Below are 57,671 nucleotides of genomic sequence, written 5' to 3' on the forward strand. Positions count from 1 at the left end.
CGGCCCGGCCGGCGGCGTTCGGGAGGCGGGGGGCGACGTCGGCGGTGAGATGCTCAGGCCCGTCCGGGGCGGCAGGATGTCCAGCGGACTGGTGACGATCGTCTGTGCGGCGTCGCCGGGGCGCACGAGGCGGCGCAGCAGCTCCTCGGCGGTGGGCCGGCCGGCCGGCTCCCGGCGCATCGCGGCGCGCACGACCGCGGCCAGCGCCGGATCGAGGTCACCGAGCGTGGGGTCGGCGTGCTGGACCCGGCGTAGCTGGGCCGACGTCGGGCCGTCGCCGAACGGCTTGCGCCCACTGCCGGCGAAGATCACCAGGCCGCCCCAGGAAAAGATGTCCGCCGCGCTCGTCACGGTCTCGCCGCGGGCCTGCTCCGGCGACATGAACGCCGGCGTCCCCGCGACCCGGCCCGAGGGCCCGCTGGGCGCCTCGTCGCTGACCCGGGCCAGCCCGAAGTCGATCACCCGCGCGCCCAGCGGGGACAGCAGCACGTTCGTCGGGGTGAGGTCGCGGTGGACCAGGCCCGCACCGTGGATGGCGGTCAGGGCCGCGGCCACGCTGACCGCGACGCGTTCCAGATCGGCCGAGCCCAGCGGGCCGTGGGTGGCGACGGCGCGGGCCAGCGTCGGGCCGTCGACGAACTCGGTGACGAGGTAGGGCTGCCCGTCGGGCGGGTCGACGACGTCGAGGACCTCCGCGGTGCAGAAGCGGGCGACGCGGCGGGCCACCGCGGCCTCCCGCCGGAACCGGTCGCGGTAGCGGGGGATGCGGGCGACGTCCGCGCGGATGACCTTCACCGCGACCAGGCCGGTGTCGCGGCCCCGGCCGAGGAAGACGGTCCCCATGCCGCCCTCGCCGAGTCGACCGAGAATCCGGTATTCACCGAGTTCGCGCGGATCGCCGGGGCGCAGCGGGTCCGGGCGGGTGGCGAGCCCGGTCGTTGTTTCCCGCGGCTCGGTCACCTCGTCGACGTTCTCGCGCGCATCCACCTTTCCTCCCTACGGCCGAGCGAAAATCGGGCACAGGGCGCCTGCTGAATTGTCGGTGACGGCGCGCCCGCCCGGTCGTCCCTATCGGCTACTCGACAGCGTCGACGGCGCCGTTCCCTCGCCCGGGCTGGCCGCCGACGACGGCCCGATGTCACCGACGCAACTCCCCCGCGGGGGCCCCTACCTGGCCCGAAACGGCCAGCCACGCCGCCGGTGCGGGCCGACGGCGAGGACTGACACGGCGACCCGGGTGACCCCCGGCGGCCCCGGGGTGGCGCCCGCGGTACCGGGGCGGCGCGGACGGACCACCGTGTGCACCACCGGCCGTTCTCATCTCGCCGGCGGTAGACCGGTTGTCATTGTCCGCGCCGATCCCGACGGCCAACGCGGCGCATTTCCGCGCCTATTACCTCAGGTCCCGGCCGATCGGTGGAAATCTTGACGGGAATCACGGCCACACCATCAGCCGTAGCCGAACCGCCGGGCCCGGGCCGGCAATGGCCCGCGCGTCCCACGAACGGGCGGCCGGCGACCCGACATCGGGTACCCCCACCCGCTCAGCGGCGGCCGGTGGCGTGGCCGGCGATCAGCATCAGGGTCGTGGCGACGGACGCGGCGGCGGCCTGGTCGACACTGCGGCGGTGCTGGGCGAAGACGCCGTCGAGGTGGAACACGGCGTGCCCGTGGGCCTGGGCGAGGTGCTGCTCGACGAGGATCAGCGCGTCGCGGTAGCTCGGCACCCCGGGCAGGGCCAGCACCAGCGGGAGCAGCGTGTCGAGCAGGGCGCGGGTCTGCGCGCCGAGCTGCGGGTGGCGGCTGCCCGCGAGCCCCGGGGCGAACAGGACGTCCATTCCGGCGCGGCGTTCGATGACGAACCTGGTGTAGGCGCCGGCGGTGGCGGCCAGTCGTTGCACCGGATCGGCGCCGGCGGAGTCCGCGGCCGCGCGCACCTGCCCGGTGAGCTGGCCCGCCGCCGCCGCGGCGGCCGCCGCGAGCAGGCTGTCGCGGTCGGGGAAGTGCCGGTACGGTGCCGCCGAGCTCACCCCGACGCGGCGGGCGACCGCGGCGACCGAGAACGCCGCCAGGCCGCCCTCGGCGATCAGGTCGAGGGCGCCGTCCACCAGTGCTGCCGCCAGATCGCCGTGGTGGTACGAGGTCCGGCCCGGCTCCGCCATTGCCCCCTCCGGTCCCGACGCCTGGACGTCTGTGCACCATACAATCGAAGTGAGTGCGCTCTTACATTGTGGGACCGGGGTGCCGGTCCCCGGGGGCGTTCGCAGGTTTTCGTCCGCGTCACACCATGATCACTATGGCCCTCGCCGTTCTTGCGCGGCGCACCCGCCCGGCGGCGGCGAGGGCGCGAGGGAGTTCCATGGCCACCACCGCAGCGCTGGTCGTCCCCGCCGCGGGCGCCAAGTTCGAGCGCTCGACGGTCGAGCGCCGCGAGCTGCGCGAGCGTGATGTCCTCATCGACATCAAGTTCGCCGGCATCTGTCACAGCGACATCCACCAGGCCAAGGAGGAGTGGGGCCGGGGCACCTACCCGCTCGTCCCCGGCCACGAGATCGCCGGTGTGGTCGCCGCGGTCGGCCCGGCGGTGACGAAGTACGCCGTCGGCGACCGGGTCGGCGTGGGCTGCTTCGTCGACTCGTGCGGCGAGTGCGAGGCGTGCGAGGCCGACGAGGAGCAGTACTGCCTCAAGGGCGCGGTGCCGACGTACAACGGCAAGGGCTACGACGGCGAGATCACCTACGGCGGCTACAGCCAGAGCGTCGTCGTTACCGAGCACTTCGTCGTGCGCATCCCCGAGGCGCTGCCCTTCGACGCGGCGGCCCCGCTGCTGTGCGCCGGGATCACCGTCTACTCGCCGCTGCGGCACTGGCAGGCCGGTCCCGGCACGAAGGTCGCCGTCGTCGGCATGGGCGGGCTCGGCCACATGGCCGTCAAGATCGCTCACGCGCTCGGCGCCGAGGTGACCGTGCTCAGCCAGACGCTGAGCAAGGAGTCCGACGGCCTGCGCCTCGGCGCCGACCACTACTACGCCACCGGCGACAAGGCGACGTTCAGGACGCTGCGCCGCTCGTTCGACCTGATCATCAATACCGTGTCGGCGAACCTGCCGCTGGACGCCTACCTCGGCCTGCTGCGCATCAACGGCACGATGGTCAACCTGGGCGCGCCGCCCGAGGCGAGCTCGTTCAGCGTGTTCTCGCTGCTGGGCGGGCGGCGCAGCCTCGCCGGTTCCAGCGTCGGGGGCATCCGCGAGACCCAGGAGATGCTCGACTTCTGCGCCGAGCACGGGATCGCCTCGGAGATCGAGCTCATCGGCGCCGACGAGGTCGACGAGGCCTACGAGCGGGTGCTGCGCAGCGACGTGCGCTACCGGTTCGTCATCGACATCGCCACTCTGACCCAGGAATAGCGCCGGACCGGGGAACAGCCTCGGACCGGCCGGCCGCGCCGGCGCCGGACACCGTTCCGGACCGGCGCGGCCGGCCGCGCTGACCTGCGCCTCGACCCGACGCGGCAGGAAAAGAGCCAGGAAAACTTCATCGTCGACATTATCCTTGACATCATTGTTTTGCTGGCCCCGAGGAATATCGACGTCACCTTTCCCGCGCGCTATTTGTTTACATGAGATTCACAGCGCGCGCCGTTTCGACCTCGCCCTGGCCGCTACGATTCCTTTCGGGTTCGCCGCACGGCACCCGCCCCGGCCTACCAGCCGGAACGAAAGTCGTAGGCCAGCCACGCGATTGCCGACCGCCGAGCAGCGGTCCGCAACGTCGATCCGGAAATGAGGGCTCCCATGCCATACGTCATCACCGCGGCGTGCATTGATGTCAAGGACGGCTCCTGCCTGGAGGGCTGCCCGGCCGACTGCATCTACGAGGGCGACCGCAAGATGTACATCAACCCCGACGAGTGCACCGAGTGCGGCGCCTGCGCAGTCTCCTGCCCCGTCGGCGCCGCCCTCAGCGACGACCGGGTGAAGGCGAAGGACAAGGAGTTCATCGACAGCGAGGCGGCGTTCTTCACCGACATCCTCCCGGGCCGCGACGAGCCGCTCGGCGAGCCCGGCGGCGCCGCCCGCGTCGGCAAGATCAAGGCCGACACCCCCTTCATCGCCTCCTACGTGAAGTAGCGACCCGCGGGCGGCCCGGCCCTCCCCCCGGCCGGGCCGCCCGTCTGGCCGGCTCCACCACCGTCTGGCCGGGCCGTATCCGCCGAGCTGTCCGGGGGCCGACCCGATCACCGGCCCTGACCGTCGGATCGGCCTGCCGCCATCAGCCGACGGCGTCAGATCGGCGCGGAACATCCACCGAGAGCTCCGCATTTTCAGAACCGCCATCACTGCCGTCCGCAGGACAGGGCAGATGGTTCCCGGGCGGCCGATCTCCGAGGTGGACCTTGTTCCGCCCAAGGCTCTCCTGGATTCTCTCCGGCTTTCGAGTGCCGGGTTCTTCGGGCGTTGAGGCCGCGGGCATCCCCGCCCGGCCGCCGTCGCCAGACTCATGACCTCGGGTACCCGTCAGCCCGGCCCGCGCCGCGTGACCACCACTGCCGGCCCACCAGCCGGATTGCCGGCCACTTCAGGGCCAGGCGCGCGCTGCTGGCCTGACGATCACGCCGCCCGCAGGCCCCGACGGACGCAGCGCCCGACAGTCGACACCGGCCGGCGGGCCCGTCCACCCGAACGGCCGTCAGTCGAACGGGCAGTCAGTCCGGGTGGGGACTGCCCCGCCGGGGTGGTTCGAACCAGTTCCACGGCGCGGTGACGGTGGGCCCGGCCGCCTGCCCGGCGACGCCCCGGCCACCGGGCAGGCGCACCGCCGCCTCGACCTCGCGACCGGCCATCGCGCCGACGGCGGCGGCACGCGGCGCCCGACTCCGGGTGGTGAGCCGGGTCGGCACCGTGTTCTCGGTGTTCTCGGTGTTCTCGGCGGAGGCGGCCTGGGTCGCCGGCCGGCGGCCGGCGGCGTCCCGGGTGAGGTGCACCAGCGCCGGCAGCAGCAGGACGCGCAGCACCAGCGCGTCGAGCGCGACGCCGACGGCCAGTCCGAGGCCGAGCAGCTTCATCGTGCGCACCTGCTGGCAGGCCAGCCCGGCGAACACGGCGATCACGATCAGGCTGGCCGCGACGACCACCGGGCCGACGTCCGCGTGGCCGGACCGGATCGCCGTCGCCGGGTCCTCGCCGTCCGGCGGCCGCCCCTGGGGGTCCCACAGCCGGCGCAGCAGGGTCAGGTGCATGCCGATGGCCAGGGCGAAGGACAGGATCAGGATGAGGCCCAGGACGAACGGTTCGATCGGCCCGGCGCGCACCCCGAGCAGCCCGGCGAGGTGACCGTCGCAGAAGACGAAGGTGATCGCGCCGAGCGCCGCCGCCGTCGTCAGTGCGCTGGCCGCGACGATCGCCACGGTGGGGCCGACGCAGCGCACGTTGGCGAGCACACACACCCCGAGGACGACGAGTTCGAGGGCCGCGAACGCCGGCAGGACCCGGGTGAAGCGCGTCGCCATGTCGTCGAACAGGGCGGTCTGGCCGCCGATGTGCACCCGCACGGCCGTGCCGGCGACGGCGGCGGGCACCGTGCGGGTGCGCAGCCGGCGCACGAGGTCGCTGGCCTGCGCCGACCGGGGCTGCGCCTGGGTCAGCACCTCGATGAGCGCCGTGCGGGTGGCGGGGTTCTGCAGCACCGGGAAGGCCCGGACCACCCCCGGGGTGGTGCCGAGGCGGTCGACCAGGGTCGCCAGGACGGTCGGGTTGGCGGCAGGCAGGCTCGCGGCGGGCGGGTGGGCAGCGGCGGGCAGGCCCGCGGCAGGCAGGTTCGAGATGGCGACGAGCACGGGACCGTTCAGGCCCGCGACGTAGTCGGCGCTGATGATGTCGTAGGCCCGCCGGGTGGTCTCCGACGTCGGGTCGACGCCCCCGTCACCGCCCCCGAGGCGCAGCCCCGTGATCGGCAGCGCCAGCGCGGCCAGCAGCAGGACCGCCGCGGCGGCGAGCACCCCCGGGAAACGGCCGACGAGGCCCGCCCACGCCGAGCGCAGACCCGGCCGGACCGGCAGGCCACGGCCGGTGGCGCGCAGGTGGGTGCGTTCCGTCCACACCAACAGGGCCCGGCCCGCGACGGCGAGTGAGGCGGGCAGCAGGGTGGCGATGGCGAGGCTGGCGACCGCAGCCGCGACGAACGCGGCGGGGGCGAGGCCGGCGAGGACGCTCCCGCGCAGCGCGCTGGTGCCGAGCATGACGACGGCGAGGCCGAGGCCGCCGCGGGTGAGTGGGCGCCCGGACTGGACCAGGCTCGCGGCGACCGCGTCGAGGGGCTGGCGCCCGGCGCGCATCTCGGCCTGGCAGCGGTGGACGACCACGACCGCCGCGCCGAGGCTCACCCCGACGGCGATCATCACGGCGAACGGCGGTGCCAGCGGGCTGACGTCGACCCGGTGGGAGAGCAGGGTCACGCCCGCCTGCACCCCCGCCGCGGTCGCGGCGGCGACCAGGGCACAGACGGCGACCCCGCCCGGCGCGCGCACCACCAGGCAGAGGATGATCGCGGCCGCCGCGACGGCCAGGGCGATCGGGGTGACGGAAATGTCCCCCTGGACGATCATCGTCGTGCCGGGGCCCGCCATCTCCACCTGCATGTCCGGCCCGTCGTAGGCGCGGGCGGTCGTGATCAGGCGCCGCACCGCGCCGAGGTCCGGGGTGGTCGCGGCGCCCTTCATCACGACGCTGACGATCGCCGCACGCCCGTCGCGCGCCACCGGTTCGACGCCGAGCAGCAGGGCACCGGCCGGGCCGTACGGATCGATCGCGGTGGCCACGCCGGGCAGCCGGGCGACCCGCGTGGTCATCGCCGCGATCCGCTGGCGGACGGCCGGGGCGTTGATGTCGCCCTCGCGGGCCCGCACGACGATCATCTCGGCGTCGGGCAGGCCGCCGGGCACGACGTTCGTCAGGGCGTCGGTCGCGAGCTGGGAGTCGGTGCCGGCAACGCCGAACACCTGGCGGTAGCGGGTGCCCTCGTGGGCCGCCAGGACGTTGCCGGCGACCAGAACGACCAGCCATGTGCCCACCACGATCCACCGGTATCGCAGGCACCACCCGGTCATCAGCCTCACAGCTCACTCCTCGACGCCCGGGCCGCAGCCCGCGACGCCTCGCCCTGTTTGTCCGTATTGCCGCTACCGCGGGGACAATATGAGCGCATCACGACGATCACCGTCAACGAGTGCCCGGTGCTGTGCGGCCGAGATGGCACGGGGGTGCCGGACGGTGACCGGAACTTCGAGGGTCGGCGTTCCACGTCGACGAAACGACGTCGACGAAACGACACCGGCGCACCGACCTCGGCGAAACGACCCCGGCGGATCGACCCCCGCGAAACGACACCGGCAGACAGGCGTCGACGTGACCGCGTCGACGACCAGCAAGGAATGTGCGGCCTATTCCGTTCCCCGGCGGGCGGAAGCGAGCTCTATTGGTTCTTTAGGGGGATGCAAGGCGGCTGGTCGACACTGGCAGAAACGCCGGGGGCGGACGGCCCGCCGGTGACCGACCGACCCGTGGCGCGGCACGGGTGGCGCCCGGGGATCGCATCGGCGATGCCGATCGCCGCCCACCTGTCGCGCGGGAGAGGAAGCCATGACCCAGCCGACCAGGATCGGCCAGACCGCGGTCGTCATCCCCGGCCAGGATGTGCGCGATCCCGGTCGCCGGCTGTCCCAGCTGTTCGACGCGGGCTCGTTCGTCGCCACCGCCGGGTCCACCGGTGGCCGCGTGCTGGCCGGGCGGGGCCGCATCGACGGCGTGGCCGCGGTGGCCTTCTGCACGGACGGGACCCGCATGGGCGGGGCGCTCGGCGCGATCGGCGCCGGCCAGATCGTCGCCGCCATCGAGGAGGCCGTCCGCGACGGCGTGCCGGTCGTCGGGCTGTGGCACTCCGGCGGGGCGAGCCTGGCCGAGGGCGTCGAGGCGCTCGACGGCATCGGCCAGATCTTCGCCGCCATGATCCACGCCTCCGGGCGGGTGCCGCAGATCTCCGTGGTGCTGGGGCCCGCGGCCGGCGGCGCCGCCTACGGGCCGGCGCTGACCGACGTCGTCATCATGGCGCCCGACGGGCGGGTCTTCGTCACCGGCCCGGACGTGGTGCGCAGCGTCACCGGGGAGCAGATCGACATGGCCGGTCTCGGCGGTGCCGACGCCCACGGCCGGCGCTCCGGCGTCGTCCACGTCGTCGCCCGCTCCGAAAGCGACGCCTACGAGCGGGCCCGGCGGATCACCACGCTGCTCGCCGCGCCGGGGCACGTCGACCTGGACACCATCACCGCCGAGGAGGCGGCCGCCGACGCCATCACCGCCGACAAGGCGGCCGCCGGCGCCGTCACCGCCGCGCAGACGGCCGCCGACGCCGGGCCGGAGCTGGTCGCGCCGGACCCGCGCGACCCGCGGTCGCTGCTGCCGCAGCGGGCGCGGCGGGCCTACGACGTGCACCCGCTGGTGTACCGGCTGCTCGACGGCGACGACGGCCCGGGGGGCTTCGAGGAGCTCCAGCCGCGCTGGGCACCGAACGTCGTCGTCGGCCTCGGCCGGCTCTACGGCCACAGCGTCGGCGTGATCGCGAACAACCCGCTGCGCAAGGGCGGCTGCCTGGACTCCCTGAGCGCCGAGAAGGCCGCCCGTTTCGTGCGGATGTGCGACTCCTTCGGCGTCCCGCTCGTCGTTCTCGTCGACGTCCCCGGCTACCTGCCCGGCGTCGGCCAGGAATGGGACGGGGTGGTCCGCCGCGGCGCGAAGCTGCTCTACGCCTTCGCCGAGGCGACCGTGCCCCGGGTCACGCTCATCACCCGCAAGTCGTTCGGCGGCGCCTACATCGCGATGAACTCCCGCTCGCTCGGGGCCACGGCCGTGCTCGCCTGGCCCGAGGCCGAGGTCGCCGTGATGGGCGCCGAGGCCGCCGTCGGCATCCTGCACCGGCGCGCGCTGGCCGCCGCCTCCGACGACGAGCGGCCCGGCGTGCTCGCCGGCCTCGTCGAGGAGCACACCCGCACCGCCGGCGGCGTCGAGCGGGGGGTGGCGCTGGGTGTCATCGACGACGTCATCGACCCGGTCGACACCCGCCCCCGCATCGCCCGGGCGCTCGCGGCCGCGCCGGCGCGGCGCGGCGCGCACGGCAACATCCCGCTCTGAGGACGCCCGCACCGGGAAAGGCGCCCCACCGCGTCCGTGCCCGCGTAATGATCGGGCATGGCCAGACGCGGTCGCGAGCGTGGAAGGAGCGGGCGGCGGCCTGCGGGCGACGAGGCGCTGCTCGCCGCCTTCGACGATCCCGGCGACGGGATGTTCACCCCGCTGGAACGGGCCGTGGTCACGGTGGCGCTGGATGCCCGCCGGCTCGGCCACGCGAGCGCCATCCCCGCCGCACTGCTCGCCGACGCCACCGCCGGGATGCCGCCCAGCCGGCTGCCCGGCGAGGACCCACGGTGGCTCCTCCCCGTGCTGCACGAGCTGTGCCACGGGGCCCGCACGCGCATCCCGGGCGGTTCGAGGGCGCTGGTCGAGGAGCGGGCGGGCGCCGGGCTCCCGGTGATCGGCTACCACCCGGCGGCCATCCTGGTCGAGCACGCCGGCCGAAGACGCCGCTGTGTCGTCCCGGCGCAGCCCTTCTGGGACGCCGCGGCCCGCCATGCCCGTTCCCTCGACGACCTGCTCGGGCTCGCCGGCGCCGCCCGGGACCGGGGGCGGATCCGGATCGCCGTCGCGCTCTACCAGCGGGTCGCCGACGCCGGCGCACCGGGCGGCACGGCCGCTCTGCGGGAGCTGGGTGGTTTGCGGGAGCGGATCGGGGACCACCACGGCGCCGCCCGGGCCTACCAGCGCGCCGTCGACGTCGGCGACCGCTCGGCGCTGGCGGGGCTCGCCCGCGCGTTGGCGGCCGCCGGGGACGATGCCGGGGCCGCCCGCGCCTACCAGCAGGCCATCGACGCCGGCGACACCGACCAGGTGGGGTGGCTGGCACTGCTACGGGAGCGGACCGGCGACCACCACGGTGCCGAACAGCTCGCCCGCCAGGCCGGCGACGCCGGCCACCGGGGCGTGTGGGCGGCGCTGGCACGGCTGCGGGAACAGGCCGGCGACAGGCAGGACGCGGAGCGGTTCGCCGGCGAGGCCCGCAGCCTCCGGCTGTGGCGTGACCTGGCCCGGGGCCGAATCCGGGCCGGCGACCACCAGGGCGCCGAACGCATCGCCCGTCAGGCTCTCGCGGCGGGCGCGGTCTTCGTACTGCGGGATGTGGCCCGCCGGCTCGAACGGGCCGACGACGTGCAGGCATCCCTGAGGCTCTACCGCCTTGCCGTCGACGCTGGTCACCGCACGATGCTGGCGGAGCTGGGCCAGGCACGCCACCGCGCCGGCGACGCGGCGGAAGCCGCCCTGGCCCACCGGCAGGCCACGACCGCCGCCACCACCACCGACACCACCGACACCACCGAGGCCGCCACCACCGACGCCGCCGACGCGGCGCTGTGGCGCGAGTCCCGCGCACGCGAACAGGAGGGTGATCATGACGGCGCAGCCCGTCTCGCTCGCCGGCTCGCCGACGCCGGGGACCACGGCATGCTCCGCGAGCTGGCCCGGGCCCGCGAGCGGGCCGGGGACCGCAGGCAGGCCGAGCGGCTCGCGCGCCACGCCGCCGACGCCGGCGACACCACCGCGCTGCGGGAGCTGGCCCTGACCCGGGAACGGGCGGGGGACCACGCCGGCGCGGTCCGGGTCTACCGGCGGGCCGCCGACGCCGGCGACACCGGTGCGTGGGGCGGGGTCGCTCGGATGTACGAACGGGCCGGCGACCCGCAGGCGGCGGCCCGGGTGTACCGGCGGCTGGCGGACGCCGGCGACGCCGCCCTGCTGCGCGACGTCGCCTGGGCACGGGAGCGGGCCGGGGACCCGGACGGTGCCGCCTGGGCCTACCGGCAGCTCGCGTCCACCGGCGACACCGACCTGCTGCGCCGGCTGGGCCGTGCGCGGGAGCAGGTCCGCGACCTCGACCGGGCCGCGTGGGCCTACGAGCAGGTCGCCGACGCGGGCGACCCCACCGCGCTGCACGACCTGGCCCGCGTGCGCAGGCAGGCCGGCGACCCACCCGGGATGCGGCGGGCCTACCTGCGGGCCGTCGACGCCGGGGACACCGGCGCCCTGCGCCTGCTCACCGACGCGCTGGGCGCCGACGCGGGCCCGCTGCTGCGCTACGGCCTGGAGCCCGACGGCCAGGTGTCGCCGCCCTGGTGGTGAGCGCCCCCGGGGTGAGCGGCTCGGGTGGCCTCAGGGCGTCGGCTGGGCGCCGCGCGCGGCGGCGAGGCCCGCCGTCACCGCCTCCACCACGGCGCCCTGCTGGTCGGACAGGTAGAAGTGGCCCCCGGGGAACACCTTCACCTCGAACGGCCCGGTGGTGTGCCGGCGCCAGAGCTCGGCCTCGGCCTGCGTCACCCTCGGATCGGAATCCCCCACCATCGCGACGACGGCCGTGCTGATCACCGCGTCGTCCGGCGCGGAATACGTCTCGATCGCCTGATAGTCGGCCCGGGTCGGCGGCAGCACCATCTCGACGAGTTCCGGATCGGCGAGAACCCGCGGATCGGTCCCGCCGAGCTCACGCATCTCCCGGAGAAAACCCGCGTCGTCGCGGCGGTGGACGTCCTCGAACCGTGTGGTCGACGGGGCGCGGCGCCCGGAGGCGAACAGCACGAACGGTGCCGGCCCGCCCGCCGCCGCCAGCCGGCGGATGACCTCGAAGCCGACGATCGCCCCCATGCTGTGCCCGAAGAAGGCCAGGGGCCGGTCGGTGAGCGGGGTGAGGACCTCGGCGATCCGGTCGGCGAGCGGCGCGATGGCCGTGTGCGCCGGCTCCGTCCGCCGGTCCTGCCGTCCCGGATACTGCACCGCCTGGACCTCGGCGACCGACGACAACGCCTTCGAGATCGCCAGATAGGTGCTTGCCGCCCCGCCCGCGTGCGGGAAACACACCAGCCGCGGGGCGTCGGGCGGACCCGGATGAAACCGCCGCAGCCACCGGTCGACCTCAGCCGACACGGTCATCACCGCATGCCATTCCCCGGTGCCGCATGACAGATCTGCGACGCGATTGTTTCACCCCGACCAAGGGAGCTGCCATGTTTTCACCGTATACTGCGTGCGCCCGCCGGCGGGGCGGGCTGAGTGTTTGAGCACACCGTCCGTGGGATTGTCGACATCGGCGATTCGGCGCCACTGTGAACGCCGCGACGGCGCCGGCGACGAGATCGTCGCGCGGGGTCTTTCCCTCGCCTGCGACATTCTTCCCGCACGTCCTCGATCGAACGCTCCTGGCGGTGGCGGGCGACGGCGGCACCGAGGCTCGCCGATCGGCTGAGATCAGCGCCGTCGCCCCCAGGTCCCGGCCAGGCGACTGACCGGCGCGGTCAGGAACCGCCGACGGCCGGTTGGACCGGAGGCTGCTCGGCCGCCTCCCGCGGCGACGCTGCGGAAGGCGGCACAGCGGGAGGCGACGCAGCCAGGGGCGACGCGGCGGACGCGGAGGCCCATCCGCGGTTGGCCGCCCAGGCGGCGACCGCGGCAGCGGCGGAGGCGAGGCCGCCGACGTAGAAGCCGGCGCGGGCGCTGTGGTGCTCGGCGAGCCAGCCGACTCCCAGGCTGCCCAGCGGCGTCGTCCCCTGCAGGATGAGGCTGTAGAGGGCCATCACCCGGCCCCGGTAGCTCGGGTCGCTGCCGAGCTGGATGCGGTGGTTGGCCGCCTGGGCGAAGTAGAGGCTCGCGAAGCCGGTCAACGCCAGCAGGCCGATCGCCGCCGGGTAGGTCGGCGAGGCGCCCGTCGCCGCCTCCAGCAGGCCGAACGCGAACGCCGAGACGATCACCATCATGGCCGACGGACGGCTGCGGCGGCCGGTTGTGAGCAGCGCGGCGAGCAGCGAACCGGCGGCCAGCCCGGTGGTGAGCAGGCCGAAGGCGGCGGCGTCGGCGTGGAAGACGGTGCGCGCCAGCAGCGGCACGGTGAGCTGGAAGTTCATCCCGACCAACCCGACGGTGGCCACCAGGCCCAGCACGACGACCAGGTCGGCGCGGCCGAGCACGTAGCGCAGCCCGTCGACGATGCGGGGGGCGACCGCGGGGCGAGCGTGGCGGTGGATCTCCGCCGGGCGCATCAGGCGCAGGCCGGCGACGGTCGCCAGGTAGCTTCCGGCGTTGATCGCCATCGCCGGGCCGGAGCCGAAACCGGCGATGAGCGGGCCCGCGGCGGCCGGGCCGACGACCCGGGCGATGTTGAAGTAGCCGGCGCTGAGAGCGGAGGCGTTGGGCAACAGCTCGGGGCCGACCAGTTCGCTGACGAACGCCATCCGGGTCGGCGTCTCGATGGCGTTGACCAGGCCGATCGCCAGCGCGAACGCGCAGATGTGCCACAGCCGCGCCGAGCCGGTGAACACGAGCAGCGACAGCGCCAGGGCGAGCAGGCCGGCGACCAGGTTCGCGCCGGTGAGCAGCAGGCGTTTGTCGTGCCGGTCGGCGAGCCGGCCGCCGTAGAGGGTGAGCAGCAGCATCGGGGTGAACTGCAGCGCCGTCACGAGGCCGAGCGCCGTCCCCGGATGGTCGCTCAACGACAGCACCAGCCAGTCCTGAGCGGTGAACATCATCCAGGTGCCGGTGACGGACAGCACCTGCCCGGCGGCGAAGAGCCGGAAGTTGTACACCCGCAGCGACCGGAAGACGCCGTCGATGATCCACTCCTCGCTCGCCGTCGCAGCTCCAGCACCACCGCGCCCCACCATCGTCGCGAACTGTGGCGCGCGGCGCGCCCGATTCCCCGGTGCGGGCGGCCTTGGCGCCGGGGCGCGCCGGTACGCGCATTGCGGTGCCTTGTGCGCGCGGTTCGCGGGGCCAGACCGTGCAGCACGCACCGCAATCAGGCCCTGCCCTTGCTTTGAGCGGCTTCGCAGCGGGGGCTGGTGGGACTATCGCCAGCCAGTCTCCACACTGTGCGTGATCGGGGGGATACGAAAATACTTCAACTCGAACCCAACGCTAATGATCTTGGTGTTCCGCGGAACCGCGCCGCGCCGCCGGACGAGCGAGCCCGCCGTCCGCGACGACCCTGACGTCCATCATCACGCTGTGTCCCCGCGTCCACGTTTCGACAGGTCCGGATCACGCGGCGCAGACGAGCCGTCGGCACACAGTCGGATACGCGGCCTACAGGGCGCGGCCGGGGTTGAGGATGCCGGTGGGGTCGAAGACCCGGCGCACCTGGCGTTGCAGGTCGTGGCTGCGGCTGCCGAGTTCGCTGGCCAGCCAGCGCCGTTTGAGCACCCCGACGCCGTGTTCGCCGGTGACCGTGCCGCCGAGCTCCAGCGCGAGGGCGAAGATCTGCTCGGCGGCCGCCCACGCCCGGGGCGGGATCTCCGGCTCGGCCGGGTCGACGACGATGATCGGGTGCAGGTTGCCGTCGGCGGCGTGCGCCAGGGTGAAGATCTCCACCCCGGTGGCGGCGCCGATCTCGGTGACGCGGGCGGCGGCCTGCGCCAGCCGCCCGCGCGGCACGGCGATGTCCTCGATGAGCACCCGCCCGAGCCGTTCCAGGGCGGGCAGGGCGGCGCGGCGGGCGGCGAGCAGCGTCTCGGCGGTCGCCGCGTCGGCGGAGCGGCGCACCAGCCTGGCCCGGGTAGCGAGGACCGCCTCGGCGGCGTCGGCCTCCTCGGCGGCGCCGGACCCGTCGGTCTGGACGAGCAGGAACACCTCCCCGTGGGTCGCCAGGTCGCTGCCGGTGGCGGCGTCGACGGCCCGCACGGTGCGGGCGTCGAGCAGCTCGGCGACGGCGGGGACGATCCCGGCGGCACCCAGCGCGGTGACCGCGTCGACGGCGGCGGCGACGGTGTCGAAGAACGCGGCGAGGGTGACGGTGGCCCGCGGCAGCGGGCGCAGCCGCACGGTCGCGCCGACGACGACGCCGAGGGTGCCCTCGGAGCCGACGAACAGGCCGGTCAGGTCGTAGCCGGCGACGCCCTTGACGGTGCGCCGCCCGGTGCTGATCAGCTCGCCGTCGGCGAGGACGACGTCGAGGCCCAGCACCGACTCGCGGGTCACGCCGTACTTGGCGCAGCGCAGCCCGCCGGCGTTGGTGGCGATGTTCCCGCCGATCGTGGAGATCGCCGCGCTCGCCGGGTCCGGCGCGTAGCACAGGCCGGCCTCGCGGGCGGCGGCGTCGAGATCGGCGGTGACCACGCCCGGTTCGACGACGGCGACGGCGTCGTCGACGGACAGCTCGCGGATGCGGTTCATCCCGGCCAGGTCCAGCACGACGCCACCCGGCACGGCCGCGGCGCCCCCGGCGAGGCCCGTGCCGGCGCCGCGCACCGTCACCGGCACCCCGCGGGCGACGGCGACCCGCAGCACCGCCTGCACGTCGGCGACCTCGCGGGCGAACGCCACCCCGAGCGGGCGGCCGTCGGGGATCCAGCCCGAGCGGTCGAGGCGGTGCGCGTCGACGACCGCCGGGTCCGTGCTCCACCGGCCGACGGGCAGCGCGACGGCGAAGGCGTCCGCGCGGATCACGTCCGCGTCCACCGGCCCGGCGGCGCGGGCCCGCGGCGCGATCCCGGCCGCGGACGGGCGGGGCGGGGTGGCGGTCACCGCGGACCGGTGGCGACCGGCCGGGCGGGGTCGGACGACCACGCCGACCAGGAACCCGGGAACAGTGCCGCGTCGAACCCGGCGACGGCGAGGGCGGCGATCTCATGCGAGGCCGTGACCCCCGACCCGCAGTACACCCCGATCGGCGCCTGGGCGTCGCCGCCGCCGCCGGCCGAGGCGCCGAGGGCGAGGAAGCGGGCGCGCAGCTCCGCGGCGGGCAGGAACCGGCCGGCGGCGTCGAGGTTGTCCCCCGTCGACGCGCTGACCGCCCCCGGGATGTGGCCGGCCCGCGGGTCGACCGGCTCCACCTCGCCGCGGTAGCGCTCGGGCGCGCGGGCGTCGAGCAGGATCCCCTCGCGGGCCACCGCGGCAGCGGTGTCGGCGTCGAGGACGGGCAGGTGCCCGGCTTCGAGCACGATGTCCCCGGGCAACGGGATGATCTCGCCGGTCTCGATCGGCAGGCCGGCGTCGCGCCAGGCGCCGAGCGCCCCGTCGAGGATGCGCACGTCGGCGACGCCGGCCCAGCGCAGCAGCCACCACGCCCGGGCGGCGGACAGCCCGCCGTTGTCGTCGTAGACGACGACCGGGCGCCCGGCGGTCAGCCCCCAGGAGCGGGCGGCCCGCTGCAGGTCGGCGAGCGCGGGCAGCGGGTGGCGTCCGGCGGTGCCGCCGGGGGCGGCGGCGAGCTCGGTGTCGAGGTCGACGTAGACGGCACCCGGCAGGTGACCCTCGCGGTAGTGGTCGTGGCCGTGCGGGTCGCCGAGCGCCCAGCGGACGTCGAGCAGCAGCGGCGCCAGCGCCGAGCCCAGCTCGTCGTGCAGCGCCTTGGCATCGACGAGCACCTCGCCGCCGGGCTGCCGACCGCCGGGCTGGCGGGCCGCCGCGGAGCCGCGCGTTCCCCGGCCCGAGGCGAGCAACTCGGCGAGGTCGGCGTCGCCGAGGCCGCCCGGCGGGGTACCGAGACGGGCGGCGACGGCGATGCGCCGCTGCACGCCCGCGTTCACCGGGGCGGTCAGGCCGTGCAGCCGGGCCAGCAGGACGATCTCCCCGTTGAGGAAGTCCGACTCGACCGAGCCGCCGCGGGCCAGGCTCTGCCAGGTGGAGCTGCCCTGGCGCGGGAAGCCGGGGATGTCGTGGATGGCGAGCTGGGTGTGGTCGAACCCGCCGTCCTGGCGCAGGTCGGCGATGTCGATGCCGGCGGCGTCGAACGCCCGGCGGGCCTCGGCGACGAGCTCGGCGGAGGCGGCGTCGCGCCGGGGGCTCGGCGGGTAGAGCGCGTCGAGGTTGTAGGCGAGGTTGCCCAGCAGCTTGCCGGCCTTCCAGCGGCCGATGTCGTCGACGATCCGCACGGCGCTCGCCCCGCGGCGCAGGTCGGCGGCGATCGCCTCGACGACCGGGTCGCCGACACCGCCGCCGGGCGCGCGGCCCAGCAGGAACCCGGCGACCAGCGGCGCCGCCGGGGAGATCACCTCGCCCGGGCGCAGGTGCGACGACGGGCTGAGCACCATCGCGTCGATGACGACGGCGAAGCGGCGCAGCGCGGTGCGGGCGTTCTCGATGCCGTTCTGCAGCAGCACGACGGGCAGCGACTCGGCGGCCGTGCTGCGCCCGCCGTCGACCGGCTGCCAGGCCCAGGCGGCGAGCAGGGCCTCGGAGTCCTGCGACTTGGTGGCGAGCACGAGGACGTCGCCGGAGCGCAGCTCCACCTCGTCCGGCCCGCCGGCGACCGCCAGGTCCACCCGCCGTTCGTCGGCCGGGCCGCCCTCGGTGGCCGGGGGGCGGATGTAGCGCAGCCCGCCGGCACGCAGCGCGGCGAGGTTGGCGCCCCGCGCGACGACGACGACGTCGATGCCGGCGAGGTTCAGCTCCGCGGCGATGGTCGCGCCGACCGCGCCGGCTCCGATGACAACGTACCGGCGGCTCATCGCCCCGTTCCCCTCTGTCGTGTCTGGTGGGACGCCGCGGCCGGGGCGGCGGCGGCGAGCTCGGCGGCGAACCGCTGGCCGGGGACCGCGCCGAGCAGTTCGCGGGTGTGCTCCTCGGCCGGGGCTGTGAGGATCTTCTCGGCCGGGCCGCTCTCGACGATCCGCCCGGCCCGCAGCACCGCGACGTGGTGGGCGAGCTGGGCGACGACCGCGAGGTCGTGGGAGATGAACAGGTAGCCGACGCCGAGGTCGGCCTGCAACCGCAGCAGCAGGGTGAGGATCTGCTCCTGCACGGACACGTCGAGCGCCGACACCGGCTCGTCGAGGAACACCAGCTCGGGTTCGAGGGCGAGCGCCCGGGCGATCGCGACCCGCTGGCGCTGGCCGCCGGAGAGTTCCGCCGGCTTGCGGTCGGCGAACGCGGCCGGCAGGGCCACCTGGTCGAGCAGCTCGCGGACGCGGGCGGCGCGGCTGGCCCGGTCGCCGACCCGGAACGACACCAGCGGCTCGGCGATGGTCTGCGCGACGGTGAACCGCGGGTCCAGCGACGAGTAGGGGTTCTGGTGGACGAGCTGGAAGCGCCGCCGCAGCGGGCGCAGCTGCGACCAGCCGGCGTCGGTGATGTCGACGCCGTCGAGGTGGACCCGGCCCTGGGTCGGCTTCTCCAGGCCCATCGCGATGCGCAGCGCGGTGGTCTTGCCGGAGCCGGACTCGCCGACGAGCCCGAGGGTCTGCCCGGCGCGCACCGACAGGGTGACGTCGTCGAGGGCCCGGAACGTCCGCTCGCCGCCGGCGGTGCGCGGCAGCCGGAAGTCCTTGCCGATCCCGTCCAGGCGCAGCACCTCGGGTGCCGGGGTGACGCCGGTGAAGTGGGGTACGACGCCGCCGGCGTGCGACAGCGCCGGGGCGGCGGCGATGAGGTGGCGGGTGTAGGGCTCCCGGGGCCGCAGCAGGATCGCCTCGGGCTCGCCCTGCTCGACGATCCGGCCGCGTTGCATGACCACGACCCGGTCGGCCCGGTCGGCGGCCACCCCGAGATCATGCGTGATGATCAGCAGCGACGCGCCGGTCTCGGTGACGAGGCCGCCGAGGTGGTCGAGGATGCGCCGCTGCACGGTGACGTCGAGCGCGCTGGTCGGCTCGTCGGCGACGATGAGCCGGGGATGCCCGGCGATCGCGATCGCGATGAGCACCCGCTGGCGCAGCCCGCCGGACAGCGCGCCCGGGTACTGCCGGGCGCGCACCGCCGGCTGGTCCACCCCGGCGCGCTCCAGCGCCTCGATCACCTCCGCGTGGACGAGGCGCTTGTCGACGCCGCGGCGGCGCACCACCTCGGCGATCTGCCCGCCGATGCGCATCGTCGGGTTGAGCCCGACCATCGGGTCCTGCGGGACGAGCCCGACGACGTTGCCGCGAAACGTGCGCAGCACCCGGTCGGGGGCGCCGGTGACGTCGGTGCCGGCGATGCGGATGCGGCCGGCGGTGATCACCCCGCTCGACGGCAGCAGCCCGAGGATCGCGTTCGCCGTGGTCGTCTTGCCGGAGCCGGACTCGCCGACGACGGCCACCGTCTCGCCGGGGGCGATCGTGAGGTCGACGTCCTCGACCGCCAGGGTCGTGCGTCCGCGCTGCCGGTAGCCGACGGACAGCCCGGCCAGCTCCACGATGGGGCCGGTGCCGGCGGGCGGGACGGGGCCGCCGGGCGGGACGGGGCCGTCGAGCGGCGTTGCCTCGGCGCTCATCGCTGCATCTCCTCGAGGGTGCGGGCGATGTGGTTGAGGCTGAACACGACCAGGCCGACGAACAGGCCGGGCAGCAACGACAGCCAGGGGCTGGTGATGAGGAAGTTGCGGCCGTTGGAAATCAGTGTGCCCCATTCCGCGGCGGGCGGCGGCGTGCCGAACCCGAGGAAGCTCAGAGAGGAGACGACCAGCACGGCCGTGCCGAAGTCGAGCACCGCGAGCACCGACACCGGGCCCCAGGAGTTCGGCAGGATGTGGCGCACCAGCACCCGGCCCCAGGAGGCGCCGCCGGTGCGCGCCGCCTCCACGTAGGGCTGTTCCTTCACCCGTAGCACCTCGGCCCGGGTGGTGCGGGCGAACGTCGGGGTGATGGTGGTTCCGACGGCGATCGCGATCGGCAGCAGGCCGAACCCGAGGGCGGTGACGATGACCAGCGCCATCAGCAGCATCGGGATCGCCAGCAGGATGTCGACGATCCGCATGAGCAGGCTGTCGACCCAGCCGCCGAAGAAGCCGGCGACGACGCCGATGGCCAGGCCCGCGACGATGGCGATGAGCACCGCGCCGCCGGTCGCCTTGATGGTCAGGGTGGAGCCGTGCAGGACCCGGCTGAACAGGTCCCGGCCGAGTTCGTCGGTGCCGAACAGGTGGTGCAGGCTCGGCCCCTTCAGCTTGTCGACCGGGGACGTCGCGGACGGCTTGTAGGAGGTGAACAGCCCCGGCGCCAGGCCCGACAGGATCACGAAGACGACGAACAGCGCGGCGAGGACGAACCCCGGCCGGCGCAGCAGCGGTCCGGCCGCCGCGAGCAGGTCGTGGCGTCGTCGCCGCCCCTGCCCGTCCGCCCCGGCATCGCCCGACGTCAGGGTCGCGGTGCCGACCGGCTCCGCGGTGCCGACCGGATCGGCGACGTCCGCCGGCACCGCGATGCCGGCCGGCGCGGTGGCGGGGCCGGGCTGGGCGATCCCGGCCGGGGTGAGGACCGGTGGTGCGGTCGTTGCCGACCCGGCGGCGCGGGCGACGGCGCCGCGCTGCTCCGGCGGCGCGACGAGGTCGGTGTTCGGAGAGAGGATCTTGTCGGGCATCGGTGCGGTCCCCCTCAGGCCGCCCGAGCCGCGCGGGCGACGCGCGGGTCGAGCAGCGAGTAGAGCAGGTCGACGAGCAGGCTGACCACGACGAACAGCGCCGCGGCGATCAGGACGATGGCCTGGACGACGGGCACGTCCTGGCCGAGCACCGCCTGCTGCGCGAGCTGGCCGATGCCGTTGCGGGAGAACACCACCTCGACGACGACCGAGTTGACCACGGTGTACCCGACGACCACGCCGAGCAGGGTCAACGCCGGCAGCGAGGCGTTGCGCAGCGCGTGGCGGACCTGGATCGTCCAGCGGGACAGGCCCTTGGCGCGGGCGGTGACGATGTAGGGCTCGCGCCAGGTGTCGCTGAGGCTGCGGGTGAGCAGTTGGGCGAGCATCGCGGCGCCCGGCAGGGCCAGGGTGATCGACGGCAGAACCAGGGAACGCCAGCCGTGGGTGCCGGTCGCGGGCAGCCAGGTCAGCGAGAACGAGAAGATCTGGATGAGCAGCAGCCCGACGAAGAACTGCGGCAGCGAGACGCCGACGGCGGGCAGCCGGGCCAGCAGCATCCGCGCGGGGCGCCACTGGACGTAGGTGGCGAGGAAGGCGACGGAGGTGCCGAGCACCAGCATGATCACCACCGCGACGGCGCTGAGCAGGAGCGTCGAGGGCAGCCGGTCGGTGATGAGCCTGCCCACCGAGACGTTCTGCGTCAGCGACATCCCGAAGTCCAGGTGCAGCGCCCCCCACAGGTGGTGGAAGTACTGCACGAGGATCGGGTCGTCGAGGCCGTAGTGCGCCTTGAGGGCGTGCACCTGCGCCGCGGTGAGCTGGCTGACGTCGGAGCCGCTCGCCTCGAGCTGCAGGGTGATCGGGTCGCTGGGCAGGACGTTCAGGATGATGAAGGTGACGGTGTAGGCCGCCCAGAGCACGACAAGTGCCTGGGCGACCCTACCGGCGAGATAACGGGGCATGTGGGTACCGGTCCTACGGAGGCGGGTTCCGGTCCCACGGTGGTGGTTCCGGTGCTGGGTGCGAGGTCCTTACTTGGACAGCCAGATGTCGTTGGCGCGCAGGAAGCTCTCCGAGGTCCACGCGAAGCCGTGCACCTTGCCGGAGACGCCGGCGGTCTGCAGCCGGTCGAAGAGCGGGTAGGCCACCCCGTTGTCGATCAGGGCGTCCTGCAGGTCCTTGTAGGCGGCGGCGCGCTGGGTGGGGTCGGCCGTGGACAGCCCCTTGGCGAACAGTGCGCTGATCTTCGCCGCGGTCGCCGGGTCCTGGGAGTACTTCGCCGTGTACTGCTTGGACACGGCCTGGTCGAGCGAGGAGCCGAGCACACTCGGGTCCGCCCGGGTCAGGTAGCCGCCGGCAAGGTCCCAGTCGCCGGAGTTGCCGGTCGGGGTGAGCTGCGCGGCCGTGACGACCTTGATCTGGTAGTCGATGCCGACCTTCTTGAGCTGGTCCTGGACGAGCTGGTCACCGGGGCCCGCCGCGTTGGTCAGGTAGGTCAGCGTCAGCTTCTTGCCGTCCTTGTGCCGGTAGCCGTCGGGCCCGAGGGCCCAGCCGGCCTGGTCGAGCAACTTCGCCGCCCCGGCGGGGTCGTGGACGAGCTTGGCGGACTCGTCCGTCGCGTACGGGGTGGTCGAGGTCACCGGGCTCTTCGCCACCGGGTAGTCGTCCCAGTACACGGTCTTGGCGTAGCTGGTCACGTCCAGCGCCTTGTACAGCGCCTTGCGGACCTGCAGGTCGGCCAGCGGCCGGCCGCCGGTGACGTTCGGGATCAGCAGCCCGATGATGCCGGGCAGGGCGCGGGTCTGGATGCTGGCGCCGGAGGCCTTGATGACCTGCTGGTCGGCGGAGGTGATCGGCTGGCGCGGCCAGGCGATGTCGATCGTGCCGTTGGTCAGGCTGCCGACCCGGACGTTGTCCTCGGCGATGTAGCTGACGTCGATGCCGTCGAGGTACGCCGCGCCCTTGTTCGCGATCAGCGAGCTGGGCCAGGCGTAGCCGGCACGCCTGGTGAGCTTCGCCGACTTGCCGGCCGAGTAGCTGTCGAGGGTGAACTCACCCGAGCCGACGACCTTGCCGGCGCAGCGCGCCTCCGGGGTCTCCTTGTAGGTCGCCGGCGACAGGATGGCCGTCGTCGTCGTCGAGGAGGCCTGCAGGAACGCGGCGTTGGGCGTGGCGAAGTCGACCTTGACGGTGTACGGGTCGACGACGGTGGTCGACTTGTAGCCGGCGAGGTAGGTCAGGCCGAGCGTCGACTTGGCGCCGAGGTCGTGCAGCCCGTCGTAGGCCGTCTTGACCGCGGTCGCGTCGAACTTGGTGCCGTCGCTGAACGTCACGTCCTTGCGCAGGTTGAACGTGTACGAGGTGGCGTCGGGGCTCACCGTCCAGCTCGTCGCGAGCCAGGGGACGATCTTGCCGGTCTTCGGGTCCTGGTCGGTCAGCGAGTCGGCGATGTTCCGGTCGATGCTGCGGGACTCGATCCAGTACACCTGGTTCGGGTCGATGCAGGCCTGGAAGTCCGACCAGAAGGCGATCTTCAGACGCCCGCCGGGAACGGGCTTGCCGTCCTGGGCGCCGCCGGCCGCGGAGGTGCCGGAACCGGAACCGGAGGAGCCGCCGCTCCCGCAGGCCGCGAGGGAGACGGCCGCGAGGACCGAGACGGCCGTAGCGGCCAGCCGTCTCGTCGTTCGATGACGGTGCGACGTGGACATGGTGATGGTGCTCCCCCTTGTGACGTTCCGCGACGTGCGGACGGGATGGACGGGATGGACGGGTTCCAGGCCCGGGGCCGGGAGGGTGGGGACGCGGCGGCTAGCCGGCGGCGGGCGCCGCGGCGGCGAGGACGCGCCGGCCCGCGATGAGCAGCGCGGTGTCCTCCTGCGGCGGGTGGACCCGGACGCAGTGGACGTCGCGCAGGTGGCGTTCGAGCGGGTTGCGCCGGGTCAGGCCGGGGTTGCCGATCGCGGCGACCGCGGTCTGCACGGCGGTGATCGCCGCCCGGGCGATGAGCGGCTTGGCGAGAACGGAGCGTTCCGCCGCCTCCGGCGCGCCCTGCTCGAAGCGGCGGGCCACCCCGAAGGCGATCTCCTCGGCGGCGACGAGCTGCGCCTCGATCTCGCCGGCGACCGTCTGGATCCGCTCGGTCGTGGCGATCGGGCGGCCCAGCGCCGTGGGGACCCGCTCGTTGGCGAAGCGCAGGAAGAACTCCTGCGCGGCCCGGGCCACCCCGATGTACAGGGCGGTCGCCCCGATCCCGACGGCGGCGAACCCGGCGTCCGGGGTCTGGGCGGAGGCGGGCAGCCCGCGGAAGTTCGCCGCCGGCACCTCGACGTCGCGGTAGATCACGTCGTGGGTGCTGCTCGCCCGCAGCCCGAAGTGGTCCCAGGTGCGGACGATCTCGATGCCGGGCGTGTCGGCGGGGATGATCACGTGCCCGAGCAGCGGGTCGTCCTCCTCGGTGGCGACCCACACCAGGTGGTAGCTCAGCCCCTCGGAGCTGGTCGCGAAGCCCTTGTGCCCGTTGACCACCCAGCCGTCGGCGGTCCGGCGGATCTTCGTCGCCGGCAGGCCGCCGCGGGCCGGGGCGCCGAGCTCCGGCTCGGCCCGGATCGCGTTGAGCAGCACCGGGCGCTCCAGCGAGTCGGCGACGACCGTGCGGTAGAGCTCGTCGGGCCAGAACGGGTCCCGGGCCTGCAGCACGTGCTGGAAGACGGTCATCGCGGAGACCAGCGCCACCGACGGGTCGCCCTTGCCGAGGGCCTCGAACACCCGGATGCTGTCGGTCGGGCTCAGTGCCCGCCCGCCGTAGCGCGGGTCGATGCCCAGGCGCAGCAGGCCTGCGTCGTGCACGGCCTGCACGCCCTTCCAGGGGAACGCCCCCGACCGGTCGTACTCCTCGGCGGTGGCGGCGAGCTGGGCGCCGACCCGGGCCAGCGCCTCGTCGGAGATGTCGACGTCGGGCAGCGGCGCCGCGGCCACGGCCTGTCCGGCCGGCGCGGCCTCGCCGCCCAGCACGGAGCCGGCTTCGGCGATCGACGGCGGGATCACGTCGGACGGGGCGGTCATGACGCCACCCGCGCCCCGGCCGCGCCGACGAGCTCTGGCTGGGGCAGCCCGGCGTCGAGTGGTACGACCTCGCCGCGACGGCCCGTCGCCTCCCGGTGGGCCAGCTCCTGGCGCACCAGCGGCAGGACGTAGCGTCCGTAGTCGACGACGTCGTTGAAGTTGTCGTACCCGCGGATCGAGACGAGTTCGGCGCCGAGGTCGACGTAGTCGAGGATCGCGGCGGCGACCGTCTCGGGCGTCCCGACCAGCGCGGTCGACGCACCGGCGGCGTTGGTCGCCTTGGCGGTGGCGGTCCACAGCGCGCGGTCGTGCACCTCGCCGCGGGCGGCGGCGGCCAGCAGCCGCTGGGAGCCGACGTTGGCCGGGGTGGCGTTGCCGCCCACCCGGAAGCCCTTGTGGACGATCCCGCCGTTGCCCTGCAGGACGCCGAGGATCTGGTGCGCCTTCTCCCAGGCGAGCTGTTCGGTCGGGGCGATGATCGGCCGGAAGGTGACCCAGATCCGCGGGGTGTCGCTGCGCCCGGCGAGGCGGGCCTGCTCGTACACCGCGTCGATCTGCTGCTTCGTCTCGGCCAGCGGTTCGCCCCAGAGCCCGAAGATGTCGCCCTTGGCGCCGCCGACCTGGTAGGCCTCGGCCGACGAGCCGCCCACCGACACCGGGATGGTGCCGTTGACCGGCCGGACCAGCGAGACGAAGTCCTCGAACGAGTAGTAGGTCCCGGCGTGGTCGAACGGGGTCGTCGAGGTCCACACCTTGCGCAGGATGTCGATGTACTCCGACTGCCGGGCGTACCGCTCGGTCTTGCTCAGCCGGTCACCCTCGCGGGCCTGCTCGCGGTCGTCGCCACCGGCGATGAAGTGCACGACGGCCCGCCCGCCGCTGAGCTGGTCCAGCGTGGCGAGCTGCTTGGCGGCGACCGTCGGGTACATCGTGTTGGGCCGCAGCGCCACGATGGGCCTGACCCGCTCGGTGTGCTGGGTGATCGCGGAGGCCAGGGTGAACGGGTCGTGGAACGACGAGCTGTAGGCCACGAGCGTGTAGTCGAAGCCGCCCTCGTCCAGCGCCCGCGCGTACCGCTTGAAGAACGGCAGGTCGATGTCGGTCTGCCCGAGCCGGTTGAGCTCGTTGGACTGGTTGATGTTGATCGCGCTGATGAACTCGACGGGCATCAGGGTCCTCCGGGAAGGCGGTCAGGCGCGGGGGCGGTGGGGGCAGGTCACGACCAGCGCGCGATGGCGGGCAGTTCGCTACCGAGCCGCAGGCGTTCGAGGAACAGCACGATGGCGGCGGCGGCGGTGCGGTGGGTGGCGTCGTTGAGGGCGTCGTGCCTGCCCCCGTCGATGGTGACCAGCTCGGCCCGGGGCGCCGCCGCGTACCGGGCGCGCGCCTGGCCGAGCGGGCTGACGAGGTCGGCCGTGCCGTGCAGACCCAGCACCGGCAGGTCCACCCGGCCCAGGTCGCCGTCGGCGAGCCAGGCCGGCGGGACGGGCGTGTCCAGGCCCCCGCGGCGCAGGTGCGGGTCGGCGCTGAGCCGGGCCTGGTGGGTCGGGCAGGCCGTGCGCGCCGCGAGCTCGGCCGCCCAGCGGCCCTCGCCCTCGCCGTCCTCATCCCCCGCCCCGGTCGCCCCTGTCCTGGTCGCCCCCGCCCCGGTTGCCCCTGTCCCGGTCCCCGTCGCCCCTGCCGCGATCGAGGTGGCGTCCGCCGGGGCGGCGGTGCCCGCCGAGGCGTCGGCATCGGCCGGCGGCAGGCCGACGAGCAGCAGCGCGTCGGCCTGCACGGTCCCCGTCGCGACGAGGGCGGCGACGAACGCGGCGCCGGCGTCGGAGCCCGCCAGGACGCGGGGCGCCGGCAGGTCGGGGTCGCTCAGCAGGGTGCGGATGTCCGCCGTCACCGCGTCCGCATCTGCGGTCGGATCCCCGACGACGCGCACGCGGTAGCCGTCGAACGCGATCCGGGTGCCGAACCGCTCGTAGACGCCGGGGTGCTCACCGCGCCCGACGACCAGAATGATCGTTCCGCGCGGGGCGACGGCGGGCGGGTTGTCCCACGCGGCAATGGTCGGGGCCGGCGCGGGGGCGGTGGAGAGCTGGGCGGAGGTCATCGAGGCGTCCTTCGTCCGGGAGTCGGGGACTCGGTCCGGTCAGGGGGTCCGGGCCGGGGTGCGGTGCGGGCACGGAGGGTAGGGGGCACGGAGGGTAGGGGGCACGGAGGGTGGGGGCCCGGCGGGTGGGGGCCCGGCGGTGCGGGCGCGCTGGGGGATGCGGGCACGGCGGAACCGGCGGGCGGTCGGCGCACGGGGCAGGCGCGCACGGCCGGCCGGCCGAGCACGAGGGCGCGGCGGCGGCGCAGACGTAGAGGGATGGACGGCGGGGCGGAGGCGGCCGAGCGGGAGGCGCCTGGCCTGGACGGTCTGCACAGCGCGGGTGGTGCACCGCGTGCACCGGAGGGCCGGACGAACTCAGCGGTCGTCGACGCCGTCGCGCCGTGCGAGGATCGGGACCTGACTGGTGGCCGGGGCGGCGCCACCCGTCGCGGCGGGCCGGCAGGCGGCGGTCGCGGCGGCGGACTGTCCGACCGGCCGGGGCGTCACCGTGCCGGCACCGTCAGGCGTGGCCGGGCCGGCGTCCGGGTCCGGCTGGCGCCGGCGGTGCGGGTCGCGTCAGCGGCAGCGACAACAGGACGAGGCGAGGATGCCGAAGTCGACCACCCGCCGGCGGGTCAACACCCGCTGGGGTAGCGGCACGGCGACGGCACAGCCGGCACGAGGGGCGTTGACCTGCCCGAACCGGGATGCACGCGACCTGCCGACCATGTCCATGAGGATGGTTGGTTTTCCTCGGGTTGTCCAACGCGGATCCGCGATCGCACCGATCAGGATTCGCGATCGGTTCGTGTTATGGTGCGCCCTGTGTCCTCAGTGCTCGACATAAACGCTTTGCGTAGCCTCATCTCGATCGCCGACAGCGGCGGTTTCCGGCGGGCGGCGGAGACCCTGTGCGTCTCGCAGTCCGCCGTGAGCCAGCACGTCCGGCGGCTGGAGAAGACGGTCGGGCGCCCGCTGGTCGAGCCGGACGGTCGGGCCACCCGCTTCACCCCCGACGGTGAGCTCCTGCTCGCCGCGGCGCGCCGGCTCCTCGCCCTGCACGACGGCACGCTCGAACAGCTCGGCGTCGGCGGCCCGGCCCGGCCGTCCACGATCACCGTCGGCGCCACCGAGCACGCCGCGGATCACCTGTTGCCCCTGTGGATGGAGGCGCTCACCGCCGGGTTCCCGGACGCGCGCGTGCAGTTCCGCCTCGATCGGGGGGCCCGCCTCACCGAGGCGCTCGACCAGGGCGCGGTCGACGTCGCCGTGCTCATCGGCTCGGCCCGCGCCGCCGTCTCCCGGCCCGCCGGCGCCCTGCCGCTGGCCTGGTACGCGGCCGAGGGTTGGACGCCGCCGCCACCGGACCGTCCACTGCCCCTGGTGGCGATCAACGATCCGTGCACGATCCGCAGCCAGGCGCTGAGCACCCTGGCACGGGTCGGCCGCACCGCCTGGGTGGTCGGCGAGGCCGGTCACCTCGCCGGAGTGCTGCAGGCCGCCCGGGCCGGCGTCGGGGTGGCGCTGCTCGCGGATGTCGGCCCGGTCCCACCCGGCCTGGTCCGCCGCGACGACCTGCCCCCGGTCACCCCCGAGCCGCTGCACATCCGCACCCGCCGGGGCGCGCCACCCCGGCTCGCCGAGCTCATCCGCGACACCGTCGTCGCCGCGCTGGCCTGAGACCAGGCCCCGGCTCCCGGCCCGGTCGCCGGCCCTTCCGTCGAGACCACCCTTCGGCACCACCCGCCGAGACCCCCGCCGAGACCCCCGTCGGGGCCAGCCGTCAGGGTCGCGCGTTGCGGTCGCGTCCGTTGGGGTCGTCCGGCATGACCGCACGTCACGGCGGGCATGCTCCCCGTGGAGGTGGTCCGGATGGTGCCCGCGCTGGCGTTGGCCGCCACGGGGACGGAGCTGTCCCAGCCGGACACGGTGGTCGCGGACCTGCTCGAGATCCTGCGCCGCCAGCTGCACATGGACCTCGCCGCGCTGGCCAGGGTCGAGGGCGGCCACCTGGTCCTCCAGGTGCTGTGCGGCGACGTCGCCGGGTTCGGCCTGCACGCGGGCGCGACGATCAGCCGCGGCGACTCCCTGCTCGGGCGGGTGCTGGCCGGCGAACTGCCCGCGATCGTCCCGGACACCCTGGCCGACCCGGTCCTCGCCGGCAGCCGCGACGTCCGGGACAGGGGCATCGGCTCCTACGCCTCGGCGCCGATCGTCGACGGCGAGGGCAGGGTGTACGGCCTGCTGTGCTGCGCGGGGCATCGGTCCCGATCGGTGAGCCCCGAGCGTGACGGGCGCTTCCTGCGGCTGCTGGCGGCGTTCCTCGGCGACACCGTCCTCGACCTGCACGAGATGTGGGCGCGGCGGCGCCGGGTGTGGCAGGAGGTCAGCGACCTCATCGACAGCGGCGGCCCACAGATCATCTATCAGCCGATCTTCCGGCTCGCCGACGAGCGCATCGTCGGCGTGGAGGCGCTGTCCCGGTTCCCGGGCGGGCGCCGCGGGGCGCAGCGCTGGTACGCCGACGCGGCCACCGTCGGGCTGAGCACCGAACTGGAACGGCTCGCGATCGGCCGGGCGCTCGCCGTCCTGCCCGTCCTGCCCGGTGATCTCACCCTGGCCGTCAACGCCTCCCCCACCACCATCTCCGCCGGCCTGCTGGACCTGCTTCCCGAGGCCGCGGCCGGCCGCATCATCGTGGAGATCACCGAGCACGAGCACATCGGAACCGACAAGCGCCTGCTGGGGGCCGTCGAGAAGCTGCGCACCCGGGGCGTGCGGATCGCCATCGACGACATCGGCACCGGCTACGCGGGCCTGGAGCAGCTCCTGCACCTGCGCCCGGACATCATCAAGCTCGACGGCGTCATCACCCGGGACATCGACACCGACGCCGCCCGCCGCGCCATCGCCACCGGCCTGGTCGAGGTCGCCGGTGAGATCGGGGGCAGCGTCGTCGCGGAGGGTATCGAGACCCCGGCCGAGCTGGCCACCGCGATGGCCGCGGGCATCCCCTACGGCCAGGGCTACCTGCTGGGCCATCCCGGCCCGCCCGCCGGAGCGGCCTGGCTGCGGCCCGACGGTCGGCGCTCCGCTGTCCCAGGCAGCCCCGCTGCCCCCGACAGCCCCGCTGTCCCAGGCAGCCCCGCTGTCCCGGGCAGCCTGCAGACACCGGCCGGCAAGACCGCCCACCGCGACCCGAGCGCGAACCGGCCGGACCGGCACGGCCCGCTATCGTCGGCCGATGCCCGTCGATGATCCCGAGCCCCGGCGTACCCAGCGGCAACGCCGCGCCAGCAGCCGCGAACTCATCCTCGACGCGGCGGTCCGGGGACTGTTCGAGGACGGTTACGCCCGGACGACCACCGTGGCGATCCAGACAAGGGCCGGCGTGTCCCGCGGCCGGCTGCTGCACCACTTCCCGTCCCGGGAGGACCTGCTGGTGGCGGCGGCCCAGCACCTGGCCGGCGAGCGCATCGAGGAGATGAGGCGGTTCGTCCTTTCTCCCGACGATGAGGCCGCCGACGGCGACGGGCCCACGGACGGTGGCGAGCGGATCGACCTGGCCACCGAGCTGCTGTGGGCGACCTTCCGGGCGCCGTACTTCTGGGCGGCGATGGAGCTGTGGACGGCCGCCCGCACCGACGCCGATCTCGCCGCCACCCTGGCGGGCGCCGAACGCCAGCTCGGCGGCGCGATCAACAGCGTCATCGCTGCGATGTACGGGCCGGTGCTCAGTGCCCATCCGTCCTTTCCCGCGGCCCGGGACCTGATCTTTACCAGCATGCGGGGCGTCGCCCTGACCTACGCGGTCACCGGGCATGATCCACGGACCGAGCCCCATCTGTCCCTGTGGAAGCGGGTGCTGCGCGAGATGCTGGCGGCCCCGGAGGGCTAAGGGGCTGACGGCTGACCGCAGGGAAGTAACGGTCAGGCCTGACTGTTAGTGTGGCGGAGTTTCCGACGCGAGGAGCCCCCCGATGGCGAGCGACCGACCGCCGACCACCCTGGCGCCCGACGCGGTTGGCGAGGTGCCGCGCACGCAGAACCGGATGACCCATGACGTGTGGCTGCCCGACGAGACCGTCGCGTTGCGGGCGCAGGCCCGCGCCGCGGTGGACAAGCGGCTGGCGCCGCATGCGCGCGAGATCGGCCAGCGTGAGGAGTCCGCGGACAGCTTCCCCTGGGCGGCGTTTCGAGGGCTGGCAGAGGAGGGCCTGTTCGCGGTGCCGTTCGGCGACGACTTCGGCCGCGGCCTGGCGTATCCGATGCTGGGGACCTGCACGGTCACCGAGGAGATCGCCTACCACTCGTCGTCGATGGCCGGGGTCTACGACGGGCAGTGCATCCTGGTACCGCAGACCCTGACCTTCGCCTCGCCGGCGCTGCGCGCCCGGCTCGTCCCCGAGCTCGTTGAGGGCCGCACGGCCTTCTCGTTCGCCACCACCGAACCGGAGACCAGCTCGGATCTCACCGCCGCCCGGATGCAGACCGTCGCCGATCGCACCGCCGACGGCTTCGTCGTCAACGGCCGCAAGCGGTGGATCACCAACAGCGTCGTCGCGGGCTGGGTGTCGGTGCTCGTCCGCGCGGGTCGGTCGGACCGGGCGACGATGCTCCTGGTCGACCTGTCCTCGCCCGGCGTCCGCGTCGGCGCGCCCGACCTGAAGATGGGCCACCGCGGCCAGCTCACCGCCGACATCGTGTTCACCGACGTGCACGTGCCGGCGGACAACGTGCTCGGTCCGCCCGACGGCGGCCTCGGCGTGGCGCTGTCCGCGCTGGTGCGCGGACGGATCGGCATCGGCGCCGCCGGCGTCGGGGTCGCCCAGGCCGCCCTGGACCTCGCCGTGCACCGGTTGCGCACCCGGCACGTGTTCGGCGCCCCGCTCGGCGCCCTGCAGCACTGGCAGTTCCAGATGGCCCAGCGAGCCACCGAGATCGAGTGCGCGCGCTCGCTCTACCAGAAGGCCGCGATCCTGCTCGACCGCGGCGACCGCAGCGCCGAACCGGAGGCCGCGATGGCCAAGGCCTACGGCACGCGCCTGGCCAACGACGTCGTCCGCGAGGCCATCCAGATCCACGGGGCGGTCGGCTTCGCACGCCGGGTGGCCGAGAGCGGCGAATCAGTCCGCCTCGAGGAGATGTACCGCGACGCCAAGATTCTGGAAATCTTCGAGGGCGCCAACGAGCTCCAGCAGTGGATCATCGCCCGCCAGCTCATCGGCCGCGACGTCACCGGCTAAAAGACACCGTCTGCACAGATCAGAGGCCCAGTTCCCGGTCCGGACGGCGGTTCGGCCCGGGCCGGGTCGATGTCCGCTCTCGTTTCCGGCCCACTCCGCGACCTGGGTGACCGGGACGCCGGCGTTCAGCCAGCCTGAGATGGCGGCGTGCCGCAGGTCGTACGGCCGGCGCGCCAGCCTCAACGCCTGGTCCACCTACCGCGGCGCCCCACCTGACGAGATCGACGTGCTCTTCACCCACCTCCACGGAGAAGTCGCCGAGCCCGCCGAGTAGCGCTCCTTGCACGCCGTGAGCTTCCACAGCCAACGCCGCTCCAGTCGGAGGAGGCATCATTGCCGGCGGGTGGGCAGTGGTTGCAGTGATGGCCAGCGGGTAAGCAGGTTTTCGCGCATGGCTGCGGCGAGCTGCCCCAATTCTTCCAGCTCGCCACCGTGAGCGGTCATCTGGCTGACGATTCCGAGGCGGTGGGTGAGCCGTTGGCGCGCCGTCGCCGTGCCCCAACGCCAGTCACGGCGCGCAATCCTGGCCAGATGGTCAAGGGTTTCGCGCTTCGCCCTCTCGACCAGTGCATCACCTCGTAGCAGCCAGCCGGCACACGCGTCGGTGAGATCGTCTGGAACATCACGTCCGGTCTGCTGGCGCCAGGCCGCACGGTAGGCGACTTCCGCCTCTTTCAGCAGCGGCCGCGGCGGCGCGGTGACACACCAGCAGGTCGGGAATCCGATGCGCAGGTAGGCAAGTTCGGTGAGCCCGTCGCCCAGCGCCGCCTGTTCGAAATCGACGAACCTGACACCGCTGCTGGTGTGCAGGTCGTTACCCGGGCACGGGTCGCCGTGCAGCAGGGCACTGCCCGGTGAACGGGCCAGGCGGCTCACGAGGTCGTCCAGCTCGGCGCGTACTCCGCGAGGCGCGGCGACGCCGAGCGCGTGGGCCAGCCGGAGGAAGGAGTCGACGTCGTTGCGGGTCGGGCCGCCGGACCAGGCCGGCAGAACACCCGTGTCCTCGACTCCCGTGGAAGCGTGGAGCCGAGCCAGCGCCTCGGCGTAGGCGACCACCCAGTCCTCCCGCGGCCGCTGATGGTCCAGGTATTCCAGAACCAGGACCCGCTGGTCCGGATCGGTCCCGAGGAGCCTCGGCGCCACGGGCGGGTCCACGCGAGACGCCAGCGTCAGCGCGGCCACCTCCCGGGCATATCTCTCGGCGCCCCCCGGCCCGTCGATGAGCTGCTTGACCACCGCAGGTGTGCCGGACAGTTCCACCCGCCACACGCGGGATCGCGGACTGCTACCCAGCCGGCGGGCCCGCCGAGGTGAACCCACCTCGGCCCACAACCTCTCCCCCAGCGGCAACGGCACCCACATGGCTCTTATCCTGACGAGTCGGCCTGGCACGCATCACCAGACGCCCGACGACCACGGCACCCGAACACCGGCCACGCAGTCGTCACCCCAGACATGTCGTAACCCCAGTTCCGCGGCCGGCGCCTCCTCCGGTCGAACCGACCAGGGCGGGGTCAGCGGGTTGCGCCGGCTATTCGACCGTCGGCGGACAGCAGCTCGGCTGTTTCGGCGTCGGTGCGGCCGAGTGTTTCCCGGAGGATCTGTTCGGTGTGTTCGCCGAGCAGCGGGGCGGGGATGTCGGGGGGGTCGGGCAGTCGGTCGGAAACGACGGGTGCGTTCTCCAGGTAGAAGGTCTGTCTGATACGCGGATGTCCGGACAGCCGGAAGACGCCACGCTGGGCGTAGTAGGGGAACGAGGGCAATTCGGAGACGCGCAGCATCGCGCCGGCGGGTATGCCGGCCGCCTGGAGCCGGGTCATGGCCTCGACGGCGCCGTGCTGGGCGAGCCAGTCGGTGAGGGCGGCGTCGATCCGATCTCGGGCGCCGGCGCGTCCGTACGCGCTGGTGAGGGCGGGTTCGGTGGCGAGGTCGGGGCGGTCGAGGACGCGGCACAGAGCCTGCCAGTCGCCGTCGCCGCGGACGGTGACGACGCACCAGTCGTCGTCGCCTGCGGTGGGAAAAACCCCCCAGGGCGCATCCGGTTCGGTGGGCCCTTCGACCTCGACGCCGGCGCGGAGGAGGGCTTTGTCGGCGACGGTCGCGGCGGCGTGGCCGAGCATGACCTCGGTCTGGCTGACGCTCACCGTTCCGCCGATTCCGGTGCGGCGCCGGCGGATCAGCAGCGCGAGGACGCCGGCGATGCCGATGCGGGCGGCGACGTGGTCCGGGTAGACGGTGAGTGCGTCGGAGAATCCGTCCGGTTCGCCGGGGTAGCGCCACTGCGCGGTCAGGCCGGCGCAGGCGCGGACCAGCGGTCCGTAGCCGAGCCGGCGGCTCCACGGTCCGGTGGAACCGAACGCCGAGCTGTCCACGACGATGACGGCCGGGTTGGTGCTGCGCAGGACGTCGTAGCCGAGTCCGAGGGATTCCAGGGTGCCGGGACGGTAGTTGGTGAGCACGACGTCGGTGTCGGCAACCAGTCGCCGGAACAGGTCCTTGCCTCGTGGTGAACGCAGGTCGAGGCCGAGGCTGCGCTTGTTGCGGTGGCCGGCGGCAAAGGTCACCGTCATGACACTGCCGTCGCGGGCCTGGCGGCTGCCGTCGGGAAAGGCGTCGTTCTCGACCTTGATGACGTCGGCGCCCTGGTCGGCAAGCAGACGCCCCTGCTCGGCGCCGACGACGATGACACCGAGGTCGAGGACACGCAGTCCGGCCAGCGGCCGACGGCCGGGATCGACGGAACCGTCCTGTGGGTCCGGGCCCGGAGCCGGGTCCGGACCTGGGCCTGGGCCTGGGATCGGTCGGTCGCCCCAGCCCTGCGCCGCCGGCGAGGAGTCCGGGGGGAGCGTGGGCGCCGGGCCTCGGACTCCGGCGCGGTGACCGTCCAGCTCCAGCACGCCGTTCGGGAAGGGTGCCGCCATCCCCGGAGCGAGTTCGACCGGGCTGAAGGCGCCTCGGGCGCGGACCTGCTCGGATTCCAGCGCCTCGTCCAGGTCGAGAACGGCGGCGGTGGGGACGCCGTGGTGCTGGCCGGCCTGTTCGAGTTCCGCTCGCGTCTTGTCGGCGAAGAAGCGTGCTATCGCCGGCAGCAGGGTGGTGGAGGCGAAGCGGGTGGACAGCTTGTCGTAGGAGGGGTCGGCGAACTCCGCGGGGCGTCCCATCCACGCGAACATGGCGCGCCACTGCCGCGGGGCGAGAATGCACAGGCGGACGAACCCGTCGGCGCAGGGAATGATCGGGTACTGGTGGCGGGCCTCGGGGCGGCCCCGGGGAAGCTTGCTGGCGGGTACTCCGGCGGTGGCGCTGCCGGCGATGCCGTAGCCGGGATCGAGTGCGGCGACCGCGCCGTCGAGGACGGCGAAGTCGAGGTGGTCGCCCAGACCGGTGCGCAGGCGTTCGAGGTAGGCGAGGAGCACCACGAACACCGCCTGCGCCGCGGCGCAGTCGTAGGGCAGGTCGCCGGGCGGCAGCAGCGGCGCGCGCCCGGGGATGCCCGAGCGCGACAGCTCGCCGGACAAGGCGTGGAACACCGGGCCGGTGGCCTGCCAGCCGGCCTGGGGACCGGTCCGGCCGAACGGCGTGGCGGACAGGACGACCAGGGACGGGTGCTCCCGCCGGATGCCCTCGACGTCCAGCGTCGTCGCCTCCGGGCCGGACGGCGGCGTGCTCTCCAGCAGGATGTCGGCGTCGGCGAGCAGTGCGGTGAACCTCTCCCGGTCGGCGGGCTGGGCGAGGTCGAGCGACACGGCGCGTTTGCCGAGGTTGGCGGCGGCGAAGGCCAACGAGACCCCGCCGACCCGGCGACCGGTGCGGCGGTCGGCGGCGCCGCCGGGCGGCTCGACGCGCAGGACGTCGGCGCCCCATTCGGCGAGATGACGGCCGATCGCCGCCAGCGGCCCGGTGGTCAGATCGAGGACCCGCACGCCGGTCAGGGGCAGGTCGAGCGGTTCGCCCGTCCCGGCCGCCTCGGCGTTGGTCGACGCCTCGGCGGTGGTCAACTGAACCGCCTGGTGGCCTGGGCCTTGCGGACCTCGCGGAACGGGACGTTCTTGTCGACTTCGGGTTCCCTGGGCAGGCCCAGGACCCGCTCGCCGATGATGTTCCGCTGGATCTGGTCGGTGCCTCCGCCGATGGAGGTGACGAACGCGGCGAACGACGAGCGGTTGACCTCCGCGGCGACCGGGTCGGTGTCGCCGTCGAGGACCGAGGAGGCGCCGAGCAGGTTCGTGGTCACGTCCACGCCGGTGTGCACGATGCGGGACATGGCGAGTTTGCCGATGGACGCCAGCGGTGACGCCGCGCCGCGCCCGGCGTCCGCCCGCGCCCGCAGGTTGTTCCAGGCGTTGACCTTCTCCAGCGTGTACAGCCGGGCGATCTCCTGGCGGGTGACGGGGTCGTCGGCCCTGCCGACCTTCTTCGCCAGCTCGACGTAGTCGGCTCCGCCGATCTGCCGGGTCCACGGCGACTGCCGGTCCGCCAGGGTGGTCTCGCTCCCGCCGGCCCGCCGGCGCTGACGGGAACTGCCACCGGCGGCGGCCCCCATGATCAGCCGCTCGAAGCCGAGCGCGGTCTGCAGTACCCGCCAGCCGTCGTTGACCGCGCCAAGCCGGTGGGAGTCGGCCACGACGGCGTCGGTGAGGAACACCTCGTTGAACTCCGACCCACCCGTGACCTGGTGGATCGGCCGAATGTCGACTCCCGGCTGGTCCAGCGGCAGCCAGAAGAACGTCAGTCCGCGGTGCTTGGGCACGTCCCAGTCGGTGCGTGCGACGAGGAAGCCGTGGGTCGCCTCGCGGGCTCCCGACGTCCACACCTTCTGGCCGTTGACCACCCAGGTGTCGCCGTCGCGGTCGGCCCGGGTCTGCAACGCCGCGAGGTCGGAGCCGGCGCCGGGCTCGCTGTAGAGCAGGCAGCCCTGCTGCTCGCCGAGGGCCAGCGGCCGCACGAACGACTTCTTCTGCTCGTCCGTGCCGTGCGCGAGGATCGTGTTGGCGAACAGCTGCGTCACGTCCAGGGCGACCGGTTTCGCGCCCGCCCGGGTGAACTCCTCGGCGACCACCCGACGCAGATCGCGGTGCAGGCCGCGCCCGAACCACTCGACCGGCCAGGTCGGGGCCGCCCACCCGGAGTCGACGAGCCGCTCCCGCCACTGCGGGCCCCCGCCGCCGGGCTGCCAGTTCTCGGCCAGCCACGCCGCCACCTGCGCGCGTACCCGCTGCGCCGACGCCTCCTCAGACGCCTCCTTCGACGCCTGCGGCGGCGTGCCCGGCCCTGTCGTCGCGGTCATCGGGTTCCTCCTCGTCGTTCACGTGCACCCGAAGGGTGCGATCACAGACCGATTCGGGTGGCCAGCAGGTCACGGTGCGCGCGGGGACTGCCCCACAGCTGCACCCCGGACTTGGCGCGCCGGTAGTAGAGATGGGCCGGGTGCTCGTAGGTGAACGAGATGCCCCCGTGCACCTGCATGTTCGTCCGGGCCGTGGCGAAGAACGCCTCGGAGCAGAACGCCTTGGCCAGCGGCGCGACCGTGGGGACCTCCGGGCTGTCCTGCGCGACGGCCCACGCCCCGTAGTAGGCGGCCGAGCGGGCGGACTCGACGTCGACGAAGGCGTCGGCGCACAGGTGTTTCACCGCCTGGAAGCTGCCGATCGCCCGGCCGAACTGCACCCGCTCCTTGGCGTACCCGACGGCCATCGCGAGCGTGAAATCGGCGCCGCCGACCTGCTCCGCGGCCACCGCGATCCGGGCGGCGTCGAGGAAACGGTCGAACGCGGCCTCGTCCGCCGGGGCCGTCAGCGGCGTCGCGGCCACGCCGTCGAGGCGCACCCGGGCGAGGCGCCGGGTGAGGTCGAAGACCTCCAGCGCGGCGCGCGACACCCCGTCCGCGGCGCCGTCGACGGCGAACAGTCCGACGCCGGCCTCGGTGCGCGCCGCCACCACCAGAAGATCGGCTGCCAGGCCGTCCGGCACGAAGGACTTCGTTCCGGTCAGCCGCCACCCGCCCCCGTCGCCGTCGCCGACCGCGCTGCAGCGCACCCCGGCCGCATCCCAGCCGCCGCCGTCCTCGGCGACGGCGACCGTGGCCACCACCCGACCCTCGGCGACCGCCTCGAGGTGGCCCGAGGTCACCGCTCGGTCGCCGCCGGTGAGCGCGATCGTGGCCAGCGCCGTCGACAGAAACGGCACCGGCACCAGCCGGCGTCCGAACTCCTCCAGCACGATCGCCAACTCCACCGGGCCGGCCCCCGCACCGCCGTGCTCCTCGGGCACCACCAGCCCCTGCAGCCCCAGCTCGCGGGCCATCCGCTCCCAGACCGGACGCTCCAACGCCGACGGCGCCGCCATCAGCCGACGCACCTGCGCCTCGGGGAAGGTCTCCTCGACGAACGCCCGCACCGTCGACCGCAGCGCTTCATGATCGTCGGTGAACTCGAACGTGCCCACGGCGGCCTCCAGACGACCGGTCGAACCCAGGTACTGACCAGTGGTCAGCATCTTCGGGACGGACGTTACTGACCGATGGTCAGGATGTCCAGCGAACGGCCGTGCCGGCTCGGCTCGTCAGCCCGCCGCCCGCAACCAGGCCCGCAGCCCCGCGATGATGACGGTAAGACCGTGGTCGAAGTCGGCGTCGGTCGCGAAGGTGTAGGACCAGCCGCGCTTGGTGACCTCATGCAGGTTCGGGAACTGGTCGAGGTCGCCGGGCAGGTCCACGTGCGACCCGTGCAGCGCGTCGTCCCGGTCCGGGCCCAGGTACCGCGCGAACTCGTGCTCGCTCGCCAGGCACCCACGCGTGTAGGTCGAGAGCAGGTGGTAGGCGTACCCCGCCTGCTCGGGGGTGAAGCCCGCCCGCAGCAGCACCCCGAGCTGCGCGTCGATCCGCCCGTAACTGGAGTCGAGCGCCTGCTGTGACCGACCCATGGTCGCCCACTGGCCCACCACCAGCTCGAACAGCGCCGGATCGGACCGCAGCGCCGCCCGGTAGCCCTCCCAGTAGCCGCGCAGGTGCGTCTCCCAGTCGTCGGAGTCGATCACCGGCAGGGCCTCGTTGAAGCGCCGCACCGCTCGCCCCAGCAGCGCATCGACAAGATCGTGCCGCCGAGGGAAGTGGTAGTGAACCGCGGGATGCTGCACCCCGAGGACCGCGGCCACCTTGCGGATGGTGACCTCGGCCAGACCCGCCTCCGCGGCCAACCGCTCCGCCGCCATCAGGATCACCTCGGAGTCGAGCGACCCCCGCGGCAACCGACCGTTCACCATCACCCAAGGCTAGTCGTCCAGCAAAGATCCACCTGGAGGTCCGAGCCCTCGGGCGTGCAGGTGCACTAAGTTATCCTGCTGTGGTCGCCGTCGAGCCTCACCCGCCCTAGCCGCCCGGTGGCGCGATCAGGTGGTCGTTTCGGTGGACCGGGTCGATTCGTAGGTGAGGTTGGCGGACCAGCGTTCCTCGACGCGGCCGAAGTACCAGACGGCGAGCGCGACGGCCCAGGCGAGGACGAACAGGCCGACGATGGCGTAGCCGGCGTAGTCGAGGTTGATGGTGGCGATCCAGGCGAGGGGCCCGGACTCGATCGTGAACCGGTCGGCGAGGACGCCGACGAGTTCGATCGTGCCGATGGCGAGGGCGACGATCACGGAGATGGCCGTGATCGTCAGGTTGTAGAACACCTTGCGGACAGGGCGGGCAAAGGCCCAGCCGTAGGCGGCGTTCATGAAGACGCCGTCGATCGTGTCCATGAGACACATGCCGGCGGCGAACAGGATCGGCAGCACGAGGATCGAGTAGAAGGGCAGGTTGAACGCCGCGGCGCCGCCGGCGAGGACGAGCAGGCCGACCTCGGTCGCGGTGTCGAACCCGAGGCCGAACAGCACACCGATCGGGTAGATGTTCCACGGCCTGGTGACCGTCTTCGTCAGGCCGCCGAGAAAACGGTTCATGAAGCCGCGAGACTCCAGCCGCCGTTCGAGCTCCTGCTCGTCGTACTGCCCGTGGCGCATCTCGCGGAAGACCCTGACGATGCCGAGCAGGGCGGCAAGGTTCAGGATCCCGAGCACCCACAGGAACACCCCCGAGACCGACGGGCCGATCACGCCGGTGATGGTGTGCAGCGTGGAGGAGTCGTCCTCGATCGGGCCGACCAGGGACTTGATGCCGACGGAGAGCAGGAACGCGAGCGCGAACACGATCGTCGAGTGGCCGAGGGAGAACCAGAACCCGACCGAGAGCGGTCGGCGCTGGGGGCCGGCGCCTTCGGCTCCCCTCGCCGCGTGGTCGGCGATGATCTTTCGGGTGGCGTTGTCGACGGCGGCGATGTGATCGGCGTCGAAGGCGTGGCGCAGCCCGAAGGTATAGGCCAGGACGCCGACCCCGGCGGTGAACACGGGATGATCGCCACCGAGACGGTAGTCGTGCGGGGTGACGAGGGTGAGCAGGACGACGAACCCCACGACGTGCAGCAGGACGATGAACCCGGCCATCCCCGCCAGGGACCGCCTGTCGGCCCCCGTGAGGCTGCGCCGGAACTCGATCAGCCGTCTCGCCAGGGTCGGCTCGCCGACGCCGGAAGCCGCGTGAGCCACCAGAAGCCTCCTCACCGGGACTGCGGGACCTCGGGGCGGCGTCCTCGGGCGCGAGGAGAGCTCCGCCAACGAGCCACCAACGGGCCCAGATGCAACCCTCTCGTAACTGCAAGACTGTTGCAACTGGGCCTCGGCGTGCGGATCTGGCCGCGTCCGTCCTGGTAGGGCGTCGTCAGACTGCCCCGGCAGCGCCCAGCACCGGCCGACCCTGTGGTGGCAGAGCCGACCCCGTGCTGGTCCGGCCAACGGGCCGCAGGGTGCTGTACAGCAGCCGACAATCACCGCGCGGCGAACTGAATGCTGGCATTGTTGCAATCGCAGCGAACGAAATCACCAGTTACGGGGGTAACCATGTCACGTCGTTTCGCCCTGCCCGTCCGCCGGCTCGGAGCACTGTTCACCGCGGCCGCTCTGGCGGTCGGCCTGACGGCGACCCTGGGCCTCACCGCGCCGGCCGCGCAGGCATCCACCTGCACCGACAATCCCTACCAGGGAACCTGGAAGGCCACCGATCCCGACGATCACCTCATCGTCGTCGCCCTCGAGTTCCCGAACTGCTCGAACTGGAACTCCGTGAAGGTCAGCGTCCTCTCCCACGCCTTCCTCGGGCTTTCCGCGAATTCGTCGTACTGGGGATACGCCAGCAGCGTGAAATGGGGCGTCTACGGGACGTCGCTGACCGCCACGTACAACTTCCAGGGGCTGACCGAGACGCTGTACATCACGCCATCCACCAGGTACACCGGGCTGCCGATCGTCGAGACCGAGCGGTACGCCGACGGCACCTCCTACACGTTCCCCACCCAGTACTTCGCCCGCGCCTGATCCCGTCGGCGGCCGACACCCCGGACTGTCCATCAGCCCGCGGTGTCGAGGCCGAGGAGGCGGGTGACGGTGGCGACCTGGTCCGCGTAGTGGCCGACGAACTCGGGTGAACGGGGATCGACCCCGCACATGCCCTCGATGACGTGGGGCAGCGTGGTGGTCGCCATCGCGGCGGCCGCCGTGACAAGACGACAGCCGTGACAAGACGACAAGACGACAAGACGACGAGAGGACGAGAGGACTCGGCGCCGAGCAGGCCAGAGCACTGCGCCATTCCTTGCCTGTTCGGAAAAGGTGAAGCGACTCAGCTGCCCGCGGTGGTGGATAGTATTCTGGCCTGCGTGACTCGCCGTGGCTGGCTGCTCTTTGTTGCGATGGCGCTGTTCTGGGGCGTTCCGTATCTGTTCATCAAGGTCGCGGTTCGCGAGGTCGATCCCGTCGTCGCCACCTTCGGTCGCATCGCCGTGGCGGTGGTGGTGCTGCTGCCCGTGGCACTGGCGACCAGGTCCTTCTCGGGTTTACGGGGATGCTGGCTCCGTCTCGCCATGCTCGGACTGGTTCAGATCGGCGTGCCTTTCCTGTGCATCAGCGTCGGGGAACGCCATGTCGCCTCGTCGATGGCCAGCCTGCTGATCGCGACGGAACCCGTGTTCGTGGCCCTGATTGCGCCGCGTCTGACGGGGGAACGGGTGTCACGGCGCCGTGCCGTGGGCCTGGGCCTCGGCCTGGGCGGTGTTGCCGCGCTGCTGGGCGTGAGGGTGGGCGGGGACACTGTGTTCCTGGCCGGCGCGGGGCTCGTTCTTCTCGCCTCGGGGTGCTATGCCCTGGGCGCGGTGCTGGTGCAGCGCAGCCCGTTCGTCCATCTTCCGCGGCTGGGCGTGGTCACGGCGGAGTGCGTCGCGGCGGCCCTGGTCCTGCTGCCCGTGGCGGCCCTTCGCCTACCAGGGACGACCCCGAGCCGGAAGGCGCAGAGCAGCATTGTGGTGCTGGGCGTGGTGTGTACGGCGCTGGCCTGGATCACCTGCCTCGCGTTGATCTCCGAGGTCGGCGCGAGTCGAGGGACCGTGTTCACCTGTGTCAATCCCCTGGTGGCGGTGGCGCTGGGCGTTCCCTTTCTGCACGAGAACCTCACGAGAACGATGCTCCTCGGCTTTCTGCTGATTCTCACGGGCTCGTGGCTGGCGACGGGAAGCGGACTCCCGCGCCGGAAAGTGGCACGAACCCTCGGCACGATCGGCGTGCACGGGCAGGCACAGAAGGACCCGAACTCGCCTTCGCCTGCGAGCACCAGCCCCCGCGTCCGGCGCCTGCGGTTCCGCGGAACCGCGGAACCGCGCCGTGGTGCCGGTCGGGACCCCGCCGTCCACGATCATGTCCTCCCACCTCGACGGCGAGGATCAGGGAACGCGGCCGGCCCTCGCTGAGGCCGGGAGGCCCAAACCGACCGTCGCCGGCGGCGTTACGCTGGCGGACCGTGCAGGGAACGCGTCTCGACACCGCCCGGATCCGAGCGGCTCGCCGGATCATCGACCCGGTGTTTCTCGACACTCCGCTGTATCGCTGCGAGGCGCTGGAACCCGACCTCGGCTGCGCGGTGAGCATCAAGCTCGAAACGGCGAATCCGGTGCGCAGCTTCAAGGCCCGCGGCACCGAGATGGTCGCGAGCGGGCTCGCCGAGACCGGCGCGCGGCCCGTGGTGTGCGCCAGCGCCGGCAATCTCGGCCAGGCCCTCGCCTGGTCCGGTCGCGGCCGGGGGCTCGACGTCACCGTCGTGGCCTCCCGCCACGCGCCCGCGGCCAAGCTGGCCCGCATCCGTGCATTGGACGCCGGGGTGGAGCTGGTGGACGGCGACTTCGACCTGGCTCGTGAGCGGGCCGCGGCCATCGCGCGCCGCGACGGCATCCGGCTGGTCGAGGACAGCCTGGACCTCGAGACGTGCGAGGGCGCGGCGACCATCGGCCTGGAACTCGTCGACACCGGGCCGCCATTCAACATCGGGCCGTCGTTCGACGCGGTCCTCCTCGCGCTCGGCGGCGGAGCGCTGGCGACCGGGGTGGGTCATGTGGTGAAGGCCCTGGCGCCCGACGTCGAGGTGATCTGCGTCCAGCCGCTGGGCGCACCGGCGATGACCCACTCGTGGCGCCGGCGGCGCGTCGTCACCACCGACGCGACCAACACCATTGCCGACGGCGTCGCCGGTCGACGTCCCATCCCGGCCGTCCTCAACGACCTCCTCCTCGTCGCCGACGACGCGGTCCTGGTCCGGGAGGCGTCGATCATCGCCGGGATGCGGCTGCTCCTCGACCACGCCGGCCTCGTGGTCGAGCCGTCGGCCGCGCTCGGCGTGGCGGCGATCCTCGAGGACCGGGACCGTTTCGCCGGCCGCCACGTCGTCACCGTCGTGTGCGGCAGCAACGTCGACGTGGACGCCTACCGTCGCTGGGTCGGGGCGGGACGGCGTCGGGGCGAGGATTCGGCAACGTCGTCACCGGAGTAGCCGAAGGCACGACGAGCAGTGGCGAGCCCACCGGGTCTGCTGCCATCCCTTCGTGTGGTCGAACCCGGTACGGTTGCTCCGCATGACCGAGTTCGAGACCGAGATCACCGCGGGTCTCGTCCGCGACCTGCTGCGGGACCAGCATCCCGACCTGGCCGAGCTGCCGCTGCGCGAGGTGGCGGGCGGCTGGGGCAACCAGATGTGGCGCCTCGGGGACGAGCTGGCCGTCCGGATCCAGCGCATGGAGACGAACCCCGAAAACCAGCTCAAGGAGCGCCGGTGGCTGCCGCTGCTCGCCCCACGCCTGCCGCTGCCCATTCCCGTCCCGGTGCGCAGTGGTGCGCCCTGCGAGCGTTTCCCCAAGATGTGGACGGTCATGACGTGGGTGCCGGGCCTGCCGCTGGACCACGGGTCGATCACCCGCGGCGAGCACGCGGCCGACACCCTGGCGGCGTTCCTCCGGGCGCTGCATGTGCCAGCGCCCGCCGACGCCCCGGTGGACACGGGCCGCGGCGCGCACCCCAGGGACTGCACCGACGGCTTCGAGAAGTTCTTCGACTCCGTCGACGCTGACGCGATCGGCGCCGACGCCGCCGACGTCCGGGCCGTCTGGGACGACGCCGTCGCGGCCCCCGCCTGGGAGGGTCCGCCGGTGTGGGTGCACGGCGATCTGCATCCCGCGAACGTCGTCGTCGCGGACGGCACGCTGGCGGGCGTGGTCGACTTCGGCGACATGTTCGTCGGCGACCCGGCGTTGGACTTGGCGGCCGCCTGGGTCCTGCTGCCGGCCGGCGCGGCCGCACGCTTCTTCGCCGCCTACGGGGAGGCTGACCACGCGACGGTCCGGCGCGCCCGCGGGCTGGCCGCGTGCAAGAGCCTCTTCCTGATGCTGATGGGCCAGAACGGGGACCGCGGCCTGCCCGGCGGCAAGCCGGCGTGGGGTCCGGCGGGACGGACGGCGCTCGACCGGGTCCTGAGCGAGCGTCTGACCCGATTCCACGAGTAGATCGGCGGCCTACTTCGGCTGTTTCACCCAGCTTCTTGAGGGGGTGTCGCGGAGGCTGGAAAGGGCCCAGGAGGCTGGCACCACCCTGAGGACTCCCGCCCTCACCGGTCCCGACCACGGCGCGGCGGTGCGCAGTTCACGTGGACACGGCCGCCCCCGCGACGGCGGCCAGGTCGGAGGCGGTGGCCAGCCGCTTTTCCGGGGTCGGGTGCCGCAGCGGCCCGCCGATCCGGTGCAGATGCCGCAGCGCCTCGCCGTAGGAGGCCAGCGCGCCGGTCTCCCGGTAGCCGACCTCGTGGGCCTGGCAGAACGCGCGGATCAGCGGCTGGGCCCGGCGCAGGCTCGGCCGCGGCATGCTCGGGAACAGGTGGTGTTCGATCTGGTAGTTCAGCCCCCCGAACACGACGTCGGTGACCCGGCCACCCCGGATGTTGCGCGCGGTCACCACCTGCCGGCGCAGGAAGTCGGGCTCGTCGCCGGCGAGAATCGTCATCCCCTTGTGGTTGGGCGCGAACGCGCAGCCCATGTACAGGCCGAACAGCCCCTGATGGACCAGCACGAAGACCACCGCCCTGACCGGCGAGAGAACCAGGGCGACGGCGGTGAGGTAGCCGGCGAGGTGCACCACCAGCAGCCCCGCCTCCGCGGCGACGGTCCGGTCCCGCCGGCCGGTCCGGTCGCGGCGCTCGGCCAGCTCCCGCACGCTGGCCACGTGCAGGTTCAGTCCCTCCAGCAGGAGAATTGGGAAGAACAGCGACGCCTGGTGGCGGGTCAGCCGGCGCGCCCACCCGCGGCGCCGCCCGGCCTCGGCGGCGGTGAACACGAATGCGCCGGGGGCGAGGTCCGGGTCGCGACCAACCTGGTTGGGGTGGCGGTGGTGCCGGTTGTGCTTGGCCACCCACCAGCCGTAGCTCAGCCCCACCAGCATGTTTCCCGCTAACAGGCCCAGGGCGTCGTTGCCCCGCCGGCCGAGGCAGATCTGGCGGTGGCCCGCGTCGTGCCCGAGAAACGCCACCTGGGTGAACATCACCGCCAGAAACGCCGCCGTGGCCAGCTGCCACCACGAGTCGCCCAGCGCGACGAACGCCCACCAGCCGGCGGCGAGCAGGCCCAGACTCACCGCGAACCGGGCGGAATACCAGCCGGCCCGGCCATCGAACAACGCGGCGGCGGCGACCTGGCGCCGCAGTTCGGCGTACTCGCTGCCACGGACTGCCGCCGGCGGCGTCGGCACCGGCGCCGAAGCGGGTTCTGCTGCTGCACTGCTTGTGGCCACGGCGTCCGCGCCCATGGGCATCCCTCTCAGCCGACAACGCATCAGCGAGAGGGAACCCGGAACAGGCGTACGGACCAGACCAGGGACGAGAACACTGCCACGCTGAAGTGACAACGGTCAGACTACTCCAGCCCGCGAACGCTCAACTCGGCTTGGCGCGCCTCGGTCGAGACGCTCTGGTGGCGGCGTGATCGAGCAGGCGCTGGGCGGGGATCTCCCGGGCGACGACCGCGCGGGCGACGTCGGTGAGCCGCAGGTTGTGGTCGCGGGCATAGGTCCGCAGCCGACCGAACGCCTCGTCCATCCCGAGATTCCCGCGCTGCGCCAGAAAGCCCTTGGCCTGTTCCAGGACGACCCTGCTGCTCAGCGCGCCCTTCAACTGCTCGTTGATGACGATCTGGTCGGTGGCCGCCTTGTCCTGCACGATCGCGACACTCGCCACGTGCGCGAGGGCCTGGCCGAGACTCAGGTCGTCCTCGCTGAGCGTCCCGACCTGCGTGCCGAACAGCCCGAGGGCGCCCAGGACCGTGTCCCGCAACCGCATGGGAAGGGCGTGGACCGAGACGAAGCCGGCCTGCGTGGCGGCGGCGACGAACCGCGGCCAGCGCGCCGTGGCCGTGCGCAGGTCCGCGACGCTGACGGGCGCCCCCGCCCGGTAGCAGTCCAGGCACGGCCCCTGGTCGCGTTGGAGCTGGAGCAGTTCCAGGTTGCGGGTGCGTTCGGAGGACGCCGCCACCAGGTGCAGGGTGCCGCGATGATCGGCCAGGAGCAGGCCCGCGGACTCGACGTCGAGCAGCCGCGCGCAGTCCGCGGTCAGCCCGTCCAGGAGGTCCACCACGTCGAAGCGGTCCACCAGGCTGTTCGCCAGCGACACGAACGCCCGGGTGACCTGACGTTCCCGCTCGGCGCTCACGCGATCATCCCCGGGTCGTCGTCCGGCAGGACCCAGGCGCTGTCGTCGTCGAGCGCCACCTGACGCTGCACCACCCGCCACGCGGCCTCGCTCGCGGTCAGGTCGTGCGCGAACGCGTAGGCCCGCAGTCGCACCAGCGCCTCGGCCGGACCGACGTCGCACTGAGCCATGATCATCCCGGTGGCCTGGTAGACCTCGACCCGCTCGAGGGAGGCGAACTCCCGTAACCCCTCGCCGCTGTCACCGACGGCCTCCCAGTCCAGATCCCCGCCCGCCAGGTCCAGCAGCGGCAAGCTGGCCAGCCTCGCGGCGAACAGACCGCCGGCCAGGTTCTCCCCGCCCAGCGGGCCGGGAGTGTGGCGAAACAGGTCCAGGGCGCCGATGGGCGCACCGGCGAGCACCACGGGCAGGGCGAACACCGCCCGCACCCCGACGGCCATCACCGCGCCGGCGAACACCGGCCACGGGGTCTCGGTCGTCAGCGTGAGGTCCGGGACCAGCGCCGGGCGACCCTCGCGCACCGCGTCGAGACAGGGGCCTTCCCCGAAGGTGAACTGGAGCTCGTCCAGCCGCCGGCTCAACGCGCCGCTGGAGCCGAACGTCCCGGTCGAGACGCCGTCGCGCACCACCGAGACCGCGGCCCCGTCGACCCCGAGCAGCCGCACGCACGCCCGGCACAGCCCGTCGGCCGCCGCCAGGCCGCTGCCGGCCGCCACCGCCGCACCGAGACCGGACCGGACACGCTCACTCGAGGCGATAGCCCCTCCCCAACGTCGGGCCGCACTGCCCACATCCATCCGCGGTTCCCCGCATCGGTTTCCTGCACCGGTAACGGCCCGCCAACCATCCGCTGGTCATTTCCAGCCTACGGGTACCGATCGGCTACGGGCGCACCGGTGACCGCCCGGTTTCGCCGTCGCGGCGGGGACGGCCCGACGGCCGGATCGTGGCTCCACCGTCTCCAAGCCCAGGGCCGATGGTCGGGCTTGCGGCGAGACGTCCGACATGCCACAATCGCGGTGGCCTCAGAGAGCCGACGTCGCTCCAGACTCCCGGTGACGCGTTGTTTTTCAGCGCGCAAGGGAGTCCACGGACATGAGGGTCTCAGCGGATTCCCCTGAGGCGACGGTCGGCGGAATCCCTCCGCGGTTCCCCGCCCATCGCGTCTGGCGCGGCCCCCTCCGCACGCATCGCATCGGTGTCGGTCGTCGACATGGTCCCCTCGCGGCTCCCGCCGACCGAGGATGACCTCCAACAATTCCTCGTTATCGGGGAAGAAGGCCCGGTGACCCGGGAAGCGGTCGAGGCCGACGCCGAGCCGCCACCAGTCGAATCCCCGCAGCACGTCTGGGTCGCCGACAGGCTGGCGGTGACGGTCCACCACGGATCCGCCGAAACCGGCGTCGAGGTGCGTGGAGAAATCGACCTGGCCAGCGTCGGGGCGTTGCGCTCGGCGCTGTTCGCGGCCGTCCGCGGCGGGTCCCCCACCGTCGTGGTCGACCTCGCCGAGGTCGACTTCCTCGACGCCCTGGGGCTGGGAGCACTGGTCGCCGCCCGCACCCGGGCGAGGGCCTCGGGGCAGCGCCTGGTCGTGATCGGCGCCCGTCCCCTGACCTACCGGCTGTTCGCACTCACCAACCTCGCGGCACCGTTCGACGTCCGCCACCACTGAGCGCCACCACTGAGCACCACCACCGAGCGTCGCCGACCGGATCCCCGCGCCCACACCTCCCCGGCGATGCTACCGATGCAGCGGTATTAGCTTACTCAGAGTTACCATGAAGGAGATCGCACGGCGACGAAGGTTCGTCCGTCTGCGTCCGGATCGGCCGCAGGCGGGTGGAGATCCGCTGTCCTTCGCTCTACCCCTACGGAGTCGCGATGCCAACCGCCCGTCACTCTGATCAGGCCGCCTCCCGGTCGGCCGCCGCCAACGGCGCCGCCGAGGACAACGCCGCCCGCCTGGCGGCACCCACCCAGGAGGGCGTCTACCTGACGTCCGCGCAGGGGCTCCGGCTCCCCGACACCGACCACTCCCTCAAGGTCGGCGAGCGCGGCCCCACGCTGCTGGAGGACTTCCACCTCCGCGAGAAGATCACCCATTTCGATCACGAACGGATTCCGGAACGGGTCGTGCACGCCCGCGGCGCCGCCGCGCACGGCGTCTTCGAGTCCTACGGGACGGCGGCGTCGGTGACCAAGGCCCGGTTCCTCGCCGTCAAGGGTCGCCAAACGCCCGTGTTCACCCGGTTCTCCGCCGTCCTTGGATCCCGCGGGTCGGCGGACACCGTCCGCGACACCCGCGGCTTCGCCGTGAAGTTCTACACCAGCGAGGGAAACGTCGACCTCGTCGGCAACAACATCCCGGTGTTCTTCATCCAGGACGGCATCAAGTTCCCCGACGTCATCCACGCCGGCAAGCCGCGCCCGGACCGGGAGATTCCGCAGGCGCAGTCGGCCCACGACACCTTCTGGGATTTCGTCTCCCTGCACACCGAGGCCACCCACCACGTCCTGTGGAACATGAGTGACCGCGGTCTTCCCCGGTCCTATCGCACGATGGAGGGTTTCGGCGTCCACACGTTCCGGCTGGTCAACGAGGAGGGCCTCACGAGCCTGGTGAAGTTCCACTGGAAACCGGTCAGCGGCGTCCACTCCCTCGTGTGGGAGGAGGCGCAGATCGCCGCCGGGGTCGATCCGGACTTCCACCGCCGGGACCTGGCCGACGCCATCGACGCCGGCGCCTTCCCCGAGTACGAGCTCGGCATCCAGGTCCTGCCCGACGACGGCACGCACACGTTCGAAGGCATCGACCTGCTCGATCCCACCAAACTGGTGCCCGAGGAACTGGCGCCCGTGCAGCTGATCGGCCGGCTGACCCTGAACGCGAATCCGACGAACTACTTCGCCGAGACCGAACAGGTCGCCTTCCACACCGGCAACCTCGTCCCCGGCATCGAGGTCACCGACGACCCTCTCATGCAGGCCCGGTTGTTCTCCTACCTCGACACCCAGCTCACCCGCCTCGGCGGCCCGAACTTCACGCAGCTACCGATCAACCGGCCGCACTGCCCGGTCAACGACCTGCTCCGCGACGGCGCCCACCAGTCCGCGATCCACACCGGCCTCGCGGCCTACCTGCCCAACAGCGTCGACGAGGGTCTGCCGCTCGTCGCGGCCGAGGCCGAGGGCGGCTACGTGCAGCGGGAGCGGCCCGTGGAAGGCCGCGTCGTACGTGCCAACCCGGTCTCCTTCGACGACCACTTCTCCCAGGCTGCGATGTTCTACCGCAGTGTCAGCCCGATCGAACGGGCGCACATCGTCGAGGCCTTCGCCTTCGAACTGGGCAAGGTGTACGACAAGGCCATCAAGGAACGCCAGCTCAGGGTGCTCGCCAACGTCGACGCCGACCTGAGCGCCCGGGTCGCCGCCGCGCTGGGTCTACCCGCTCCCGACGGCTCGCCGCCCGACGTCGCCCTGGCCCCCTCGCTGTCCCAGCTCGTGACGGAGCCGGGCCCCGTCGCGGGCCGGCGCATCGGGGTGATCGCCAGCCTGGACGCCGACCTCGGCGGCATCGACAAGCTCCGCAAGGCCGTGGCGAGCCTCGGGGTGCAGCTCCTCGTCGTCGCCCCCGTCGGCGGGGTCCTCCACCACGGCCGGCACACCGAGGTCGTCGAGCGGACGAACCTCACCGCCCGCTCCGTCGAGTTCGACGCCGTCGTCGTCGCCGGCGACACCTCCCCGCGCGACGCCCTGCAGGTGGCGGACGCGCTCAAGGTGACGTTGCTGCTCCAGGAGGCCTACCGGCACCTCAAGCCGTTGGCCGCGTGGGGCTCCGGTGCCCGCGTCCTGGCCGCCGCCGGCATCACCGCCGACCACGCCGGCGTCCTCGTCGCCGACGCGGTCACCAAGACGTTCACCGACCGCCTGACCCTCGCGCTCGGGCTGCACCGCGTGTGGGACCGGGCCGAGGAGGTCATGGCCAACGCGACGGCGCCGGTGCACCCGGACCTCGTGCCCCACTGATCGCCGCGTCCGGCCGGCGGGCGTCGTCGGCGTGGAGGACGGCAGGTGCGCGCCCACGAGCTTCGCCACGACGCGCGACCGCGGACGGCGGCGAACCCCGGCCCGGGACGCCGCAGCGAAGTGTGATGACGCAAAGCTGACACCGGGGCCACGGAACGCCGTGGTTCACCTAAGATCACCGGCTATGACCGCGGTGGGCACGCCGTCGCCTCCCTCCACCCCGCATCCCGCCACCCCGCCGGCCACAACCACGCCGGCCGCAACCACGCCACCGCCGACCGCAGTCCGCGGCGCGACGGGCATGCCCGCCGGGGGTGCAGCCGGCACCCTGGGCACGGCCGGCGGACCGGGCACGAGCGGCACCTTGGGGGCGGCCGGCACCTTGGGGGCAGCCGGCGGATCGGGCGTGGCCGGCGGGCCGGAGACGAACGGTGGCAGGGGCGGCTCGCCCGGGCGCCGCGGGCTGCGGCGCCGCACGGCCACCCCGCCCGGCCGGCTGCGGCTGCTGTCGATCATCGTGACCGTCGGGCTGCTCGTCCTGTGGATCGCGGCCCTCGCCACCGTGCGGGCCCGCCAGCAGGCGCTGCACTCGCTGCGGACCGACAGCGGCGCGTCGTTCATCGCGGCGCAGAGCCTGCACGCCGACCTCTCGGCGGCCGACGCCGCGGCGGCACGGGCCTTCCTCGCCGGCGGCGTCGAGCCTCCCGACCAGCGCGCCGCCTACCAGCGGGCCATCGCCGACGCGAGCGAGCGGATCGTCGATCTCGCCCGGGCCGCTGGGCCGCGGGAGCCGCTGACCGTGCTCACCGAGCAGCTGCCCGTCTACACCGGCGAGGTGGAACGAGCCCGGGCGAACAACCGGCTCGGCCTGGTCGTCGGCGGTGCGTATCTACGCGAGGCGTCCAGCCTGATGCAGGGCACGATCCTGCCGGCCGCCGACGGGCTCGCCGCCGCGGCCGCCGACCGCATCGACCACGACTACCGGCAGGCCAGCCGCGTCTACCACCCGGTGGTGGTCGCCGTCGCCGGGCTGGCGACGCTCGCCGTGCTGATCGTCCTGCAGGTCCGGCTGTTCCGGCGGACCAACCGCATCCTCAATCCGGCGCTGGTGGCGGCGACGCTGCTCGCCGCGCTCGCGCTCGGGTGGACGCTCGCCGCGTTCGGGGTGCAGCGCGCCCGCCTGCTCGACAGCCGCGACGACGGCTACGTGCCGATGACGATGACCGCGCAGGCCCGGGCGCTCGCGCTGCGTGCCTGGGGCGACGAGAGCCTGTCGCTGATCTCCCGGGGCAACGGCGCGGGCCTCGACGCCGACGCCGACGCGGTCAGCGCCCGGCTGGGCTACGACGCCCAGGGCCGGCCGACCGGCACGGGGCTGCTCCCGGCGACCGCGGCGCTACCCGGATCGGACCGGGCCGCCCGCGGCGCGCTCGCGCCCACCTGGCAGTCCTACCAGGCCAGCGCGGTGCGAGTCCGCGCGCTCGTCGCCGAGGTCGGCGGGTTCCAGCAGGCGGTGGCCCTGGCCCAGGGCGGCGGCACCGACGCCTTCCGACGGTTCGACACCGCCTCGACAGTGGTGTTCGACGCCGGCCGCGGCCGGTTCGAGCAGCGACTCACCGCCGCGGACGACGGCCTCGATCCGCTGCCGCTGGCCGTCACGGCGAGCCTCCTGTTCGCCGCCGCCCTCGCGCTCGCCGGTATCCAGCTCCGCATCAACGACTATCGGTAGCCGCCATCATGCCGAAACCCACGACCCTCACGACCTCCCCGACCTCCATGACGTCCCCGACGTCCACGACGTCCACGACGTCCACGACGTCCACGACGTCCACGACGTCCACGAGGCTGCCGCGGGTCATCGCGCTGGCCGTCGCGGTGCTGCTGGCCCTCGCCGGCGCCGGCTGCGCAACCGTGGACGCGCCGCTTCCCGCGCAGGCACGGCCGCTGGTCACGACGGGCGCCTCGTCCCCGTCTGCCACCGGCGTCCCGCCACCGTCGGGCACCGGTGCGGGCTGCGGAGATCCGCAGGCGAGCCTGCGGCCACCGGCCGTGCCCCCCACGCCCGGCGCGATGCCGGCCGGCACGTTCCTCGCGACGATCCAGCAACGCGGCTACCTACGGGCCGCGGTGCTCGCGGATGTCCCGCCGTTCGGTTCGATCAACGCGTTCACCGGGCAGTTCGAGGGCTTCGACGTGGACCTGGCGAACCGCATCGGCCGGGCGATCTTCGGCACGGACGGGCACGTGCGGTTTCGCGCGACGACCTACGCCGAGCGCATCCCGGTGCTGACGCACGGGGACGTGGACATCGTCGTCGCGACCATGACGACGAACTGCGAGCGGCGCCGGCAGATCGACTTCTCCACCGTCTACTGGTACGAGACGCAGCGGGTGCTGGTCCCCCTCGGCTCGCCCGCCCGCAGCCTGGACGACCTCGGGGGGCAGCCGGTGTGCACCGCGGCGGGGACCACCACGGTGGACACTCTGCGCCGGACGTCGTCGCACCCGGTCGTGCGGACCGTGCCGAACATCGCCGACTGCCTCGTGCTGCTCCAGTCCGGCCAGGTCGCGGGGATCACGACGACGAGCGCGGTCCTCGCCGGCATGGCGGCGCAGGATCCCCGGGTCCACCTCGTCGGCCCGGGACTGTCCAACGAGCCGGACGCGATCGGCGTCGCCCGCGGCCATCCGGAATTGACCCGCTTCGTCAACGGCGTGCTCGCCGACGTGGTGCGCGACGGCACCTGGGCCGCGCTGGTCCAACACTGGCTGCCGGCACTGCGCCCACCCCCGACCGCGCCGGTCCCCCGCTACACCGACGGCGGGTGACGCGGCGTCTCCCGCCTCCCGCCTCCGGACCTCAACACCGAGCGGCTCCCCACTCTGACGTGCTGGTCCGGCGACGGCTGAAGGGGCTGCGCCCGCCCCCGACGGTGCCGGTCCCGCCGCGACGCCGATGGCAGGCCGCCCTCACTACGTCTTCCCAGGCCGGCCGGATTCGCCCTGCTCCCAGGGCCGGACTGCCTAACATGCCGGCACTGTGAGCCGGGCGAGGTGACGACAAGGCGACATTGCCCCACGGAAGGTGCTCGACCGATTTACGATCAGCCATCCCGCGGAGTCGGACCGCCCTCAGGCGCCCTGACCGCCGCGGCTCAGGGCGGTGCAGGCGCGGGCGTCCCGGCGAGACCGGGACGGTCGCGAAACGGACGATCGGGGCGGTGGTACTCAGGGCATGGCGGGCATGCTTGATGCCGCGGGGGCGAGTCGCGCGCCACGAGCGGCCGGATCCGCGCGCCTCGCCGGCGCCCGCACAGCATGTTCCGCCCGGCACGCCCGACCCGTCCGGCCCTCGCCGCGTCGGGCAGCGGGATCGCTCGCGTCGACGCAGGGGGCGTGACCGGCGATGCGCACCCGTTCGGACGTCGACGCGGCCCTGACCAGGCTGCGTTCCGGCGGCGCGCAGCTCGCCGCGGAGCTGCTGGACCTCGACGCCCTCATCGACCGGCACCTCGGCGATCCGCCGCGGCTGCGCGGACGCACCGCCGCGATCGCCGCCGACGCCCGCCGCCGGCTGGTGGGCCTCTGGGAGACCCACGCCGCGCTCAACGACCTGCTCACCGCCGCCGCGGCCGAACGGGGAGAGGGTCCACGGCTTGGCGCCCGGCGCACCGCCCGGCTCGCCGCGCTGCTGGACGCCGAGCCCGACGGTGACCGCCCGGCCGGCGCCGCCGGGGCGGCTGAGGGACACGACGCTGCGGCCCGGACTCCCGCCCATCGTCGCCTCGAGGAGGCGCTCGCGAGCGTCCGTGCCCTACGCGCCGCCGCCGACGAGATCATCGCGGCACGAGCCGCGCACCGCGAGGCGCTGGCACCGCTCGGCCGCCACCTCGCCGAGGCGCAGGCGACGGCGCAACGCCTCGGGCTCACCCCGGGTGGCGCCGGCCCGAGGGGCGCCGAGGCCGACGACGGAGCCGTGGACGACGAGGTTCCGGCGCTCGCGACAGCCCGGGCCGCGCTGGCACTCGCCCAGGCCGCGGTGGCCGCCGACCCGCTCGACGTGCCGGCGGAGCTGCTGACCGCGGTCGGCGACGCGCTCGCCCCAGCCCTCGACGCCGTCGCCGCACTCGCGCGGGCACACGACCATCTCGCCGCGGACCTTGCCGCGGCCGACGCGCTGCTGGCGCAGGTCGTCGCGGCCGCGCAGGTCGGCGAGCGCCGTGCCCGGGAGGTCGTCGAGCGGATCAGCGGCCACGCCGATGGCCTGCTGCGGCTGTCCGACGGGTGGTTCGACGCGCCGCGGCGCGGCCTGCGGCCCTGGCTGGACCGGCTGAGCGCCGCCGGCGAGGCCGGCGACTGGCGGCTGGTCGCCTACGGCCTGCCGGCCTGGCGGCGCACCGCGCAGGCGACGCTGGCGACGGCGACGACGATCGCCGAGACGAACGCGGCGCCGGTGCGCCGCCGCGACGAGCTGCGCGGGCTGCTGCGGGCGCTGCGGGCCAAGGCCGGGCGCACCGGCCTGGGTGAATCCGCCGCGTTGGAGGCCAGCTACGCCCCCGCGCTGGCCGCGCTGGGATCGGCCCCGATCGACCTGGACCGGGCCGAGAAGCTCGTCCGCGCCTACGCGGACGCCCTGCTGGCAGCCGCGCCCGCCCGATACCCCGCCCGACCAGAGGAGCACGCATGACGGAGGCGATCCGGTGTCCCGAGCCGGACTGCGAGGGCGTCATCGAGGACGGCTACTGCACGATCACCGGCCTCGCCTACCGGCCGCCCGGCCCGGCCGCCGCGGCCGCCGACCGTCCCGCCGCCTGGGCGCCGGTGGACGGCGGCGTGACCGGCGCACGCCCTGCGTCCGGCGCATCCCCTGCGTCCCACGGAATTGCCGTGTCCCACGGAACCGCCGGGTCCGCGTCGTCGGGGGCCACCGCCTCGCGGCGGTCGCGGCGCGGGTCGGCGAGCCACAGCGCGCCCGACCGGCTGGGCGCCGGGCTGGTGCGCATGCCCGAGATCGACCTGCCCGATCCCACCTCGCTGGTGCTCGCCGACCCGCAGATCCCGCAGCGGCGGCGGGTGTGCGCCCGCTGCGGCGAGCCCGTCGGCCGCTCGCGCGGGGGCCAGCCGGCCCTGGCGGAGGGGTTCTGCGCGGGCTGCGGGCAGCCCTACTCGTTCCGGCCTGCGCTGCGGCCGGGCGACCGCGTCGGCCAGTACGAGATCGCCGGTGCCCTCGCCCACGGCGGGCAGGGCTGGATCTACCTGGCCCGCGACCACGGCGTCGGCGGGGACTTCTGGGTGGTGTTCAAGGGGCTGCTCGACTCCGGCGACCGGCACGCGCAGGCCGCGGCGATAGCCGAACGCCGGTTCCTGGCCGCGGTCGACCATCCGGCGATCGTGAAGATCTACACGTTCGTCGAGCATGCCGGAACCGGCTACATCGTGATGGAGTACGTCGGCGGGACGTCGATGCGCGAGGTGCTGCGCCGGCGGCGGGCCGCCGCGGGTCGGCCCGACCCGCTGCCGGCGGCCGAGGCCGTCGCCTACCTGCTCGCGGTGCTGCCCGCGTTCGCCTACCTGCACCGCAACGGTCTGGTGTTCTGCGACTTCAAGCCGGACAACATGATGGTCGGCCGGGACGCGGTGCGGCTGATCGACCTCGGCGCAGTGCGGCGGATCGACGACCACGACGGCGCCGTCTACGGCACGCTCGGCTACCAGGCCCCGGAAGTGCCCACCGAGGGCCCGTCGGTGGCCTCCGACCTGTACACGGTGGGCCGGACGCTGGCCACCCTCGTCCTGGACTTCCGCGGCAACACCTCGACCTACCGGCACGCCCTGCCGCCGGCGTCGGGGCATCCGGTGCTCGCCCGGCACGAGTCGCTCTACCGTCTGCTGGTCAAGGCCACGGCGCTCGACCCCGATCATCGGTTCACCAGTGCCGAGGAGATGCACGGCGAACTGCTCGGCGTCCTGCGGGAGATCGTCGCCGCCGAACGGGGCACCCCGATGCCGGCCCGCAGCGTCCGGTTCACCGGTGACGCCCACCCGACGGGTGAACCGGCCGATCCGGTGCCCTCGGGTCTGCTGCCGGCTCTGCTGCCGGCGCTGCTGCCCGATCCGGACGATCCCGCGGCCACCGCGCTCGCCGCGCTGCCCGACGTCTCCCCCGGCCAGCTCGCCGAGCTGCTCGACGCGATGGGTGCGGACAGCGCCGGCGCCCGGCTGCGCCTGGCCGACCTGCGGACCCGGCTCGGTGAGCACGACGCGGCGCGGGAGCTGCTCGACGCCGTGGCGGCCGAGGATCCCTTCGCCTGGCGGGTGCACTGGCAGCGTGGCCTGCTCCTACTCACCCAGGGTGACACGGCGGGGGCGGTCACGGCGTTCGAGCGGGTGTACGGCGAGGTGCCCGGCGAGCTCGCGCCGAAGCTGGCGCTGGCCCGCGCGGCCGAGGCGGGCGGCAATCTGCCCCGGGCCCAGGAGCTCTACGACCTGGTCTCGCGCACCGACGACACGTTCACCAGCGCTGCGTTCGGGCTGGCCCGGGTACGTCTCGCCGCGGGCGACCGCGACGGCGCCGCGCAGGCCTACCGGCGGGTGCCGGCGGCGTCGGCGGCCCACGTCGAGGCGCGGGTGCGCCTGGCCCGGGTGCTCGGCACCGTCACCGCCGCGGGCGCCCCGGACCAGGCCGGCCTGCGGGCGGCGTCGACGATCCTCGACGATCTGGACCTCGATCCG

At 73.6% G+C, this 57,671-nt stretch carries 44 protein-coding genes (2 of these 44 only partly in view); 19 read left to right on the top strand and 25 right to left on the bottom strand.

The window, feature by feature from the left end; translation table 11 throughout:
* Positions 1-987, bottom strand: the start of a protein-coding gene (locus FRAAL_RS16840) for a PASTA domain-containing protein (protein ID WP_011604986.1). The gene continues 1,425 nt to the left of window position 1, outside the view; 987 of the gene's 2,412 nt are visible here — the first part of the coding sequence; its start codon is at positions 985-987; the stop codon falls past the left edge of the window.
* Between the two features lie 557 nt (positions 988-1,544).
* Positions 1,545-2,162 (bottom strand): TetR/AcrR family transcriptional regulator, encoded by a 618-nt coding sequence (locus tag FRAAL_RS16845; protein ID WP_011604988.1) that lies wholly within the window; start codon positions 2,160-2,162, stop codon positions 1,545-1,547.
* A 197-nt stretch (positions 2,163-2,359) separates the two neighbouring features.
* On the opposite strand from FRAAL_RS16845, the gene FRAAL_RS16850 reads away from it, so the two are divergent.
* Together FRAAL_RS16850 and FRAAL_RS16855 are read left to right on the top strand one after the other, a co-directional pair.
* Positions 2,360-3,409: an NAD(P)-dependent alcohol dehydrogenase gene (locus tag FRAAL_RS16850; protein ID WP_011604989.1), complete on the top strand. Its 1,050-nt coding sequence runs from the start codon at positions 2,360-2,362 to the stop codon at positions 3,407-3,409.
* Between the two features lie 387 nt (positions 3,410-3,796).
* Positions 3,797-4,132, top strand: a complete 336-nt coding sequence (locus FRAAL_RS16855; protein WP_041939400.1) for a DUF362 domain-containing protein — start codon at positions 3,797-3,799, stop codon at positions 4,130-4,132.
* Positions 4,133-4,707: 575 nt separating this feature from the next.
* On the opposite strand, the gene FRAAL_RS16860 is transcribed toward FRAAL_RS16855, so the two are convergent.
* The gene (locus FRAAL_RS16860; RefSeq protein WP_231861711.1) at positions 4,708-7,107 is read right to left on the bottom strand and encodes an MMPL family transporter; all 2,400 of its coding nucleotides are present in this window, start codon (positions 7,105-7,107) and stop codon (positions 4,708-4,710) included.
* A gap of 532 nt (positions 7,108-7,639) precedes the next feature.
* Here FRAAL_RS16860 and FRAAL_RS16865 point away from each other — a divergent pair.
* Together FRAAL_RS16865 and FRAAL_RS16870 are read left to right on the top strand one after the other, a co-directional pair.
* On the top strand, positions 7,640-9,184 hold the full coding sequence (locus FRAAL_RS16865; protein WP_011604992.1) for an acyl-CoA carboxylase subunit beta: 1,545 nt from the start codon (positions 7,640-7,642) through the stop codon (positions 9,182-9,184).
* Positions 9,185-9,241: 57 nt separating this feature from the next.
* On the top strand, positions 9,242-11,284 hold the full coding sequence (locus FRAAL_RS16870; protein ID WP_011604993.1) for a tetratricopeptide repeat protein: 2,043 nt from the start codon (positions 9,242-9,244) through the stop codon (positions 11,282-11,284).
* A gap of 30 nt (positions 11,285-11,314) precedes the next feature.
* On the opposite strand, the gene FRAAL_RS16875 is transcribed toward FRAAL_RS16870, so the two are convergent.
* The 12 genes from FRAAL_RS16875 to FRAAL_RS35590 form a co-directional block, all read right to left on the bottom strand.
* Positions 11,315-12,088, bottom strand: a complete 774-nt coding sequence (locus FRAAL_RS16875; RefSeq protein ID WP_041939401.1) for a thioesterase II family protein — start codon at positions 12,086-12,088, stop codon at positions 11,315-11,317.
* Between the two features lie 362 nt (positions 12,089-12,450).
* Complete coding sequence (locus tag FRAAL_RS16880) at positions 12,451-13,812, bottom strand: MFS transporter (protein ID WP_173402693.1); 1,362 nt, start codon at positions 13,810-13,812, stop codon at positions 12,451-12,453.
* Positions 13,813-14,233: 421 nt separating this feature from the next.
* On the bottom strand, positions 14,234-15,670 hold the full coding sequence (locus FRAAL_RS16885; RefSeq protein ID WP_157734137.1) for an FAD-binding oxidoreductase: 1,437 nt from the start codon (positions 15,668-15,670) through the stop codon (positions 14,234-14,236).
* Positions 15,667-17,595, bottom strand: a complete 1,929-nt coding sequence (locus FRAAL_RS16890) for a rhodanese-like domain-containing protein (RefSeq protein WP_011604997.1) — start codon at positions 17,593-17,595, stop codon at positions 15,667-15,669. Before FRAAL_RS16890 ends, FRAAL_RS16885 begins: the two co-directional genes overlap by 4 nt.
* Positions 17,592-19,337 carry a dipeptide ABC transporter ATP-binding protein gene (locus FRAAL_RS16895; protein WP_011604998.1) on the bottom strand — a complete coding sequence of 582 codons (1,746 nt, stop codon included), beginning with the start codon at positions 19,335-19,337 and terminating at the stop codon, positions 17,592-17,594. Before FRAAL_RS16895 ends, FRAAL_RS16890 begins: the two co-directional genes overlap by 4 nt.
* Complete coding sequence (locus FRAAL_RS16900; protein ID WP_011604999.1) at positions 19,334-20,422, bottom strand: ABC transporter permease; 1,089 nt, start codon at positions 20,420-20,422, stop codon at positions 19,334-19,336. The genes FRAAL_RS16895 and FRAAL_RS16900 overlap by 4 nt, the downstream gene beginning before the upstream one ends.
* Before the next feature lie 14 nt (positions 20,423-20,436).
* Positions 20,437-21,387, bottom strand: coding sequence for an ABC transporter permease (locus FRAAL_RS16905; RefSeq protein WP_011605000.1), 951 nt, complete (start codon positions 21,385-21,387; stop codon positions 20,437-20,439).
* 69 nt (positions 21,388-21,456) lie between these two features.
* Positions 21,457-23,133 (bottom strand): ABC transporter substrate-binding protein, encoded by a 1,677-nt coding sequence (locus FRAAL_RS16910; protein WP_011605001.1) that lies wholly within the window; start codon positions 23,131-23,133, stop codon positions 21,457-21,459.
* A 100-nt stretch (positions 23,134-23,233) separates the two neighbouring features.
* Positions 23,234-24,487 (bottom strand): acyl-CoA dehydrogenase family protein, encoded by a 1,254-nt coding sequence (locus tag FRAAL_RS16915; protein ID WP_041939402.1) that lies wholly within the window; start codon positions 24,485-24,487, stop codon positions 23,234-23,236.
* Positions 24,484-25,656, bottom strand: coding sequence for an LLM class flavin-dependent oxidoreductase (locus FRAAL_RS16920; RefSeq protein ID WP_011605003.1), 1,173 nt, complete (start codon positions 25,654-25,656; stop codon positions 24,484-24,486). Before FRAAL_RS16920 ends, FRAAL_RS16915 begins: the two co-directional genes overlap by 4 nt.
* 47 nt (positions 25,657-25,703) lie before the next feature.
* Entirely contained in the window at positions 25,704-26,588 is an 885-nt protein-coding gene (locus FRAAL_RS16925; RefSeq protein WP_011605004.1) for an alpha/beta hydrolase, read from the bottom strand.
* 357 nt (positions 26,589-26,945) lie between these two features.
* Positions 26,946-27,077 (bottom strand): hypothetical protein, encoded by a 132-nt coding sequence (locus FRAAL_RS35590; protein WP_256804511.1) that lies wholly within the window; start codon positions 27,075-27,077, stop codon positions 26,946-26,948.
* A gap of 306 nt (positions 27,078-27,383) precedes the next feature.
* Between FRAAL_RS35590 and FRAAL_RS16930 the strand changes: the two genes are divergently transcribed.
* The 5 genes from FRAAL_RS16930 to FRAAL_RS33110 all read left to right on the top strand — a co-directional run bounded on the left by FRAAL_RS16930 (position 27,384) and on the right by FRAAL_RS33110 (position 32,090).
* Positions 27,384-28,250, top strand: a complete 867-nt coding sequence (locus tag FRAAL_RS16930) for a LysR family transcriptional regulator (protein ID WP_011605005.1) — start codon at positions 27,384-27,386, stop codon at positions 28,248-28,250.
* 192 nt (positions 28,251-28,442) lie between these two features.
* A complete protein-coding gene (locus FRAAL_RS16935) occupies positions 28,443-29,828 on the top strand; it encodes a sensor domain-containing phosphodiesterase (RefSeq protein ID WP_157892124.1) in 1,386 nt (461 codons plus the stop codon).
* On the top strand, positions 29,815-30,468 hold the full coding sequence (locus FRAAL_RS16940) for a TetR/AcrR family transcriptional regulator (protein WP_011605007.1): 654 nt from the start codon (positions 29,815-29,817) through the stop codon (positions 30,466-30,468). Before FRAAL_RS16935 ends, FRAAL_RS16940 begins: the two co-directional genes overlap by 14 nt.
* Positions 30,469-30,550: 82 nt before the next feature.
* Positions 30,551-31,816, top strand: a complete 1,266-nt coding sequence (locus FRAAL_RS16945; RefSeq protein ID WP_011605008.1) for an acyl-CoA dehydrogenase family protein — start codon at positions 30,551-30,553, stop codon at positions 31,814-31,816.
* 106 nt (positions 31,817-31,922) lie between these two features.
* A complete protein-coding gene (locus FRAAL_RS33110; protein ID WP_011605009.1) occupies positions 31,923-32,090 on the top strand; it encodes a hypothetical protein in 168 nt (55 codons plus the stop codon).
* Positions 32,091-32,146: 56 nt separating this feature from the next.
* Here FRAAL_RS33110 and FRAAL_RS16950 read toward each other — a convergent pair whose 3' ends face one another.
* The 6 genes from FRAAL_RS16950 to nicT all read right to left on the bottom strand — a co-directional run bounded on the left by FRAAL_RS16950 (position 32,147) and on the right by nicT (position 40,396).
* Positions 32,147-33,178: a phosphotransferase gene (locus tag FRAAL_RS16950; RefSeq protein ID WP_041939403.1), complete on the bottom strand. Its 1,032-nt coding sequence runs from the start codon at positions 33,176-33,178 to the stop codon at positions 32,147-32,149.
* Between the two features lie 152 nt (positions 33,179-33,330).
* On the bottom strand, positions 33,331-35,814 hold the full coding sequence (locus FRAAL_RS16955) for a CaiB/BaiF CoA transferase family protein (protein WP_011605011.1): 2,484 nt from the start codon (positions 35,812-35,814) through the stop codon (positions 33,331-33,333).
* A complete protein-coding gene (locus FRAAL_RS16960) occupies positions 35,811-37,103 on the bottom strand; it encodes an acyl-CoA dehydrogenase family protein (RefSeq protein ID WP_011605012.1) in 1,293 nt (430 codons plus the stop codon). The genes FRAAL_RS16955 and FRAAL_RS16960 overlap by 4 nt, the downstream gene beginning before the upstream one ends.
* Before the next feature lie 41 nt (positions 37,104-37,144).
* A complete protein-coding gene (locus tag FRAAL_RS16965; RefSeq protein ID WP_011605013.1) occupies positions 37,145-38,311 on the bottom strand; it encodes an acyl-CoA dehydrogenase family protein in 1,167 nt (388 codons plus the stop codon).
* Positions 38,312-38,377: 66 nt separating this feature from the next.
* Positions 38,378-39,076 carry a TetR/AcrR family transcriptional regulator gene (locus FRAAL_RS16970; RefSeq protein ID WP_157892375.1) on the bottom strand — a complete coding sequence of 233 codons (699 nt, stop codon included), beginning with the start codon at positions 39,074-39,076 and terminating at the stop codon, positions 38,378-38,380.
* A gap of 126 nt (positions 39,077-39,202) precedes the next feature.
* Positions 39,203-40,396, bottom strand: a complete 1,194-nt coding sequence (nicT, locus tag FRAAL_RS16975) for a Nickel transporter NicT (RefSeq protein ID WP_011605015.1) — start codon at positions 40,394-40,396, stop codon at positions 39,203-39,205.
* Between the two features lie 351 nt (positions 40,397-40,747).
* On the opposite strand from nicT, the gene FRAAL_RS16980 reads away from it, so the two are divergent.
* A complete protein-coding gene (locus FRAAL_RS16980; protein WP_011605016.1) occupies positions 40,748-41,221 on the top strand; it encodes a hypothetical protein in 474 nt (157 codons plus the stop codon).
* 32 nt (positions 41,222-41,253) lie between these two features.
* Here FRAAL_RS16980 and FRAAL_RS35595 read toward each other — a convergent pair whose 3' ends face one another.
* Entirely contained in the window at positions 41,254-41,388 is a 135-nt protein-coding gene (locus FRAAL_RS35595) for a hypothetical protein (protein WP_256788195.1), read from the bottom strand.
* Between FRAAL_RS35595 and FRAAL_RS16985 the strand changes: the two genes are divergently transcribed.
* The 3 genes from FRAAL_RS16985 (at position 41,365) to FRAAL_RS16995 (ending at position 44,724) form a co-directional block, all read left to right on the top strand.
* Complete coding sequence (locus FRAAL_RS16985; protein WP_011605017.1) at positions 41,365-42,645, top strand: DMT family transporter; 1,281 nt, start codon at positions 41,365-41,367, stop codon at positions 42,643-42,645. The two genes, FRAAL_RS35595 and FRAAL_RS16985, sit on opposite strands and share 24 nt — an antisense overlap.
* A gap of 50 nt (positions 42,646-42,695) precedes the next feature.
* The gene (locus tag FRAAL_RS16990) at positions 42,696-43,718 is read left to right on the top strand and encodes a threonine ammonia-lyase (RefSeq protein ID WP_011605018.1); all 1,023 of its coding nucleotides are present in this window, start codon (positions 42,696-42,698) and stop codon (positions 43,716-43,718) included.
* A gap of 82 nt (positions 43,719-43,800) precedes the next feature.
* On the top strand, positions 43,801-44,724 hold the full coding sequence (locus tag FRAAL_RS16995) for a phosphotransferase (protein ID WP_041939404.1): 924 nt from the start codon (positions 43,801-43,803) through the stop codon (positions 44,722-44,724).
* 136 nt (positions 44,725-44,860) lie between these two features.
* On the opposite strand, the gene FRAAL_RS17000 is transcribed toward FRAAL_RS16995, so the two are convergent.
* From FRAAL_RS17000 to FRAAL_RS17010, 3 genes are all read right to left on the bottom strand, one after another.
* Positions 44,861-45,958, bottom strand: a complete 1,098-nt coding sequence (locus tag FRAAL_RS17000; RefSeq protein WP_011605020.1) for a fatty acid desaturase family protein — start codon at positions 45,956-45,958, stop codon at positions 44,861-44,863.
* A 184-nt stretch (positions 45,959-46,142) separates the two neighbouring features.
* Entirely contained in the window at positions 46,143-46,913 is a 771-nt protein-coding gene (locus FRAAL_RS17005; RefSeq protein ID WP_011605021.1) for a GAF and ANTAR domain-containing protein, read from the bottom strand.
* Positions 46,910-47,629 (bottom strand): GAF and ANTAR domain-containing protein, encoded by a 720-nt coding sequence (locus FRAAL_RS17010; RefSeq protein ID WP_011605022.1) that lies wholly within the window; start codon positions 47,627-47,629, stop codon positions 46,910-46,912. The genes FRAAL_RS17005 and FRAAL_RS17010 overlap by 4 nt, the downstream gene beginning before the upstream one ends.
* Before the next feature lie 569 nt (positions 47,630-48,198).
* Between FRAAL_RS17010 and FRAAL_RS17015 the strand changes: the two genes are divergently transcribed.
* The 6 genes from FRAAL_RS17015 to FRAAL_RS17045 all read left to right on the top strand — a co-directional run.
* Positions 48,199-48,585 carry an STAS domain-containing protein gene (locus FRAAL_RS17015; protein ID WP_157892125.1) on the top strand — a complete coding sequence of 129 codons (387 nt, stop codon included), beginning with the start codon at positions 48,199-48,201 and terminating at the stop codon, positions 48,583-48,585.
* Positions 48,586-48,794: 209 nt separating this feature from the next.
* Complete coding sequence (locus FRAAL_RS17020; protein ID WP_041940651.1) at positions 48,795-50,939, top strand: catalase; 2,145 nt, start codon at positions 48,795-48,797, stop codon at positions 50,937-50,939.
* A gap of 184 nt (positions 50,940-51,123) precedes the next feature.
* Complete coding sequence (locus tag FRAAL_RS17030; RefSeq protein WP_231861047.1) at positions 51,124-52,668, top strand: GlnX family signal transduction membrane protein; 1,545 nt, start codon at positions 51,124-51,126, stop codon at positions 52,666-52,668.
* A 47-nt stretch (positions 52,669-52,715) separates the two neighbouring features.
* On the top strand, positions 52,716-53,768 hold the full coding sequence (locus FRAAL_RS17035; protein ID WP_011605028.1) for a glutamate ABC transporter substrate-binding protein: 1,053 nt from the start codon (positions 52,716-52,718) through the stop codon (positions 53,766-53,768).
* A 577-nt stretch (positions 53,769-54,345) separates the two neighbouring features.
* Positions 54,346-55,626 carry a hypothetical protein gene (locus FRAAL_RS17040; protein WP_011605029.1) on the top strand — a complete coding sequence of 427 codons (1,281 nt, stop codon included), beginning with the start codon at positions 54,346-54,348 and terminating at the stop codon, positions 55,624-55,626.
* Positions 55,623-57,671, top strand: the 5' portion of a protein-coding gene (locus tag FRAAL_RS17045) for a serine/threonine-protein kinase (RefSeq protein WP_011605030.1). Its footprint extends 237 nt past the window's final position; 2,049 of the gene's 2,286 nt are visible here — the first part of the coding sequence; it begins with the start codon at positions 55,623-55,625; its stop codon lies beyond the right edge, outside the window. The genes FRAAL_RS17040 and FRAAL_RS17045 overlap by 4 nt, the downstream gene beginning before the upstream one ends.

Source organism: Frankia alni ACN14a, from assembly GCF_000058485.1.
Taxonomy (GTDB): Bacteria; Actinomycetota; Actinomycetes; order Frankiales; family Frankiaceae; genus Frankia; species Frankia alni.

Excerpts from the sequence above, each read along its gene's own strand:
- FRAAL_RS16850 (WP_011604989.1), top strand. The coding sequence starts at position 2,360 with ATGGCCACCACCGCAGCGCTGGTCGTCCCCGCCGCGGGCGCCAAGTTC.
- FRAAL_RS16930 (WP_011605005.1), top strand. The coding sequence starts at position 27,384 with ATGGTGCGCCCTGTGTCCTCAGTGCTCGACATAAACGCTTTGCGTAGC.
- FRAAL_RS16915 (WP_041939402.1), bottom strand. The coding sequence starts at position 24,487 with ATGACCGCCCCGTCCGACGTGATCCCGCCGTCGATCGCCGAAGCCGGC.
- FRAAL_RS16905 (WP_011605000.1), bottom strand. The coding sequence starts at position 21,387 with ATGCCCCGTTATCTCGCCGGTAGGGTCGCCCAGGCACTTGTCGTGCTC.
- FRAAL_RS16920 (WP_011605003.1), bottom strand. The coding sequence starts at position 25,656 with ATGCCCGTCGAGTTCATCAGCGCGATCAACATCAACCAGTCCAACGAG.
- FRAAL_RS16925 (WP_011605004.1), bottom strand. The coding sequence starts at position 26,588 with ATGACCTCCGCCCAGCTCTCCACCGCCCCCGCGCCGGCCCCGACCATT.
- FRAAL_RS16960 (WP_011605012.1), bottom strand. The coding sequence starts at position 37,103 with ATGACCGCGACGACAGGGCCGGGCACGCCGCCGCAGGCGTCGAAGGAG.
- FRAAL_RS17035 (WP_011605028.1), top strand. The coding sequence starts at position 52,716 with ATGACGTCCCCGACGTCCACGACGTCCACGACGTCCACGACGTCCACG.
- FRAAL_RS16950 (WP_041939403.1), bottom strand. The coding sequence starts at position 33,178 with ATGTGGGTGCCGTTGCCGCTGGGGGAGAGGTTGTGGGCCGAGGTGGGT.
- FRAAL_RS16865 (WP_011604992.1), top strand. The coding sequence starts at position 7,640 with ATGACCCAGCCGACCAGGATCGGCCAGACCGCGGTCGTCATCCCCGGC.
- FRAAL_RS17020 (WP_041940651.1), top strand. The coding sequence starts at position 48,795 with ATGCCAACCGCCCGTCACTCTGATCAGGCCGCCTCCCGGTCGGCCGCC.
- FRAAL_RS16860 (WP_231861711.1), bottom strand. The coding sequence starts at position 7,107 with ATGACCGGGTGGTGCCTGCGATACCGGTGGATCGTGGTGGGCACATGG.
- FRAAL_RS16895 (WP_011604998.1), bottom strand. The coding sequence starts at position 19,337 with ATGAGCGCCGAGGCAACGCCGCTCGACGGCCCCGTCCCGCCCGGCGGC.
- FRAAL_RS16965 (WP_011605013.1), bottom strand. The coding sequence starts at position 38,311 with ATGCTGACCACTGGTCAGTACCTGGGTTCGACCGGTCGTCTGGAGGCC.
- FRAAL_RS16870 (WP_011604993.1), top strand. The coding sequence starts at position 9,242 with ATGGCCAGACGCGGTCGCGAGCGTGGAAGGAGCGGGCGGCGGCCTGCG.
- FRAAL_RS16845 (WP_011604988.1), bottom strand. The coding sequence starts at position 2,162 with ATGGCGGAGCCGGGCCGGACCTCGTACCACCACGGCGATCTGGCGGCA.
- FRAAL_RS35595 (WP_256788195.1), bottom strand. The coding sequence starts at position 41,388 with ATGGCGACCACCACGCTGCCCCACGTCATCGAGGGCATGTGCGGGGTC.
- FRAAL_RS16880 (WP_173402693.1), bottom strand. The coding sequence starts at position 13,812 with ATGGTGGGGCGCGGTGGTGCTGGAGCTGCGACGGCGAGCGAGGAGTGG.
- FRAAL_RS17040 (WP_011605029.1), top strand. The coding sequence starts at position 54,346 with ATGCGCACCCGTTCGGACGTCGACGCGGCCCTGACCAGGCTGCGTTCC.
- FRAAL_RS16875 (WP_041939401.1), bottom strand. The coding sequence starts at position 12,088 with ATGACCGTGTCGGCTGAGGTCGACCGGTGGCTGCGGCGGTTTCATCCG.
- FRAAL_RS16995 (WP_041939404.1), top strand. The coding sequence starts at position 43,801 with ATGACCGAGTTCGAGACCGAGATCACCGCGGGTCTCGTCCGCGACCTG.
- FRAAL_RS16940 (WP_011605007.1), top strand. The coding sequence starts at position 29,815 with ATGCCCGTCGATGATCCCGAGCCCCGGCGTACCCAGCGGCAACGCCGC.
- FRAAL_RS16910 (WP_011605001.1), bottom strand. The coding sequence starts at position 23,133 with ATGTCCACGTCGCACCGTCATCGAACGACGAGACGGCTGGCCGCTACG.
- FRAAL_RS16900 (WP_011604999.1), bottom strand. The coding sequence starts at position 20,422 with ATGCCCGACAAGATCCTCTCTCCGAACACCGACCTCGTCGCGCCGCCG.
- FRAAL_RS16855 (WP_041939400.1), top strand. The coding sequence starts at position 3,797 with ATGCCATACGTCATCACCGCGGCGTGCATTGATGTCAAGGACGGCTCC.
- FRAAL_RS16935 (WP_157892124.1), top strand. The coding sequence starts at position 28,443 with ATGGTGCCCGCGCTGGCGTTGGCCGCCACGGGGACGGAGCTGTCCCAG.
- FRAAL_RS16980 (WP_011605016.1), top strand. The coding sequence starts at position 40,748 with ATGTCACGTCGTTTCGCCCTGCCCGTCCGCCGGCTCGGAGCACTGTTC.
- FRAAL_RS16890 (WP_011604997.1), bottom strand. The coding sequence starts at position 17,595 with ATGAGCCGCCGGTACGTTGTCATCGGAGCCGGCGCGGTCGGCGCGACC.
- FRAAL_RS16945 (WP_011605008.1), top strand. The coding sequence starts at position 30,551 with ATGGCGAGCGACCGACCGCCGACCACCCTGGCGCCCGACGCGGTTGGC.
- FRAAL_RS16970 (WP_157892375.1), bottom strand. The coding sequence starts at position 39,076 with ATGGTGAACGGTCGGTTGCCGCGGGGGTCGCTCGACTCCGAGGTGATC.
- FRAAL_RS17030 (WP_231861047.1), top strand. The coding sequence starts at position 51,124 with ATGACCGCGGTGGGCACGCCGTCGCCTCCCTCCACCCCGCATCCCGCC.